Source organism: Catellatospora coxensis (assembly GCF_016862635.1).
Classification (GTDB): Bacteria; Actinomycetota; Actinomycetes; order Mycobacteriales; family Micromonosporaceae; genus Catellatospora; species Catellatospora coxensis.
Window position 1 is genome coordinate 114,166 of record NZ_BONI01000001.1, and the last position, 55,581, is coordinate 169,746.

At 72.8% G+C, this 55,581-nt stretch carries 52 protein-coding genes (2 of these 52 cut by a window edge); 21 read left to right on the forward strand and 31 right to left on the reverse strand.

Going from position 1 to position 55,581, the window contains the following annotated elements; translation table 11 throughout:
• Nucleotides 1–224, forward strand: the 3' portion of a protein-coding gene (locus Cco03nite_RS00510; protein WP_203687879.1) for an MmcQ/YjbR family DNA-binding protein. It extends 127 nt beyond the left edge of the window; the window shows 224 of its 351 coding nt (coding positions 128–351); its start codon lies beyond the left edge, outside the window; the stop codon is at nt 222–224.
• 10 nt (nt 225–234) lie between these two features.
• Here the strand turns inward: Cco03nite_RS00510 and Cco03nite_RS00515 are convergent, their stop codons facing one another.
• From Cco03nite_RS00515 to Cco03nite_RS00525, 3 genes are read right to left on the reverse strand one after another with little or no spacing between them, the layout of a single operon-like run.
• Entirely contained in the window at nt 235–1,308 is a 1,074-nt protein-coding gene (locus Cco03nite_RS00515; RefSeq protein WP_203687880.1) for a hypothetical protein, read from the reverse strand.
• 24 nt (nt 1,309–1,332) lie between these two features.
• Nucleotides 1,333–2,127: an adenosylcobinamide-GDP ribazoletransferase gene (locus tag Cco03nite_RS00520; protein WP_203687881.1), complete on the reverse strand. Its 795-nt coding sequence runs from the start codon at nt 2,125–2,127 to the stop codon at nt 1,333–1,335.
• Entirely contained in the window at nt 2,105–4,024 is a 1,920-nt protein-coding gene (locus tag Cco03nite_RS00525; protein WP_203687882.1) for a bifunctional adenosylcobinamide kinase/adenosylcobinamide-phosphate guanylyltransferase, read from the reverse strand. Before Cco03nite_RS00525 ends, Cco03nite_RS00520 begins: the two co-directional genes overlap by 23 nt.
• Nucleotides 4,025–4,114: 90 nt before the next feature.
• Between Cco03nite_RS00525 and Cco03nite_RS00530 the strand changes: the two genes are divergently transcribed.
• Complete coding sequence (locus Cco03nite_RS00530) at nt 4,115–4,309, forward strand: hypothetical protein (RefSeq protein WP_120316212.1); 195 nt, start codon at nt 4,115–4,117, stop codon at nt 4,307–4,309.
• A 49-nt stretch (nt 4,310–4,358) separates the two neighbouring features.
• Here Cco03nite_RS00530 and Cco03nite_RS00535 read toward each other — a convergent pair whose 3' ends face one another.
• Nucleotides 4,359–5,357: an aldo/keto reductase family protein gene (locus tag Cco03nite_RS00535; protein WP_203687883.1), complete on the reverse strand. Its 999-nt coding sequence runs from the start codon at nt 5,355–5,357 to the stop codon at nt 4,359–4,361.
• A 54-nt stretch (nt 5,358–5,411) separates the two neighbouring features.
• Nucleotides 5,412–8,117, reverse strand: coding sequence for a WG repeat-containing protein (locus Cco03nite_RS42140; RefSeq protein ID WP_239167008.1), 2,706 nt, complete (start codon nt 8,115–8,117; stop codon nt 5,412–5,414).
• 120 nt (nt 8,118–8,237) lie between these two features.
• Here Cco03nite_RS42140 and Cco03nite_RS00545 point away from each other — a divergent pair, with 120 nt between their 5' ends.
• The 4 genes from Cco03nite_RS00545 to Cco03nite_RS00560 all read left to right on the forward strand — a co-directional run bounded on the left by Cco03nite_RS00545 (nt 8,238) and on the right by Cco03nite_RS00560 (nt 12,369).
• Entirely contained in the window at nt 8,238–9,101 is an 864-nt protein-coding gene (locus tag Cco03nite_RS00545; protein WP_203687884.1) for an ABC transporter permease, read from the forward strand.
• The gene (locus Cco03nite_RS00550; RefSeq protein WP_239167009.1) at nt 9,094–9,912 is read left to right on the forward strand and encodes an ABC transporter permease; all 819 of its coding nucleotides are present in this window, start codon (nt 9,094–9,096) and stop codon (nt 9,910–9,912) included. The genes Cco03nite_RS00545 and Cco03nite_RS00550 overlap by 8 nt, the downstream gene beginning before the upstream one ends.
• The gene (locus tag Cco03nite_RS00555; protein ID WP_373314196.1) at nt 9,909–10,916 is read left to right on the forward strand and encodes an ABC transporter ATP-binding protein; all 1,008 of its coding nucleotides are present in this window, start codon (nt 9,909–9,911) and stop codon (nt 10,914–10,916) included. Before Cco03nite_RS00550 ends, Cco03nite_RS00555 begins: the two co-directional genes overlap by 4 nt.
• A gap of 163 nt (nt 10,917–11,079) precedes the next feature.
• A complete protein-coding gene (locus Cco03nite_RS00560; RefSeq protein WP_203687885.1) occupies nt 11,080–12,369 on the forward strand; it encodes an MFS transporter in 1,290 nt (429 codons plus the stop codon).
• Between the two features lie 149 nt (nt 12,370–12,518).
• On the opposite strand, the gene Cco03nite_RS00570 is transcribed toward Cco03nite_RS00560, so the two are convergent.
• The 7 genes from Cco03nite_RS00570 to nadA all read right to left on the reverse strand — a co-directional run bounded on the left by Cco03nite_RS00570 (nt 12,519) and on the right by nadA (nt 19,541).
• Nucleotides 12,519–13,124, reverse strand: a complete 606-nt coding sequence (locus Cco03nite_RS00570; RefSeq protein ID WP_203687886.1) for a response regulator transcription factor — start codon at nt 13,122–13,124, stop codon at nt 12,519–12,521.
• A gap of 61 nt (nt 13,125–13,185) precedes the next feature.
• Nucleotides 13,186–14,403, reverse strand: a complete 1,218-nt coding sequence (locus Cco03nite_RS00575; protein ID WP_203687887.1) for a sensor histidine kinase — start codon at nt 14,401–14,403, stop codon at nt 13,186–13,188.
• Nucleotides 14,370–15,101: an ABC transporter permease gene (locus Cco03nite_RS00580; RefSeq protein ID WP_203687888.1), complete on the reverse strand. Its 732-nt coding sequence runs from the start codon at nt 15,099–15,101 to the stop codon at nt 14,370–14,372. The genes Cco03nite_RS00575 and Cco03nite_RS00580 overlap by 34 nt, the downstream gene beginning before the upstream one ends.
• Before the next feature lie 2 nt (nt 15,102–15,103).
• A complete protein-coding gene (locus Cco03nite_RS00585; RefSeq protein WP_203687889.1) occupies nt 15,104–15,997 on the reverse strand; it encodes an ABC transporter ATP-binding protein in 894 nt (297 codons plus the stop codon).
• Nucleotides 15,998–16,068: 71 nt separating this feature from the next.
• Nucleotides 16,069–16,695, reverse strand: coding sequence for a DUF3043 domain-containing protein (locus Cco03nite_RS00590; RefSeq protein ID WP_203687890.1), 627 nt, complete (start codon nt 16,693–16,695; stop codon nt 16,069–16,071).
• A 223-nt stretch (nt 16,696–16,918) separates the two neighbouring features.
• Nucleotides 16,919–18,247: a UDP-N-acetylglucosamine 1-carboxyvinyltransferase gene (murA, locus tag Cco03nite_RS00595; RefSeq protein WP_308440649.1), complete on the reverse strand. Its 1,329-nt coding sequence runs from the start codon at nt 18,245–18,247 to the stop codon at nt 16,919–16,921.
• A 142-nt stretch (nt 18,248–18,389) separates the two neighbouring features.
• Complete coding sequence (gene nadA / locus Cco03nite_RS00600) at nt 18,390–19,541, reverse strand: quinolinate synthase NadA (protein WP_203687892.1); 1,152 nt, start codon at nt 19,539–19,541, stop codon at nt 18,390–18,392.
• 179 nt (nt 19,542–19,720) lie between these two features.
• On the opposite strand from nadA, the gene Cco03nite_RS00605 reads away from it, so the two are divergent.
• The gene (locus Cco03nite_RS00605; RefSeq protein ID WP_203687893.1) at nt 19,721–20,932 is read left to right on the forward strand and encodes a glycerate kinase family protein; all 1,212 of its coding nucleotides are present in this window, start codon (nt 19,721–19,723) and stop codon (nt 20,930–20,932) included.
• Nucleotides 20,933–21,036: 104 nt separating this feature from the next.
• Here the strand turns inward: Cco03nite_RS00605 and Cco03nite_RS00610 are convergent, their stop codons facing one another.
• A complete protein-coding gene (locus tag Cco03nite_RS00610) occupies nt 21,037–22,521 on the reverse strand; it encodes an MFS transporter (protein WP_203687894.1) in 1,485 nt (494 codons plus the stop codon).
• 85 nt (nt 22,522–22,606) lie between these two features.
• On the opposite strand from Cco03nite_RS00610, the gene Cco03nite_RS00615 reads away from it, so the two are divergent.
• The 3 genes from Cco03nite_RS00615 to Cco03nite_RS00625 all read left to right on the forward strand — a co-directional run bounded on the left by Cco03nite_RS00615 (nt 22,607) and on the right by Cco03nite_RS00625 (nt 24,584).
• Nucleotides 22,607–22,981: a MarR family winged helix-turn-helix transcriptional regulator gene (locus tag Cco03nite_RS00615; RefSeq protein ID WP_203687895.1), complete on the forward strand. Its 375-nt coding sequence runs from the start codon at nt 22,607–22,609 to the stop codon at nt 22,979–22,981.
• A 101-nt stretch (nt 22,982–23,082) separates the two neighbouring features.
• Entirely contained in the window at nt 23,083–23,436 is a 354-nt protein-coding gene (locus Cco03nite_RS00620) for a HesB/IscA family protein (RefSeq protein ID WP_203688041.1), read from the forward strand.
• A gap of 173 nt (nt 23,437–23,609) precedes the next feature.
• Nucleotides 23,610–24,584: a carbohydrate kinase family protein gene (locus Cco03nite_RS00625; RefSeq protein ID WP_203687896.1), complete on the forward strand. Its 975-nt coding sequence runs from the start codon at nt 23,610–23,612 to the stop codon at nt 24,582–24,584.
• Nucleotides 24,585–24,720: 136 nt separating this feature from the next.
• Here Cco03nite_RS00625 and Cco03nite_RS00630 read toward each other — a convergent pair whose 3' ends face one another.
• Together Cco03nite_RS00630 and Cco03nite_RS00635 are read right to left on the reverse strand one after the other, a co-directional pair.
• Nucleotides 24,721–24,960, reverse strand: coding sequence for a sulfurtransferase TusA family protein (locus Cco03nite_RS00630; protein ID WP_203687897.1), 240 nt, complete (start codon nt 24,958–24,960; stop codon nt 24,721–24,723).
• Entirely contained in the window at nt 24,957–26,093 is a 1,137-nt protein-coding gene (locus Cco03nite_RS00635; RefSeq protein ID WP_203687898.1) for a cysteine desulfurase family protein, read from the reverse strand. Before Cco03nite_RS00635 ends, Cco03nite_RS00630 begins: the two co-directional genes overlap by 4 nt.
• Before the next feature lie 275 nt (nt 26,094–26,368).
• On the opposite strand from Cco03nite_RS00635, the gene ctaC reads away from it, so the two are divergent.
• Nucleotides 26,369–27,193, forward strand: coding sequence for an aa3-type cytochrome oxidase subunit II (gene ctaC / locus Cco03nite_RS00640; protein WP_203688042.1), 825 nt, complete (start codon nt 26,369–26,371; stop codon nt 27,191–27,193).
• 10 nt (nt 27,194–27,203) lie between these two features.
• On the forward strand, nt 27,204–27,629 hold the full coding sequence (locus Cco03nite_RS00645; RefSeq protein ID WP_203687899.1) for a cytochrome c oxidase subunit 4: 426 nt from the start codon (nt 27,204–27,206) through the stop codon (nt 27,627–27,629).
• A 76-nt stretch (nt 27,630–27,705) separates the two neighbouring features.
• On the opposite strand, the gene trpD is transcribed toward Cco03nite_RS00645, so the two are convergent.
• From trpD to Cco03nite_RS00660, 3 genes are read right to left on the reverse strand one after another with little or no spacing between them, the layout of a single operon-like run.
• Nucleotides 27,706–28,803, reverse strand: coding sequence for an anthranilate phosphoribosyltransferase (trpD, locus tag Cco03nite_RS00650; protein ID WP_203687900.1), 1,098 nt, complete (start codon nt 28,801–28,803; stop codon nt 27,706–27,708).
• Between the two features lie 41 nt (nt 28,804–28,844).
• A complete protein-coding gene (locus tag Cco03nite_RS00655) occupies nt 28,845–29,237 on the reverse strand; it encodes a response regulator (RefSeq protein ID WP_203687901.1) in 393 nt (130 codons plus the stop codon).
• Entirely contained in the window at nt 29,234–30,190 is a 957-nt protein-coding gene (locus Cco03nite_RS00660; protein WP_203687902.1) for a cytochrome c oxidase assembly protein, read from the reverse strand. Before Cco03nite_RS00660 ends, Cco03nite_RS00655 begins: the two co-directional genes overlap by 4 nt.
• Before the next feature lie 156 nt (nt 30,191–30,346).
• On the opposite strand from Cco03nite_RS00660, the gene ctaE reads away from it, so the two are divergent.
• The 6 genes from ctaE (at nt 30,347) to Cco03nite_RS00690 (ending at nt 36,102) form a co-directional block, all read left to right on the forward strand.
• On the forward strand, nt 30,347–30,952 hold the full coding sequence (ctaE, locus tag Cco03nite_RS00665) for an aa3-type cytochrome oxidase subunit III (RefSeq protein ID WP_120316188.1): 606 nt from the start codon (nt 30,347–30,349) through the stop codon (nt 30,950–30,952).
• An 8-nt stretch (nt 30,953–30,960) separates the two neighbouring features.
• Nucleotides 30,961–31,773, forward strand: a complete 813-nt coding sequence (gene qcrC / locus Cco03nite_RS00670) for a cytochrome bc1 complex diheme cytochrome c subunit (protein WP_203687903.1) — start codon at nt 30,961–30,963, stop codon at nt 31,771–31,773.
• The gene (gene qcrA, locus Cco03nite_RS00675; protein WP_203687904.1) at nt 31,770–32,846 is read left to right on the forward strand and encodes a cytochrome bc1 complex Rieske iron-sulfur subunit; all 1,077 of its coding nucleotides are present in this window, start codon (nt 31,770–31,772) and stop codon (nt 32,844–32,846) included. The genes qcrC and qcrA overlap by 4 nt, the downstream gene beginning before the upstream one ends.
• Nucleotides 32,847–32,848: 2 nt before the next feature.
• Complete coding sequence (gene qcrB, locus Cco03nite_RS00680) at nt 32,849–34,435, forward strand: cytochrome bc1 complex cytochrome b subunit (RefSeq protein ID WP_203687905.1); 1,587 nt, start codon at nt 32,849–32,851, stop codon at nt 34,433–34,435.
• Nucleotides 34,436–34,627: 192 nt separating this feature from the next.
• A complete protein-coding gene (locus Cco03nite_RS00685) occupies nt 34,628–34,807 on the forward strand; it encodes a hypothetical protein (RefSeq protein WP_203687906.1) in 180 nt (59 codons plus the stop codon).
• Between the two features lie 92 nt (nt 34,808–34,899).
• The gene (locus Cco03nite_RS00690; protein ID WP_239167010.1) at nt 34,900–36,102 is read left to right on the forward strand and encodes a cytochrome P450; all 1,203 of its coding nucleotides are present in this window, start codon (nt 34,900–34,902) and stop codon (nt 36,100–36,102) included.
• A gap of 171 nt (nt 36,103–36,273) precedes the next feature.
• Here the strand turns inward: Cco03nite_RS00690 and Cco03nite_RS00695 are convergent, their stop codons facing one another.
• From Cco03nite_RS00695 to Cco03nite_RS00720, 6 genes are all read right to left on the reverse strand, one after another.
• The gene (locus Cco03nite_RS00695) at nt 36,274–37,107 is read right to left on the reverse strand and encodes an alpha/beta hydrolase family protein (RefSeq protein ID WP_203687907.1); all 834 of its coding nucleotides are present in this window, start codon (nt 37,105–37,107) and stop codon (nt 36,274–36,276) included.
• A gap of 87 nt (nt 37,108–37,194) precedes the next feature.
• Entirely contained in the window at nt 37,195–37,470 is a 276-nt protein-coding gene (locus Cco03nite_RS00700; protein WP_203687908.1) for an Lrp/AsnC family transcriptional regulator, read from the reverse strand.
• 131 nt (nt 37,471–37,601) lie between these two features.
• Nucleotides 37,602–38,429 carry a nucleotidyltransferase family protein gene (locus tag Cco03nite_RS00705; RefSeq protein WP_203687909.1) on the reverse strand — a complete coding sequence of 276 codons (828 nt, stop codon included), beginning with the start codon at nt 38,427–38,429 and terminating at the stop codon, nt 37,602–37,604.
• Nucleotides 38,426–38,971: an NUDIX hydrolase gene (locus Cco03nite_RS00710; protein WP_203688044.1), complete on the reverse strand. Its 546-nt coding sequence runs from the start codon at nt 38,969–38,971 to the stop codon at nt 38,426–38,428. Before Cco03nite_RS00710 ends, Cco03nite_RS00705 begins: the two co-directional genes overlap by 4 nt.
• A gap of 50 nt (nt 38,972–39,021) precedes the next feature.
• Entirely contained in the window at nt 39,022–40,965 is a 1,944-nt protein-coding gene (locus Cco03nite_RS00715) for a RelA/SpoT family protein (RefSeq protein ID WP_373314197.1), read from the reverse strand.
• A 297-nt stretch (nt 40,966–41,262) separates the two neighbouring features.
• Complete coding sequence (locus Cco03nite_RS00720) at nt 41,263–42,933, reverse strand: DEDD exonuclease domain-containing protein (protein WP_239167030.1); 1,671 nt, start codon at nt 42,931–42,933, stop codon at nt 41,263–41,265.
• A gap of 179 nt (nt 42,934–43,112) precedes the next feature.
• Here Cco03nite_RS00720 and Cco03nite_RS00725 point away from each other — a divergent pair, with 179 nt between their 5' ends.
• From Cco03nite_RS00725 to Cco03nite_RS00735, 3 genes are all read left to right on the forward strand, one after another.
• Nucleotides 43,113–44,477: an NYN domain-containing protein gene (locus Cco03nite_RS00725; RefSeq protein WP_203687911.1), complete on the forward strand. Its 1,365-nt coding sequence runs from the start codon at nt 43,113–43,115 to the stop codon at nt 44,475–44,477.
• Between the two features lie 37 nt (nt 44,478–44,514).
• Nucleotides 44,515–45,756 (forward strand): M48 family metallopeptidase, encoded by a 1,242-nt coding sequence (locus tag Cco03nite_RS00730; protein WP_203687912.1) that lies wholly within the window; start codon nt 44,515–44,517, stop codon nt 45,754–45,756.
• Between the two features lie 229 nt (nt 45,757–45,985).
• Nucleotides 45,986–47,116, forward strand: coding sequence for a glycosyltransferase family 4 protein (locus Cco03nite_RS00735; RefSeq protein WP_203687913.1), 1,131 nt, complete (start codon nt 45,986–45,988; stop codon nt 47,114–47,116).
• A 125-nt stretch (nt 47,117–47,241) separates the two neighbouring features.
• On the opposite strand, the gene Cco03nite_RS00740 is transcribed toward Cco03nite_RS00735, so the two are convergent.
• The 7 genes from Cco03nite_RS00740 to Cco03nite_RS00770 all read right to left on the reverse strand — a co-directional run.
• Entirely contained in the window at nt 47,242–49,632 is a 2,391-nt protein-coding gene (locus tag Cco03nite_RS00740) for an ATP-binding cassette domain-containing protein (RefSeq protein WP_203687914.1), read from the reverse strand.
• 120 nt (nt 49,633–49,752) lie between these two features.
• A complete protein-coding gene (locus Cco03nite_RS00745) occupies nt 49,753–50,109 on the reverse strand; it encodes a VOC family protein (RefSeq protein WP_203687915.1) in 357 nt (118 codons plus the stop codon).
• Nucleotides 50,110–50,203: 94 nt separating this feature from the next.
• Nucleotides 50,204–51,682 (reverse strand): glutamate-cysteine ligase family protein, encoded by a 1,479-nt coding sequence (locus tag Cco03nite_RS00750; RefSeq protein ID WP_203687916.1) that lies wholly within the window; start codon nt 51,680–51,682, stop codon nt 50,204–50,206.
• A gap of 136 nt (nt 51,683–51,818) precedes the next feature.
• The gene (locus tag Cco03nite_RS00755; protein WP_155373201.1) at nt 51,819–52,337 is read right to left on the reverse strand and encodes an HIT family protein; all 519 of its coding nucleotides are present in this window, start codon (nt 52,335–52,337) and stop codon (nt 51,819–51,821) included.
• Entirely contained in the window at nt 52,337–53,008 is a 672-nt protein-coding gene (locus tag Cco03nite_RS00760) for a response regulator transcription factor (protein ID WP_120316171.1), read from the reverse strand. The genes Cco03nite_RS00755 and Cco03nite_RS00760 overlap by 1 nt, the downstream gene beginning before the upstream one ends.
• Before the next feature lie 54 nt (nt 53,009–53,062).
• A complete protein-coding gene (locus tag Cco03nite_RS00765) occupies nt 53,063–54,781 on the reverse strand; it encodes a sensor histidine kinase (protein ID WP_203687917.1) in 1,719 nt (572 codons plus the stop codon).
• A protein-coding gene (locus tag Cco03nite_RS00770; RefSeq protein ID WP_203687918.1) for an AMP-dependent synthetase/ligase crosses the window boundary here: on the reverse strand, nt 54,762–55,581 show its 3' end. The gene runs 965 nt beyond the window's last position; 820 of the gene's 1,785 nt are visible here — the last part of the coding sequence; the start codon falls outside the window, past its right edge — the gene reads right to left on this strand; it ends in the stop codon at nt 54,762–54,764. Before Cco03nite_RS00770 ends, Cco03nite_RS00765 begins: the two co-directional genes overlap by 20 nt.

Consider the following 55,581-nt stretch of genomic DNA (forward strand, 5'->3'; position numbering starts at 1 on the left):
CGGGCAGCGACACCATGTCGGTGAAGGCCTCGAAGGAGGAGCAGGCGGCGCTGCTCGCCGCCGCGCCGGAGGTGTACTCGGCGGCGGCGTACGTCGGGCGGTTCGGGTGGGTGCGGGTCGAGCTGTCCCGGGTGGACGCGGCCGAGCTGCGGGAGCTGGTCGTCGAGGCGTGGCGGCGAACCGCGCCGAAGAAGCTGGTCAAGCAGTACGACGCGCAGGTCTGACCGCGGTGGGTCAGGCCGGACCGTCGAAGCCCTTCGCCTCGGCCACCCGGCCCAGCCACGAGGCCGCCTCGGCGGCGGGCAGCACCTCGTCGAGCGTGATCGAGGCCGTCATCATCGGGTAGCGGCGGACGTTGTCCCAGCCCCGGGCGTAGGGCGGCGGGTCCAGCACGACCACCCGCTGCCCGTCCAGCGCCGGGATGTCGGCGGGCACACCCTCGTTCCAGATCCACGCGCCGTACGCGTCGACCAGGTTGAACGAGCCGGTCACCTGCCCGCCGAACGACGTGGCGGGCGCGTCCAGCGCCACCGCGGTCCAGGCCGGGTCGACGGCCAGGCCCTCCAGCAGGCCGTCGGCGGCCGGGCCGGACAGGGTCGCGGCCAGCAGCGTGTGCAGCTGGAAGTTGTCGCCGATCCCGCCGACGGTCACCCGCCAGCCGCGCCCGGTGGCCCGGTGCAGCACCAGCAGCCGCTCCCCGTCGAGCACCGCCAGCAGCATGGCCAGCCAGCCCATGTCCTCGCGCTCGGGTTCCAGCGCGGCCACCGCCGCCCGCAGCGCCGGTTCGGCCTGGCAGGCCCGGCGCGCCGCGGCCGACTTCTGCAGCAGCGTGGTGGCGCAGCGCATCCAGGACTGCAACCCGAACCAGCTCTCGGCGAGCCGCACCGCCTGGTCCGGCGGGATGGCCGCGTCGAGGCGCTCCAGCGTGGTCTCGAACTCCGCGGGGTCGGGCTCGGGGGTGCCCTCGCCGGGGAACTCGCGTGCCCACACCTCGGCGAACTCCGCCGCCAGGCCCGCCACCTCGGTGAGCCGCTCACGCAGCACCGGGACCAGCGGGTCCGGGGCCGCGCCGAGCTCGATCAGCGCCCCGCAGAGCACCGCGAACTCGCCGCCGAAGCCGGGTCCCAACTCGCCGAGCAGCTCCGCGCAGGCGGTCAGGGCGGTGGTGAGCTCGTCCGCCGGGGCCGTCTGCGCGGCCTCCCACAGCTGCGCGGTGGCCGACTCGAAGGCCTCGATGTCGCGCTCGCGGCGGGCGCGCACCAGCGCGTCGCAGGCGCGGGCGAGCGGGGTGGCGGATTCGAAGATCATTCGCGAATGCTAGCGGGCCGCGGGTCAGAAGAGAATCAGTCCGATGGCGATCACCGTGGTCGCCGTTTCGGACAGGAAACCGAGCACGTCGCCGGTGACGCCGCCGAACCGGCGTACCAGATGGACACGCAGGCCGGCCACGACGAGCAGCGAGGCGAGCACGGCGGCCGGGCCCTGCCAGGGCCGGCCCGGCACGGCCGGCACCGCCAGGGCCGCGACGAGCAGGGCGGCCAGGGCGAGCGCGGCCGGGTGCACCGTGCCCGCGACCAGGGCGCCCATCCCGCCGGGCCGTGCCGCGGGCACGCCCCGTCGGCAGGCCTCGGTGATCGCCAGCCGTCCACCCGCGACGGCGGCGGCCACCGCCGCCACCAGCGCGGGCAGCGGCCGCGCCGACAGCTGTGCCAGCGCCCCGACCTGCAGCAGCAGCACCAGGATCAGGGCGACCACGCCGAACGGGCCGACCTCCGGCGACTTCATGATCTCCAGGGCGCGCTCACGCGAACGGTACGAGCCCAGCGCGTCCACCGTGTCCGCGAGCCCGTCCAGGTGCAGCCCGCGGCTCAGCAGCGCGGCCAGGCCCACCGTCAGCGTCGCGGCCACCAGCGCGGGCAGTCCCGCCGCGAACACCGCCAGCAGGCCGCCGAGCAGCGCACCCAGCAGCGCGCCGACGGCCGGGCCGAGGGTCATGGCCCGCCCGGCGACGACCCGGTCAAGCGTGCCCGGCCCGGCGACCGGCGCGACCGTGTACGTGGTCAGCGCCAGCCGCAGGCCGTCGAGCCACGACCCGCCCGGACCGTCAGTCCACGATGGAGGCGTCATCGGCACGGGCCACGGCCGGGTCGGTGGCTTCGTCCGGCTCGTCCTCGGGTTCCTGCAGGTGCGCGGGCGGCTCGTCGAGCAGCGGCGGCAGCGCGGGCAGCGACGCGGCCAGGGTCAGCGCCGAACGCAGCAGCGGCAGCGCCAGCAGCGCGCCCGCGCCCTCGCCGAGACCGGTGTTCAGGTCGGTCAGCGGGGTCAGGCCGAGCACGTCGGCGGCCAGCACCGTGGTCGGGTGCCGCCCGGTGTCGGCCAGCGCGCACCACAGCCGCGACTGGCTGCCCAGGTCCCGGGCGACCAGCCCGGCGGCGACGCCGACCGGCCCGTCCAGCAGCACCGGCGTGCGCCGCGCGGTCGCGCCCAGGATGACGCCGGCCGCGACCGCCAGATCCGGCCCGCCCAGCTCGGTGAGCAGCTCCTTGGCCGGCAGCACCCGCCCGCGGACCCGGTGCAGCGCGTCACGCACCGCGGCGCAGCGCCGCATCCACGCGGCGTCGTCGACCGTGCCGTCGGCGCTGACCACCCGGGCCAGCAGGCCGGGCACCTCCGCGCCGGTCACCGCGGACACCACCGCGGCGGCTGCCGCCTCGGCACCGGCCCCGCACGAGCCCAGCACCAGCAGGTCGACCCCGCTGTCGACGGCCTCGTCGGCGAGCTGCCAGCCGTAGCGCAGCAGCCCCTCGACGGTGTCCGGCTCGGTCGCCGGGCTGTGCTCGATGGCCTCGGCCGTGGCCGTGTCGACGATCTGCAGGCTGACCCCGTGCTCGGCGGCAAGCAGCCCGATCGGGCCCTCGCCGCGCCGGGCCTGCGCCGCGAGCAGCGCCGCCCCGTGCGGGGTCTGCCCGGCGGCGGCGTCGCCCTCGTGGTTGCCGTGCAGCAGCAGCATCCGGGGCTGCTGCCAGGGCAGCGGCACGGTACGGCCCTGCGCCCCCGCGGCGAACAGCACGATCTCGGCCAGCCGGCCCAGGCCCGCGCCGGGGATGTCGAGCAGGTGCAGGTGGTCGCGGGCGGCCTCGCGGGCGTCGCCGTCCGGGATGGGCAGGTCCATGTTCGGCCCGATGACGACGCCCGTGGCCACGAGCGGCAGGGCCTGGGTGCTCTCGGTCAGCGCGGCCGACGGCTTCGGCGCGGCGGCGGCCGGGGTGAGCACCTCGGGGCTGGGGATCACGGGAACAGACGGGATCGTCACGGTCGTCGGCGAACCGGCCGCGGCCGAGCCGGTGGCACCGGTGCCCGTGGCGGCGACCGCCGCAGCGGCACCTGCGCCCGTGACAGCCGCGTCCGACGTCGCACCGGCCGGTTGCGCGGTGGTGACCGGTGCGCCCGCCCCGGCCTGGCCCGTGGCTGCGGCGTCCCCGCCGCGCAACCAGAAGGGCTGTCCCGCGACGACGAGGGCCACCGCGTCGCAGGCCGCGGCGACGGCCTGGTTGACCAGTCCCATCAGGTCGGCGAAGCGCACACCCGCCTCGGACGGCGGCACGACGGACAGCCCGACCTCGGGGCTGACCAGCACCACCCGTGCCGCACAGCCGGCGACGGCGGCGGCCAGCCGGCTGACGTGCACGCTCGCGTCGTCGCGGTCCAGCAGGTTCACCACCCAGCCGCCGAGGTCGTCGACGATCAGCGTGTCCTCGGCGGCGGCCTGGCCGAGCGCGTCGACCAGGGCGGCCGGGTCGCCGTACGTCTCGACGGTGATCCAGGAGTGCGGCCTGCGCGCGCGGTGCGCGGCCACCCGGTCGGCGAACGCCGGGTCACCGCCGTCCGCCAGGGCGGTGGCCAGGTAGCGCACCGAGCGCGCGCCCGACAGCAGCGATTCGGCGTACTCGCTCTTGCCTGAACGAATGCCTCCGAGCACCAGCACCCGTGCCCCGAAGTGTGGGGGCCAACCGTCATGCGACATGCCCGTACCTTATGACCTTCGGCGGCGGAGCGGGTCAGCGGATGCGCCGCCTGCGCGGCCGGACGACGGGCGGCGGATAAGCTGATCGTCATGACGTGGAGCTGGCGGTACGAGGACGCGGCGGGCAAGCCGGTCGAAGGCCCGAACGAGACGTTCAGCAACCAGGCCGATGCCGAGTCGTGGCTCGGCCAGACCTGGCGTGACCTGGTCGCCGCCGGTGCGGTGGAGGTGATCCTCGTCGAGGGCGACCGCGACGAGTACCGGATGAGCCTGCAGGGGGCCTGAGCCCTGGACCGTCAGGGGCCGCCCGCGCGGGCGGCCCCTGACGTCACCGCTACGGCCGCTCGGCGGGGGACACGGTCTTGGCCGGGTCCCGCTCCGTGATCGGCTCGACGATCTCGTCGATCGCCTTCATCAGGTCGGCGTCGAGCTTGACGCCCGAGGCCTTGACGTTGTCGTACACCTGCTCCGGGCGGGTCGCGCCGACGATCGCCGACGAGACGTTCGGGTTCTGCAGCACCCACGCGATGGCGAGCTGCGCCATGGTCAGGCCCGCCTGCTCGGCCAGCGGCCTGAGCAGCTGCACCCGGGTCAACACGTCCTCGTCGAGCCAGCGCGCGATGAAACCGGCGCCCGACTTCTCGTCGGTGGCCCGCGAACCGGCCGGCGGCGGCTGGCCCGGCAGGTACTTGCCGCTCAGCACACCCTGGGCCATCGGCGACCAGACGATCTGGCCCAGGCCCAGCTCCTCACAGGTCGGCACGACCTCGGCCTCGATGACCCGCCACAGCATCGAGTACTGCGGCTGGCTCGACACCAGCGAGATCTTCAGCTCGGTCGCCAACGCGTGGGCGGCGCGGATCTCCGACGCCTTCCACTCCGAGACGCCGATGTAGTGCGCCTTGCCCGAGTGCACGATGTCGGCGAACGCCGTCATCGTCTCCTCGAGCGGGGTCGCGTAGTCGTAGCGGTGCGCCTGGTAGAGGTCGACGTAGTCGGTCTGCAGGCGGGTCAGCGAGCCGTTGATCGACTCCATGATGTGCTTGCGGGACAGGCCCCGGTCGTTGCGCCCCGCACCGGTCGGCCAGAAGACCTTGGTGAAGATCTCCAGGCCCTCGCGGCGCTCGCCCTTCAGCGCGCGGCCGAGGACGGACTCCGCGCGGGTGCCGGCGTACACGTCGGCGGTGTCGAAGGTGGTGATCCCGCTGTCGAGGGCCGCGCGCACGCACGCGTCGGCGGCGTCCTCCTCGACCTGCGAGCCGTGGGTGATCCAGTTTCCGTACGAGATCTCGCTGACGAGCATCCCGGAACGGCCCAAATGCCGAAACTCCATACGCAGACCCTATGCCGCCAGGCTCCCGCCGGCGGCAGAGGGTTGGTGAACCTTCTACAAAACCGGTTTCGTGTCGGCCAGCAGGCGGTCCAGCTCCTCCATGACGACCTGGCGGCTGGGCAGCTCCGGGTCGATGAACGGGCGGCCCTTGCGGTCGAGCGCGCCCCACCGGCCGGACGGCCCGGCGATCAGGAACGCGACCGGGTGGATGACCAGGGCGGGGTGCACCGGCGGCACCACCACGGCACCGGTGCGGTCCACCACGCCCTTGCGGCCGCCCGCGTCCACGATGGCCAGGCCCTCGTCGGAGAAGCCGTCGACGTAGCGGCCGTCGGTCAGCGCGGTCGCGAAACCGGTGAACTGGAACGGCACCACGGCCCGGCCCTGCTTGTCGACCGCGCCCCAGCCGCCCCGGCGCACCGCGGCCAGGCCGCGGCGGAACGGGCGCACGTCCTCGAAGCCGGTCGAGATGATGACCCGGCCCTGCTTGTCGATGGCGACCCAGTTGCCCGCGCCGTCGCGCGACACCCAGGCCAGCCCGTCGGAGAACGAGCCCACGCCGAGCCAGCCGGCCCGGCCGTCGATGAGTCGGGCGCCCGCCTCGTCGATCAGCTCCCAGGTCTCCATCTCCGGGCGGCGTACCCACGCCGCGCCGTCGCGGAACGGCTGCACGTCGGCGAACGCGGGGGAGATCACCGTGCGGCCGTCGGCCCCGGCGAAGCCCCAGCACTGCACGCGCTCGTCGAAGCGCGGCACCGGCGGCTTGCTGACCTGCAGGATCTCGTCCATGCTGCGCGGGTACGGGCCCATGCCGTTCTCGGCGATCTTCATCGAGACGGCGTCGAGCGCCATCTCGGTGCGCGTGATCAGCTCCGGGTCCTCGACCTTGCGCAGTTCGAGGGCCTTCTCGAAGTGGTTGAACGCCTCCATGTAACGGCCCTGGTCCAGGCAGGAACGCCCGGCGTGCTCGTGCATGGTGGCGCGCAGCCGGTCGGGCAGCTCGGTGGAGTTGGCCTCGGCGAACAGCTTGTCGGCCTCGGTGAAGTCGCCGCGCCACTGCAGCACGTGCGCCAGCCGGGCCTTGGCCAGCGCGATACGGCGCAGCTCGCCGGTCGCCTCGGCGTGCACGAGGGCCATCTTGCCGTCCGACAGCGCCTTGGTCAGGTCGCCGAGGATGCGCGAGACCACGGCCCGCAGGCTGAGCAGCCGGGCCCGGGTCGGGTTGTCGGTGGCCGGGGTGAGCTTCTCGGTGAGCCGGTCACGGATCTCCCGCAGCTCGTCCGGGTTGTCGACCAGCTCGCGCAGGGTCTCGTGGTGGAAGCGCCACTCGTACGCCGCCAGCACCTGCTCCGGGTCGGGACCCGACTCGGGGGTGGCCTCCGGCTCCGGCTCGGCGGCCGCGGCGGCTGCCGCCGCGTCACCGGTGACGGTGGCCGTCGTCGCCGCGGGCTCGGCCGCGGGCGTGGGCGCGGCGCCCGGGCGGACCAGCGGGTGCAGCATCGTCGGGGCGGACAGCGCGGTGGCCGCGCCGGCCGCGCTCGCGGCGACGGGCAGCACCGTGTCCGGGGTGGCCACGACCGGGGTGGTCGGCGCGGCCGGCGAGACCGGGTTCGCCGAGACCGGCGCGGCCGACACGGGAGCGGGGGAGACCGGCGCGGCAGCGGCCGCGGGCTCGCCGGAGACCGGCGCGGCCGCGGGGGCGGCCGACTCGGCCGGAGCCGGGGTGTCGTCCTTGACGGCGGGAATCATGCCGGTGTCCGAGGTGGCGTGGCGACCACGGCGACCCGGTGCGGCCTGCGCCTGCTCGGTCGCCGCCGGGGCGGCGGGCGTGGCGGCCTGCGCAGCCGGGGTGGGCTGGGCGGGGGACGTCGGGGCGGCCTGCTGCGCGGGCGGGGCCGCGGGCGGCGCGGCTGCCGCGGCCTGCGCGACCTGCTGCGCCACGGGCTGGCCCGGGGCCTGCTGGCCGGGAGCCTGCTGGCCCGGCGCGGGGGCATAGCCCTGCTGGCCGGGAGCCTGCTGGCCCTGGCCGGGCGCGCCGGGGTGGCCCTGCGGCGGCATGCCGGGCTGGCCGTAGACCTGGCCCTGCGGCGGCTGGCCGGGACGGCCCTGCGGGGGGCCGTACGGCGGCTGGCCCTGCGGGTGCCCGTAGGGCTGGCCCTGCTGCTGGCCGTGGCCGGGGTGCGGCTGGCCGTACTGCTGGGGGCCGTTCGGGTGCTGGTTGGGGCCGCCGTAGACCTGCCCCTGCTGCGGCGGGCGCGGACCCTGCGGGCCGGGGCCCTGCTGCGGGTGGCGGCCCTGCTGGGGCGGACCGTACTGGCCCTGCGGGCCGGGGCCCTGCTGCTGCGGAGGGCCGCCGTAGACCTGGCCCTGGGGGCCGTTCGGGCGATACTGCGGGCCGGGCTGCGGCGGCATCGGGCCGGGACGCCCGCCACGCTGCGCGTTCGGGTCCCAGTTGCCCTGGCCCTGCTGCGGCGGGCGCTGGCCGTTGGCGGGTGGGAACGGTCCGGGCGGCGGGCCCTGGCCGGCCTGGGGCTGGCCGTACTGCTGGGGGCCGTTGGGGTGCGGCTGGCCGGGGCCGTACTGGCCGGGCTGCTGCGGGCCGCCCTGCTGCGGCGCCTGCGCGCCGGCGGGCTGCTGCGCGGCGGGGTCGGGGGAGTCCGCGGGCGGGCGCTGTCCGGGCACGCGCGACCACGGCGACGTTGGCGTGCCGGCCCAGGCCGGCGTGCCGCGGTGCCGTTCGTCGGTGCGCTCGTCGGTCACGCCCCACCTCGCCTGGTTCTGAGTCGCTTATGGCACAAATGCATCGCGAACCGGTTCGCCACGAAGGTATGGTCGCGCCCGGTCCGAAAAAAGAATGCGGTTGCGAGTGGAGGGTACGGGGTGGGCTTCGTCACCGCCACTGCGGATCGGCTCACAATCCGAAACTTCACCGAGACGGCAGGGCTCTTCCGGACATTAGGTGCATCCGGCTTCCGGCGATTCTCCACATACCGCCAGGCGACCGCAGCGGCCACCGCCACCAACACCGTGTTCGGCTTCCTGCGCACCTACGTCATGCTGGCGGTGGCCGGCTCCGCGGCGGCGCTCGGCGGGCAGGCGGCCGGCTACGACGCCCCGCAGCTGATCACCTACGTCTGGGTCGGGCAGGGCCTGATCGGCGTGGTGGGGATGTGGGGCTGGACCGAGCTGGCCGACCGCATCCGCTCCGGCGACGTGGTCACCGACCTGCTGCGCCCGGTCCACCCCGTGCTCGGCTACCTGCTGCCGGACCTCGGCCGAGCGGCGTACGCCCTGCTCACAAGGTTTGTCGTGCCGATCGTGGTGGGCGCGCTCGCGTTCGACATGTACCTGCCGCGGCGGCCCGCGACCTACCCGCTGTTCGCGGTGTCGGTGCTGCTCGCGGTGCTGGTCTGCTTCGCCGGCCGGTTCCTGGCCAACGCGGCCGGCTACTGGCTGCTGGACACGCGCGGCGTGCTGATGGGCTGGGCGCTGTGCGCCGGGGTGCTCGGCGGCCTGTACTTCCCGATCCGCTTCCTGCCCGAGTGGGCGGCGACGGCCCTCTACCTGGGCACCCCGTTCCCGTCCCTGCTGCAGGTTCCGCTGGACGTGCTGGTCGAGCGCGATCCGCCGATCGGGCAACTGGGCCTGCTGGGCCTGCAGGCGCTGTGGGCCGGGGTGCTGTTCACGGCCTGCGTCGTCGTGCAGCGGCGGGCCGAGCGGCGGCTGGTCGTGCAGGGTGGCTGAGCCCGCGGCCGCGTCGACCGCGGCGATCTACCGGCGGCTGGTCGCCGCGCAGGTGCGCTCGCAGCTGTCGTACCGGGTGAGTTTCGTCCTCGACCTGGTCTCCAACGTGGTCTTCCTCGGCGCCGACCTGCTCACGGTGCTGGTGGTGTTCCACCGGGTGCCGGTGCTGGCCGGGTTCTCACTGGCCGACACGCTGCTGGTGTTCGGGCTGGCGTCGCTGGGCTTCTCGCTGGCCGAGCTGATCGTCGGCAGCATCGACCACATGCAGCGCCACGTGCGCACCGGGCTGCTCGACGCGGTGCTGATCCGCCCGCTGGGCGTGCTGTGGCAGCTGCTGGTGCTCGACGTGGGCCTGCGGCGGGTCGGCCGGGTGTGCTCCGGGCTGGTCCTGCTCGCGATCGCGGTGCGCCTCGCGGAGGTGGCGGTCACGCCGGCCAACCTGCTGCTCCTGGTGATCACGCCGGTGGTCGGGGCGGTCTTCTTCGGCGCCGTCTTCGTGGCCACCGCCACCGTGGCGTTCTGGTGGGTGGACTCGGGTGAGCTGAGCGCCGCGCTGACCCACGGCGGGCGCGACTTCACCTCTTACCCGATGACGGTCTTCGGCGGCTGGTTCCGCCGGCTGTTCGCCTTCGGGCTGGGCTTCGGCTTCATCGCGTACTACCCGGCGCTGATCCTGCTGGACCGCCCCGACCCGCTGGGCGCGCCGGCCTGGCTGGGCTGGTGCGGCCCGCTGCTGGCGGCCGCCGCCGCGACCCTGGCCGGGCTGATCTGGCGCACCGGCGTGCGCCACTACCGCAGCACCGGCTCATGAACACCGACGGGAGGCACGGCGGCGTGAACGTGATCGAGGCCCACGGGCTGCGCAAGGACTTCACCGTACGGGTACGCAAGGGCCTGCTGCGCCGGGAACGCCGCGACGTCGCCGCGGTCGACGGCGTCGACCTGGCCGTCCAGCGTGGCGAGCTGCTCGGCTACCTCGGCCCGAACGGCGCGGGCAAGTCCACGACGCTGAAGATGCTCACCGGTGTGCTGCACCCCTCCGGCGGGCGCGTGTCGGTGTGCGGGCTGACCCCGGTGCCGCAGCGCATCCTGCTGGCCCGGCGCATCGGCGTGGTGTTCGGGCAGCGCTCGCAGCTGTGGTGGGACCTGCCGCTGCGCGACTCGTACGAGCTGCTGCGCCACATCTACCGGGTGCCCGCCGCCGAGCACGCCGCCCGCCTGCGCCGTTGCCGCGACCTGCTGGAACTGGACCCGTTCCTGGACACCCCGGTGCGCCAGCTCTCGCTGGGCCAGCGCATGCGTGGCGAGCTGACCGCCGCCCTGCTGCACGGCCCCGAGGTGCTGTTCCTCGACGAGCCGACGATCGGCCTGGACGTGGTCAGCAAGCAGGCCGTCCGCGGCTTCCTCGCCGAACTCGGCCAGACCGGCGACACCACGATCGTGCTGACCACCCACGACCTCGCCGACATCGAACGGCTGTGCCGCCGCATCGTGGTGATCGACCACGGCCGCGTGGTGCACGACGGCGGCATCGACGCCCTGCACGCCCGCTACGGCTCGCAGCGCCGCGTCACCGTCGACTTCGACACCGCGCCCGCGGCCCTGCCCGACCTCCCCGGCGTACACCTCGAAGCCACCACCGGCCCCCGCCTCACCTTCACCCTCGACAACTCCGCCTCCGTCGGCACCCTCATCTCCACCCTCACCACCCTCGGCAGCCTCCGCGACCTCTCCGTGACCGAACCCGAGATCGAAGAAGTCATCGCCCGCCTCTACCGCTCCGAAGGAAGGGCACCTTCACCACGCTTTCCGTAGAGGAAGGGCACCTTATTAACGCGCGGTCGACTGTGCCGCTGGTGACAGCCGGTTCCGGGGGCGGATCTTGTGCGGGTAGACTCGGCGGCGCACAGGGCCGCAAGGGGCACGCTGGTTGGGTGGGACGGCGCGCATCAACCGCGCTGTACCCGGAGCAACCCACATGCCCGCCCGTGCCTCCTACCGTGACCTCGTCCGCATCACCGGACCCTGGTTCCTCGTCCTCTCCTTCCTCGCCCGGCTGCCCGCCGCCATGGGCCCGCTCGGCGTGATCACCCTCGTCGTCGCCGCCACCGGCAGCTACGGCACCGCGGGCCTGGCCACCGCCGCGTTCGGCATCGGCGCGGCGCTCGGCGGCCCCGTCACCGGCACCCTCGCCGACCGCTTCGGCCAGCGCGCCGTCGGCATCGCCACCGCGATCGTCGACGCCGCCGCGTACGCCGCCCTCGTGCTCGCCGTCACCGGCGGCCTGTCCGCCGCGGTGCTGCCGCTGGCCGCGCTCGCCGGGTTCGCCATGCCGCAGGTCGGGCCGCTGGTCCGGGTGCGCTGGGCGGTGCTGCTCGGCGACCGCGGGCAGCAGCGGCGACTGCCCACCGCGATGGCGTACGAGGGAGCCGCCGACGAGGCCTCCTTCCTGGCCGGCCCGGCGCTGGTCGGCATCCTCGCGCTGTCCGGCTGGGCCGGCGCGCCGCTGCTCGTCGGATCCGTGCTGACCGTGCTGGCGGCGGTGCCGTTCGCACTGCACCGCACCGTGCCGCCCGTGCTGCGGGCACCCCGCGCCGACGCGCCGGCCGGTCCGGCTGCCGCCGAGGACGCGGGGCGGATGCCGTTCTCGCGGGTGGCGGTGCTGGTCGCGGCCATGTCCGTGATCGGGATCGTGTTCGGGGCGACCCAGACCGGCGTGACCGCGTTCGCCGACTCGATCGGGTCGGCGGGCTCGGCGGGGCTGATCTACGCCGTGCTGGGCGTCGGCAGTGCCGTCGCCGGGCTGGCCGTGGCCTGGCTGCCGGAGTCGCTCGGCCCGGTCAGCCGGTACGTCTGGTCTGCCGCCGCGCTCGTCGGGGGCAGCGCGACGCTGCTGCTCGCCCACTCCACGCTCAGCGCGCTGGGCACGGTCGTCGTGCTCGGCGTCACCGCCGCGCCGTACCTGATCTCGGGGTACGCCCTGGCCGGTCGGCTGTGCCCGCCGCGCCGCGCCGGCATGGTGATGACCCTGCTGGCCAGTGGCGTGGTCGCGGGGGTATCGCTGGGGGCGGCCGCCGCCGGGCGGCTCGCCGACGCGTACGGCTACCGCGGCGCGTTCACCGTGCCGCTCGCCGCCGCGGTGCTGGGGCTGGCGCTCGCCGCGCTGGTCGCGCCGGGCCTGCGTCGCGCGGTGCACGCCGCGGACCGCGCCGACGCCGCGACCACCCCGCACCCGGCGACCCGCCCCACCGCCCTCACCTCGGCCTGAGTCCCGCGTCGCCCGCCCGCTCGGCGTGCTGGTTGGCGCGGTCCTGGCCTGGCGCAAGGCTCCGTTCGTCGTGGTCGTGGTGGCGGCCGCCGGGACCGCGGCCCTGCTCAGGCTCGCCGGCCTGCCCTGACCTGGCCTGACCGGGCAGGTCAGAGCCAGCCTTGGGCGCGGGCGGTTTGGACGGCCTCCATGCGGTTGCGGGTGCCGGTCTTGCCGATGGCGGCGGACAGGTAGTTGCGTACGGTGCTCTCGGACAGGTGCAGGCGGGTGGCGAGGTCGGCGATGGTCGCGCCGTCGGCGGCGCTGGCCAGCACCTCGCGTTCGCGTTCGGTGAGCGGGTTGGGGCCGGCGGCCAGTGCCGCGGCCGCCAGGGCCGGGTCGATGACGGTGTGCCCGGCGAGCACCCGCCGGATCGCCTCGGCCAGTTCCTCGACCGGCCCGTCCTTCACCAGGAAGCCGCGCGCCCCGGCGTCCATGGCCCGGCGCAGGTAACCCGGCCGGCCGAAGGTGGTCAGGATGAGCACCTTGCACGCGGGTGCGGCGGTGCGCAGCTGCGCGGCGGCGTCCAGGCCGGACAGGCCGGGCATCTCGATGTCGAGCAGCGCCACGTCGGGCGTCGCCGCGGCGGCGGCCACCACGACCTCGTCGCCCCGGCCGACCTGGGCCACCACCTCGATGTCGGGCTCCAGGCCGAGCAGCAGCGCGAGCGCGCCGCGCATCATGCCCTGGTCCTCGGCGAGCAGCACCCGGATCATCCGCGCTCCTCGGTGTGCGGCACGCTGTGCTCGGGCGGCCTCCGGCGGGCGGGCAGGCGGGTCACGCGTGGCCTCCGGCGGGCGCGGTGGCGCGCAGCACGAAACCGCCGCCGGACAGGTCCACGGTCGACAGCGAGCCACCGACCAGCGCCAGCCGCTCGGCCAGCCCGCGCAGCCCGTTGCCGGGCGTGGCGTCGGCGGGGATGCCGCGGCCGTCGTCGCGTACTTCGAGCTGCCAGTGGTCGGTGCGGCTGAGCGCGATCACGCACGAGCCGGCGCCGCTGTGCCGGATGACGTTGGTGGCGGCCTCGCGGACCGCCCAGGCGAAGGCGTCGTCGACGGCGGCGGGCAGCGCCTCGGCGGTGGTCCGGACGGTGGGCTCGATGCCCGCGTCGGTCAGCGCGGCCCCGGCCGTGGCCAGCTCGGCGGCGAAGGCGCGGGCACGGTATCCGCTCACCGCCTGGCGCACCTCGGCCAGCGCGGTACGACCGATCTGCTCGATCTCGGCGGCCTCCCGGGCGGCGGCGGACGCGTCGCGCCCGGCGGTGCGGCGTACCACCTCGGCTTTGACGACGATCAGGGACAGGCTGTGGCCGAGCAGGTCGTGCAGGTCGCGGGCGAAACGTAGGCGCTCGCCCTCCACGGCGGCGCGGGCCAGCTCCTCGCGGGTCGCGCTCAGCTCGCGGATGAGGCGCATCATGCGGCGTACCACCATGATCAGCGCGCCCGCCATCACGGTGTTGAAGACCGACTCGGCGATCTCCTTGGCCGGCTCGGAGTGCAGCAGGCCCAGGCCGATCTGCACGGCGACCATCGCGGCGAGCCACAGGTACGCCGCCGGGAGGCTGTACAGCGCGACCCCGGCCGCGGCCAGGTAGAGCACCAGTCCCACCCAGCCGCCGGGCTGACCGCCGAACGCCGCGCCCAGCGCCACGCCGACGACCGTGACCAGCCCGAGCAGCGCCTGGTTGCGCAGGCTCGGCCGGGCCCCCGAGCTGAACCCCTGGACCACCACGAACAGGTAGACCCCGACGAACACGGCCAGGCCCAGCCCGGCCACCACGGGGGCGGACACGTCGCCGGCCAGTACCGCGTGCGCGGTCGGGGCCAGCGGCCACAGCCACAGCGCGGCGAACAGCGCGCCCCGGCGCTGCCCGCGGCGCCGCGCCGCCGCGGAGGCGGCCGAGCCGGGCGGGTGCGACGAGGTCGCGCCCGCCCGGCTCAGGCCGTCCAGGAAGGGCGGTGTCACCGCGTCGCCGCCGAGCGCCGGTAGGCCCACGCCGCCAGCCCGCCGAAGATCACGGCCCAGGCGGCCAGGATGGCGACGCCGCCGAGCGGCGGGGCCTGCCCGCCCGCCACCGACCAGCCGAGCTCGGCGAAGCGGTTGCTGGGCAGCCAGGTGGCGATCGACGCGAGCACGTGCGGCATCACCGCGACCGGCACGAACAGCCCGCCGAGGAACGCCAGCCCGAACACGCCCAGCATGCTCACCGGCTGGGTCAGCTGCGGCGGCAGGGTGAAGCCCAGGGCCAGGCCGAACGCGGCGAAGGGCAGGCTGCCCAGCCACATGAGCACGACCAGCGCGGCCCACTGCCCGGCGCTGAACGACACCCCGTGCGCGAACGCGGCGACCAGGCCGACCGAGGCCACTGGCGGGATCGCCAGCAACGAGGCCAGCAGCGCCTTCACGGCGACCACCTGCGTCGGGGCGAGCGGCGTGATGCGCAACTGGCGCAGCCAGCCGGAGGCGCGCTCCTGGGACACCGCGATGCCGACGGACAAGGCGCCGACCAGCGCGCCGTACGCGGCCATGCTGACCATCAGGTATGCGGCGACGTCCACCCCGCCGACCTGGCCGGCGTCGCCGGAGCTGCCGCTGCTGATCGTGTAGATCAGCACCGGCAGCACCACGGTGAAGATCGCCATACGCGGCTCGCGGATCAGGCGGCGCAGTTCGAAGACGAGATAGGCGCGCACGGTCACTCCTTGCCGGGGGAAGCGGTGAGGGTAAGGAAGGCCTCTTCCAGGCCGGCGCCGGTGATCTCCAGGTTGCGCCAGGAGTGGCCGTCGGCGAGCAGGGCGCGCACGGTGCGGTCGGAGTCGTCGCAGCGCAGCAGGGCCCGCTCGCCGCGGGTCTCGGCCTCGACGACACCGGGCAGCCGCCGCAGCACGTCGAGGTCGGTTCCGGCACGGTCGAAGCTGACCGTACGCCCGCCGGTGAGCTGCCTGATGTCTGCTCCGCTGCCGTCGGCGACGACCCGGCCCCGGGCGATCACGATCACCCGGTCGGCGAAGTCGTCGGCCTCTTCGAGGTAGTGCGTCGCGAACAGCACGGTGCGGCCGGTGGCGGCGTAGCGGCGCATGGCCGCCCAGAACGCCTGGCGGCTCTCCACGTCCAGCGCGGCGGTCGGCTCGTCGAGCACGAGCAGTTCGGGGTTGCCGGCCAGGGCGAACGCGAAGCGCACCCGCTGCGTCTGGCCCCCGGAGAGCTTGTCGAGGCGGCGTCCCGCCAGCTCGGCGAGGTCGGCGGTGGCCAGGATCTCCGCGGTGGGCAGCGGGTCGCGGTACAGCGCGCGGGCGAGTTCGACCAGCTCGCGGACCGTGGCGTTGGCGGCGAAGCCCGACTCCTGGAGCATCGCGCCGACCTTGCCCGCCCGCACCGCCTCGGTGGGGCTGCTGCCGAACACGCGTACCGTGCCGGCCGTCGGCTCCAGCAGGCCGAGCAGCATGTTGATGGTGGTGGACTTGCCCGCTCCGTTGGGGCCGAGCAGCGCCACCGTCTGGCCGCGGGCGATGGACAGGTCGATGCCGTCCACCGCCCTCACGGGGCCGTAGTTCTTCGCGACCGCTTGCAGCCGCACCGCTTCCGTCATGCGTCCGACGCTAGGCGGAGCCGGGACGGCCGGGCAGATCCGGCGATCCCGACTCCGGCAGGACAGATGTCCTAGGCCTTGGTGGGGACGACCGGGTCGCCGATCTTGACCTGCGGGTTCGGCATCCGCATGCGGCGGAACGTGATGGCGCGCATCACCGCGTACAGGTAGAGCGAGCCCATCCGCTGGGTGGTCTTGGGGTAGTTCTCCTTGACCAGCTTCTTGATCTTCCGGCAGATGAAGATGCTGTCCACGATCACGGCCAGCGCCAGCAGCAGCCAGATCACGTTCGCGGCCAGCGCGATGCGCGGGTCGCGGACCTGGATCAGGAAGAAGATCAGGAAAGCGCCGCCGAAGAACCAGGTGCCGACGGTACGCCGGGAGTCGACGTAGTCGCGCACCAGCCGCCGCTCGGGTCCCTTGTCCCGGGGCAGCAGGTAGCGCTCGTCGCCCGCCTTCATGCCGGCCATGGACTCGGCCCGGTCGGCGCGCATCTTCTCGCGCTGGCGCTTCATCGCCTCGCGGCGGTTCGCCGGCGGCGGCTCGGCCTTGCGGCGCTGAGCCTCGGTGCGCTTCGGCGTCGCCTTGCCCTTGGCGGGCGTGTACGAGCGCGAGGCGCGCACGATCTCCGTGACCTCGGGCTCGTCGGCCGGGGTCGCAGCGGAAACGTCGGTGGTCTTGCGGGAGAACAACGGCACGCAGCAAGGGTAGCCGACCCGCGGCCGCAGCCGACGGCCACCGCGTGGCGACCTGTGACGAACAGCTCCCGCCGCAGCCTCCGCCCGCGCGGCGCGGCGCCGAGCACCCGCGCCTTGAGATGACGTTGGCCTATCTCATCGAGTTTTTGTAGATCAAACTCGATGAGATAGGCCAACGTCTATGAAAAACGGGGTGCTCGTGTGGCGGGTGGTGCGGGTGGTGTCAGCGGGAGACGGTTGCGCCGAGGCCGGCGAGCTTGGCCTCGAAGTCCTCGTAGCCGCGGTTGATCAGGTCGACGCCGTGCACCCGGGAGGTGCCCTCGGCGGCCAGCGCCGCGATGAGGTGGCTGAAGCCCGCCCGCAGGTCCGGGATGACCAGGTCGGTGGCGTGCAGCTTGGCCGGGCCGGCGATGACGGCGCTGTGCCGGAAGCCCATCCGGCCGAACCGGCACGGGGTGCCGCCGAGGCAGTCCTGGAACACCTGGATGTGCGCGCCCATCTGGTTCAGGGCGCTGGTGTAGCCGAAGCGCTTCTCGTACACCGTCTCGTGCACCACGGACAGGCCGTTGGCCTGGGTCAGCGCCACGACCAGCGGCTGCTGCCAGTCGGTCATGAAACCGGGGTGCACGTCGGTCTCCAGCGCGACGGGGCGCAGGTCGCCGCCGGGGTGCCAGAAGCGGATGCCGCCGTCGACCGGGTTGTCGTCGATCTCGAACTCGCCGCCGATGGAGCGGAAGACGTTGAGGTACGTCGTCATGTCGGCCTGGCGGGCGCCCTTGACGGTGATGTCGCCCCGGGTGGCCAGCGCGGCCGAGGCCCAGCTGGCGGCCTCGATGCGGTCCGGGATGGGCCGGTGCGAGAACCCGCCCAGGCGCGGCACGCCCTCGATCTCGATCACGCGGTTGGTGTGCACCTTGATGATCGCGCCCATCTTCTGCAGGATGCAGATCAGGTCGATGATCTCGGGCTCGACCGCGGCGTTGCTCAGCTCGGTGACGCCCTCGGCGCGTACGGCGGTGAGCAGGATCTGCTCGGTCGCGCCGACCGACGGGTAGTTCAGCTCGTACTTGATGCCCTTCAGGCCGTCCGGGGCGGACAGGTGCAGGCCTTCCGGGGTCTTGTCGACGACCGCGCCGAAGCGCCGCAGCGCCTCCAGGTGGTAGTCGATCGGGCGCGGGCCGATGTGGCAGCCGCCCAGGTCCGGGATGAACGCGTGGCCGAGCCGGTGCAGCAGCGGGCCGCACAGCAGGATCGGGATCCGGCTGGAGCCGGCGTGCACGTTGATCTCGTCGATGCCGGCGCGCTCGACGTTGGACGGGTCGAAGCGCAGTTCGCCGTCGAGGTCGCCGTTGGTCACCTTGACGCCGTGCAGTTCCAGGAGACCGCGCACGATCTCCACGTCGCGGATGCGCGGGACGTCGAACATCCGGCTCGGGCTCTCGCCCAGCACGGTCGCGACCATGGCTTTGGAGACCAGATTCTTGGCCCCGCGGACCCGCACCTCGCCCTTGAGCGGGCTACCTCCGCTGACGATGAGCACGTCGTCCGACAAGGCGACCTCCTGGGTGTGGCGCGAGTTAATTGCAAACCCCGGCAGCATAGCGCTGCGTGATGTGTGACGGAACACGGGAAGCTTAAATGAGTACGAGCACCGCGATTCGGACGCGGTGCTCGTACTCAGAGTAACCAGTTGCCTACGGCAGTGCCAGCATCTGGTCCAGCGCCACCCGAGCGTGGTGCGCGGTGTCGGGATCGACCGTGATCTGGTTGGGCACCCGCCCCGCGACCAGCTCCTCCAGCGCCCAGACGAGGTGTGGCAGGTCGATGCGGTTCATCGTGGAGCAGTAGCAGACCGTCTTCTCCAGGAACATGACCTGCTTGTCCGGGTGCGCGGCGGCCAGCCGCCGGACCAGGTTCAGCTCGGTGCCCACGGCCCACGCGGAGCCGGGCTCGGCCGCCTCCAGCTTCTTGATGATGTACTCCGTCGAGCCCACGTGGTCGGCCGCGGTCACCACGTCGTGCCGGCACTCCGGGTGCACCAGGATGTTCACGCCCGGCACCTGCTCGCGCATGGCCTGCACGTTCTCCAGGGTGAACCGGCCGTGCACCGAGCAGTGCCCGCGCCACAGGATCATCTTGGCGTCGCGCAGCTGCTGGTCGGTCAGGCCGCCGTTGGGCTTGTGCGGGTCGTAGAGCACGCAGTCGTCGAGCGAGTAGCCCATCTCCAGCACCGCGGTGTTGCGCCCCAGGTGCTGGTCCGGCAGGAACAGCACCTTCTCGCCCTGGGCGTACGCCCAGTCGAGCGCGCGCTTGGCGTTGGAGGAGGTGCAGACCACGCCGCCGTTGCGGCCGACGAAGCCCTTGATGTCGGCGGAGGAGTTCATGTAGGTGACGGGCACCACGGAATCGGAGATACCGAGGTCGCTCAGCAGGTCCCAGCACTGCTCGACCTGCTCCAGCACGGCCATGTCGGCCATGGAGCAGCCCGCGGCCAGGTCCGGCAGGACCACGCGCTGGGTCTCGGAGGTGAGGATGTCGGCCGACTCGGCCATGAAGTGCACGCCGCAGAACACGATGAACTCGGCGTCGGGCCGCGCGGCGGCCTCACGGGCCAGCTTGAACGAGTCGCCGGTCACGTCGGCGAACTGGATGACCTCGTCGCGCTGGTAGTGGTGGCCGAGGACGAAGACCCGGTCACCGAGCGCGGCCTTGGCGGCGGCGGCACGCTCGACCAGCCCGGGGTCGCTGGGCGCGGGCAGGTCGCCCGGACAGTCGACGCCGCGTTCCGAGTTCGAGTCCTTGCCGCGGCCGAGCAGCAGCAGTACGGGAGCAGTCACGCCCCCCATCGTCGCACCAACCCGGCACAGCAGGCTCGCCCCGGCGGCTGTGGCCTGCCCCACGGCGGCGCTGCCACTCACCGGGGGCCGCGGCTCGGCGGCAGCGCGCCCGGTCGTCGGCGGCCAGACGTGGGACGCGGTCACGCCGGTCGTCTGCGCGGCGGGGGCGGGTCACTATCGTGCAGCCCATGCGAGTGCTGATCTGTCCCGACAAGTTCGCCGGCACGCTCACCGCGGTGGAGGCGGCGCAGGCCGTCGCCGAGGGCTGGCGGGAGGCTGCCGCGGCGGACGAGCTGATCTGCCGCCCCATCGCCGACGGCGGCCCCGGCTTCGTCGAGGTGCTGCACGCCTCGATCGGGGGCGAGCTGGTCGAGGTCGACACGACCGACCCGCTGGGCCGCGCGGTCCTCGGCGCGGTGCTGCTCGCCGGGGACGAGGCGGGCACAGCGTACGTGGAGAGCGCCCAGGCCTGCGGCCTGCACCTGGTCGAGCCGGGGGAGCGGGACCCGAGAATCACCTCCTCGTACGGCCTCGGCGCGCTGATCGAGGCGGCCGTCGCGCACGGCGCCCTGCGCGTGGTGATCGGGCTCGGCGGCTCGGCCACCAACGACGGCGGCGCGGGCCTGCTCGCCGCCCTCGGCGCGGTCGGCCTCGACGCGGCCGGCGAGCCGCTGGCCCCCGGCGGCGCGGCCCTCACCACCTGCGCGTCCCTCGCGCTGGCGAGCACCGTCGCGGGCCGCACGCCCGCCCCCGGCAGCGCCGACGCGACCGGCTCAGGCGGCGGAGGGGCCCCCGCGGGGGCCGGTCTGCTCCCCGCCGGAGTCGAGCTGATCGCCGCGACCGACGTCGACAACCCGCTGACCGGCCTGCACGGCGCGTCCGCGGTGTACGGCCCGCAGAAGGGGGCCACCCCGCAGGATGTGACGCTGCTCGACGCCGCCCTGGCCAACTGGGCCGCGGTGCTCGAACGGGAGCTGCCCGGCTGCCCGGCGAAGCTGGCCGAGCTGCCCGGCGGCGGCGCGGCGGGCGGGCTCGGCGCGGCGATCCTGGCCCTGGGCGGCACGGTCGCCTCCGGCATCGACCTGGTCCGCGAGCTGACCGGCCTGGACGAGGTGCTGGAGAACGTCGACCTGGTGATCACGGGCGAGGGCTCGTTCGACCACCAGTCGCTGCGCGGCAAGGCGATCTCCGGCCTGGCCGGCGCGGCCCGCGACCTCGGCATCCCGTGCGTGGTGCTGGCGGGCCGCGTCACCACCGGCCGCCGCGAGCAGGGCGCGGCCGGCGTCACCGAGGCCCACGCCCTGGTCGACCACTTCGGCAGCGTCGACCTCGCCCTCGCCGAACCCGCCCGCGGCCTCCGCGAACTGTCAGCTCGCCTGGCCCACCAGTGGTCCCGCTGACCCCAAGCAAAGGAAGGGCACCTTCCCATCGCTATGCGTAGAGGAAGGTGCCCTTCTTAACGCCGTACCGGCGATGATCGCTGCCCTGATGTCGAAATCTGCGGTCAGGCTGCACTTTCTGACACCAGATAGCGATCATCCTCGCGCGCCACCCGGTGGGCGGCGTGGCGGCCCGGTCGCCGACCCAGCACGGCGGCGAGCAGGCCGAGCAGCGAGATCGCGGTGACCACGGCGATGGCGGTCGGGAACGTGTCCGGCAGGCGGCCCGGCACGATGGGCCCGCCGCCGACCACCGCCGACGTGACGGCCAGCGCGACCGCCCCGCCGACCTGGAACGAGCTCTGCACCAGCCCGGAGGCCAGCCCCTGCTCGTCGTCGGCGACGCCGTTGGTCGCCTGCACGTTCAGCGCGGAGAAGCTCAGCGCGAAACCCAGCCCGAGCAGCAGCGCGGTCGGCAGGATCACGGTGAGGAACGCCGGCTCCGGCCCGGCCCGCAGGAACAGGGCGTACGCGGCGACGAACGCGACCATGCCGAGCGCGATCAGCCGCCGGGTGCCGTACCGCGTGATCAGCCTGCCGACCACCGGCCCGGAGCTCGCCACGATGATCCCGGCGGGCAGCAGCGACAGCGCCATCTGCAGCGGCGACCAGCCCAGCACGTTCTGCAGGTACAGCGCGACGATGAACTGGAAGCTCAGGTAGCCGCCGGACACCGCCATCGCGGTGAGGTCGGCCCGGACCAGGCTGCGGTTGGCGAAGACGCCCAGGCGCACCAGCGGGTGGGCGACGGTGCGCTCGGCGATCACGAACGCGGCGGCCAGCGCCACGACCAGGGCCAGCGAGCCGAGGGTACGCAGCGAGGTCCAGCCCGCCTCGGGCGCGTTGACGACCGTGAACACGAGCAGCAGCAGCGCGCCGGTGGAGGTGGCCGCGCCGAGCACGTCGTACCCGCCGGGGTTGCGGGCGCCGTCGCGCGGGATCAGCCGCAGGCCCGCGATCAGGGCGAGCACCGCCAGCGGCGCGGGCAGCAGGAAGGTGACACGCCAGTCGATCTCGGTGAGCAGCCCGCCCAGGATCAGGCCGGAGGAGAAGCCGCTGGCCCCGAACACGGTGTAGATGCCCAGCGCCCGGTTGCGCACCGGCCCCTCGCGGAAGGTCGTGGTCAGGATGGACAGGCCCGCCGGCGCGGTGAACGCCGCGGCCAGGCCCTTGACGAACCGGGTCGCGATGAGCAGCGTGCCGTCCTCGACCAGGCCGCCGAGCACGGACGCGCCCGCGAACACGGCCAGGGCGACGAGCAGCACCCGGCGGCGGCCGAGCAGGTCGGCGGTGCGCCCGCCGAGCAGGAGCAGGCCGCCGTAGCCGAGCACGTAGCCGCTGACGATCCACTGCAGCGTCGCGGTGGACAGACCCAGGTCGGACTGGATGGCGGGCAGGGTCACGCCGACCATCGAGACGTCGAGGCCGTCGAGGAAGAGCACCGCGCACAGCACCAGCAGCGTGCCCCACAGCCGCGGGGTCCAGCGCTGGTCCGCGGCGGCCGGAGAGGTGTCGGGGGCAGGTGGCGACAGCGTCGCGGTGGAGGACATGGTCGGTACGTTAGTTGCACGTGCATTGAATGCGCAAGCATAAAATGCGTTCACACTTACTGCGCCTGCATGTTAAGCTCCGCACATGCCCGACGAGGTGGCCGTGCAGGCATGGCGAGAGTTGTCCCGGCAGTACGCGACGCTCTCCTGCGCCCTGGAGAGCGCGCTGCAGGAACAGCACCAGCTCGGCATGAGCGAGTTCGAGGTGCTCGACCGGCTGGTCGGCGCGCAGGACTGCACCGGGCTGCGCATGCAGGAACTCGGCGAGCAGATCCACCTCAGCCAGAGCGCGCTGTCGCGCACCGTCGCCCGCCTGGAGAAGGACGGCCTGGTGGAGCGGCAGCTCTGCACCTCCGACCGGCGCGGGGTGTTCGTGCACCCCACCGACGCCGGCCGGGAACGGCACGCCGCGGCGCGGCCCACCCACCGCGCCGTCATCAACACCACACTGGGCGAGTAGCCCGTGAGGCGCTCTGGGGAATCAAACCGGGGCGCGCTAGCGTTACCTCGAAGGATTATCAGCACTTCACGCTTGGGGAGCACCACGTGACGACGCCCGACATCTCGACGCCCGACAGCAAGACGGACGCCACCGGCATCAACCTCACCGAGGTCGCGGCCGGCAAGGTCAAGGCTCTGCTGGAGCAGGAGGGTCGCGACGACCTCCGGCTGCGGGTCGCGGTTCAGCCCGGTGGCTGCTCCGGCCTGCGCTACCAGCTCTTCTTCGACGAGCGTGAGCTCGACGGCGACATCGTCAAGGAGTTCGGCGGCGTCGAGGTCGTCGTCGACCGGATGAGCGCGCCCTACCTGGCCGGCGCCACCGTCGACTTCGCCGACCGCATCGACGCGCAGGGTTTCACCATCGACAACCCGAACGCCGGCGGCTCCTGCGCCTGCGGCGATTCGTTCCACTGACACGAAGCGCCGGTGGAACCCGGCAAGCACGATCACTGATCGTCTGAGCTTCACCGCCGCCCGCTGTGGGCGACGACACAAGCGGCACTCCGGCCACGCTGGAGTGCCGCTGTCGTATGTGCGTCAACCGGTACGCTTTCCGCGCCCATCTTTCGCCGACCTGAAGGTCAACCATGAAGATCTGCGTTACCGGATCGATCGCCACGGATCACCTGATGCACTTCCCGGGCCGCTTCGCGGACCAGCTCATCGCCGACCAGCTGGACAAGGTCTCGCTGTCGTTCCTGGTCGACGACCTCGTGATCCGGCGCGGCGGCGTCGCGGCGAACATGGCCTTCGGCATGGCCAAGCTGGGCCTGCGCCCGGCCCTGGTCGGCGCGGTCGGCGCGGACTTCGCCGACTACCGCTCCTGGCTGGAGCGCAACGGCGTCGACTGTGACTCTGTGCACGTCAGTGAGGTGGCGCACACCGCCCGCTTCGTCTGCACCACCGACGAGGACCTGTGCCAGGTCGCCTCGTTCTACGCCGGCGCCATGAGCGAGGCCCGCAACATCGAGCTGTCCCCGGTGCACCAGCGCCTCGACGGCCTCGACCTGGTCATCGTCGGCGCGAACGACCCGGTGGCGATGGTGCGCCACTCGCAGGAGTGCCGCGACCGGGGGTACCCGTTCGCCGCCGACCCCTCGCAGCAGCTGGCCCGGATGAGCGGCGAGGACGTGCTGCAGCTCATCGACGGGGCGGAGTACCTGCTCACCAACGAGTACGAGAACTCGCTGCTGGAGCAGAAGACCGGCCTGACCTCGGACGAGGTGCTGGAGCGGGTCAAGGTGCGGGTCACCACACTGGGCAAGAACGGCGTCCGGATCACCGGCCGCGACTTCGCGCCGATCCACGTGCCGGTCGCCCGCGAGATCCAGGTGTACGACCCGACCGGTGTCGGCGACGGCTTCCGGGCCGGCTTCTTCGCCGCGCTGTCCTGGGGCCTGGGCCTGGAACGGGCCGCGCAGGTCGGCGCGCTGCTGGCCACGCTGGTCCTGGAGACGGTCGGCACCCAGGAGTACGACGTCGAGCCGGACAACTTCCTCAAGCGCCTGGCCGAGTCCTACGGCGACTCCGTCGCCGCAGACATCCGCCCCCACCTGAACTGACCTGCCCGGCGCCACGCGCCCGGTTTTTCATAGACGATGGCCTATCACATCGAAAATCCGGCACCCGGATTCGATGTGATAGGCCATCGTCGATTTCAAACGCGCGGCGGCGCGGCGGGGCCGCGGTGCGGGGTCGTCAGCTGAGGCGACGCACGTCGAAGGCGGGGGAGCCGTCGACGGAGACCGCGCCGACGTACTGCTGAGCGCGCATGCGGCACCACGCGGGGATGTCCACGGCGGCGGCCGGGTCGTCGGCGAGCACGCGCACCACCGCGCCGACCGGCGCCGACGGCAGGCGCTTCGCGAGGGCGATCACCGGCAGGGGGCAGCGCTGCCCCAAGCAGTCCAGTACGTCGACCGGGGTGTCCGGGTTCACATGCCCACCTCCGCCCGCAACGACGCGACGATGCCGGGCAGCTCGGCGAGGAAGCGTTCCACCTGGTCGGCGGTGGTGTCGCGGTGCAGTGACAGCCGGATGTTGCCATGGGTCAGCACTCCCATCGCGGCGAGCACGTGGCTCGGCCGCAACGTGGAGGACGTGCATGCCGAACCGGAGGAGACCGCGAAGCCGCGCCGGTCGAGGGCGGTGAGCAGCGCCTCGCCGTCGACGTACAGGCAGGAGAAGGTCACGATGTGCGGCAGCCGGTCGGCCGGGTCGCCCACGATCTCGACGTCGGGCACGGTCGCCGCGACGGTGGCGCGTACGTGGTCGACCAGGGCGGACAGGCGTTTTGTTTCCTGCGCCGCGGTCTGGTGCACGGCGTGCAGCGACGCGGCCGCGGCGAGGATCGCGGGCAGGTCGGGCGCGCCGGGGAAGCGGCCGGACTCCCGGTCGTCGGCGGGGTAGGGCGACACCCAGCGGGTGCCTTTGCGCACCACCAGCAGACCGACCCCGGGCGGGCCGCCCCATTTGCGGGCCGAGCCGGTCAGCAGCGACCAGCCCTCCGGTACGGGCGTCCGGCCCAGTGACTGCGCGGCGTCGACGTACAGCGGCACGCCGGCCGAGCGGCACGCGGCCGCCGCCGCGGCGACCGGCTGCACCGTGCCGACCTCGTGACTCGCGCTGATCAGTGCGGCGAGCGCCACACCGGGTGCGGTGACGGCCCGGGTCCACGCGTCCAGGTCGACGCGGCCGAGCAGGTCGACGGGCACCTCGGCCTCCGCGCCGCCGTCGCGTGCGTGCCGCTCGCCGGCGTGCAGCACGGCCGAGTGCTCGATCGCCGAGCGGACCAGGGTCGCGCCGGCGCGGCGGCGGCCGGCCAGTCCACCCAGGACGGCGGCGTGCGCCGCGGTGCTGCCGCTGCTGGTGAAGCTCAGTTCGTCCGGGCGTACGCCCAGGACCTGCGCGATCGTGGCGCGCGCCGCGTCGAGCAGCATGCGCGCCCGGCGGGCCTGGGTGTAGAGCTTGCCCGGGTCGGCCCAGCCGTCGTCGAGCGCGCCGAGCAGCGCCTCGCGGGCGGCCGGGTGCAGCGGTGCCGCGGTCGCCGCATCGAAATACGCGCCGCGCACGTCTTCGCCCTGATCGATTGGTCCGGCCTGCCGGGGATCTCCCACCCCTCGACGGTATCGTGATCTAGCGGTGACGGCAGTCGTCGCCGTCACCGATTCCCGCGGACACGCCGGATCACCGGGCCGACCCCAGGCCCGGCCGGGGCCCCGGGGTGAAGTACTCTGCGACCGTCGGTCACGCCCCTCACCGGTGCGTCCGAAGGTGGCGCTGCTAAGGGAGGCAGGAGCAGGTGGTCGCAACACGAGCCCGCAGGCGAGCCGTCGGCTTGAGCGCGATGTCGGTCATCACGGTGACCCTGCTCGCGGGGTGCAACGTCGGCGCGGCGTTCGATGGATTCGGCTGGCCCCAGGGCGGCATCACCCAGCAGTCCGAGCGGATGTACGACCTCTGGGTCGGTTCGGTCGTCGCGGCGCTCGCGGTGGGCGTCTTCGTGTGGGGTCTGATCTTCTGGTGCGTGGCGGCCTACCGCCGCAAGCGCGGTGACGCCGACCTGCCCACGCAGACGCGGTTCAACCTGCCGATCGAGATCCTGTACACGGTGCTGCCGTTCCTGGTGATCGCGGTGCTGTTCTACTACACCGCCGTCGTGCAGACCGACGTGAACAAGCTGACCAAGAACCCGGACGCCACCGTCGAGGTCGTCGCGTTCAAGTGGAACTGGCAGTTCAACTACCTCTCCAACCCCGGCCTCGACGCCGAGAAGGTGGAGAGCACGCCCGGCGACAGCAACTACATCCCGGTCGTGGTCGTGCCGGTCGGCAAGACGGTGCGCTTCGTCGAGCACAGCAACGACGTCATCCACTCGTTCTGGGTGCCGGAGCTGCTGTTCAAGCGCGACGTGTTCCCGGGCAACGTGATCAACGAGTTCGAAGTGAACATCACTCAGGTGGGCAGCTACGTCGGCCGGTGCGCCGAGCTGTGCGGCACCTACCACTCGATGATGAACTTCGAGCTGCGCGCCGTGACGCCGGAGAAGTACGCGCAGTTCGTGGCGGCACTGAAGGCGGGCAAGAGCACTCCCGAGGCGCTGACGGCGATCGGTGAGACGCCCTACGCCACGACGACGACTCCGTTCCCGACCCTGCGCACCGCGAACTGAGGCTGGAGACATGAAGACCGAATACCGCATCTTCGTCGGCGTCGCGCTGTTCCTCATCGTCGCCGCGGTGGTGTACGGCTGGTGGACCGACCTGTCCATGGGCGGGATCGAGTGGATCGGCACCACCGCGCTGGCGCTGTCGTTCCTGCTCTGCCTGATGTGCGGCGGCTACTTCTGGTTCGTGTCGCGCCGCATCGACCCGCGCCCCGAGGACCGGCTCGACGCCGAGATCGCCGACGGCGCCGGCGAGCTGGGCTTCTTCAGCCCGGGCAGCTACTGGCCGTTCGGCATCGCGACGTCGGCCCTGATCGCGTCGCTCGGCCTGGTGTTCTGGATGTGGTGGCTGATCGCGCTCGGCATCGTGTGCGTGCTGCTGTCCACCTCGGCGATGCTGTTCGAGTACTACACCGGCACCCGCCGCACCGCGGAGCACTGATCCTCCGCACCGAAAGCAAATGAAACCGGCCCCCTCCACTGCGGAGGGGGCCGGTTTCATTGTCGTGTGTCGGCCGCTACTCGGCGTACTTCGCGGCCGCCGCGGTGCTGATCCAGCGCTCCAACGCCGCCGCCGCCGCGCCGGAGTCGATGGCCTCGGCGGCGCGGCGCATGTTGGCGTGCAGCGCGTCGGTCAGCTCCTCGACCAGCGTGTCCGGGTCGGCGGGTCCCACACTCCGGATCGCCCAGTCGTGGGCGGTCAGGCCGGCGGCGGTGTTGACCAGCACGGCGTCGCGCACCGGGCCGGTCTCCCCGCCGAGCAGGCGGCGCACGACGTCGGCGTTGAGCGACACGTCACCGCCGCGCAGGTCCCCGGGCGCGGAACGGGCCACGCCGAGATCCGCGGCGTCGATCGTGAGTGGGGTGACGCGCCCGCCACGAGCCACCCAGACGCGCGTGGGGGCGGCGGTGGTGAACTCGTCCAGGCCGTCCTCGCCGCACAGCACCAGGGCCGTGTCACCGCGATCGGCGAACACCTGCGCCATGACGCCGGCCATCCGGACGTCGGCGCAGCCGATCGCGCCCGCGCGGGGCCGGGCGGGGTTGGTCAGCGGGCCGAGGAAGTTGAACGCGGTGGGCACGCCCAGCTCGCGGCGTACCCCGCCGGCGTGGCGCAGGCCCTGGTGGAACGTCGCGGCGAAGCAGAACGTGATGCCCGCCTCCTCGGCGACCGCGGCCACCTGCTCCGGGCTGAGGTCCAGCGGGATGCCGAGGAACTCCAGCACGTCCGCGGTGCCGCAGGAGGAGGAGGCCGCCCGGTTGCCGTGCTTGACCACGCGCGCGCCCGCGCCGGCGGCCACGATCGCCGACATCGTCGAGATGTTGACGGTGTGCGCCTGGTCGCCGCCGGTGCCGACCACGTCCAGGGTGGCCGTGCGCTGCTCGTCGGTCTGTGGCAGCGGGGCCGCGTTGGCCAGCATCGTGGCGACCAGGCCGGACACCTCGCCGGCCGTCTCGCCCTTGGCCCGCAGCAGCAGCGCGAACCCGGCGATCTGCGCCGGTGTCGCCACGCCCGACATGATCTCGCCCATGGCCCAGGCCGTGTCGTCCGGCGTGAGCTCCTCGCGGCGCAGCAGCGCGCCGAGCAGGTGGGGCCAGGTGTTCCGGTCGCCCATCGGGCCTCCAGGGGTGAAGGGCGTGGCGCGCGGTGCTCGGGTCAGGCGGCCACGGACTCGTCGTGCAGCAGGTTGGAGATGACCTTCGCGGTCTCGATCGGGTCGAGCGGGTGCACCAGCGTCGCGTCGACGCGGGCGTACGCCGCCAGCCAGCGGTCGGCCGAGCGGGCGATGACGACACAGCAGGGCGGGCACTCGTCGATCTCGTCCTTGAGCTGACGCGCCACGCCCAGGCCACCGCCCGGGGTCGCCTCGCCGTCCAGCACCAGCAGATCGATCTCGTAGTCGTCCACCAGCTTGACGCACTCGCCGTAGGTGGACGCCTCGACGAACTCGACCTCCAGGTCGGGTGCCGGGTGCTCGCCGATGGCCAGCCGCATCCGGTCGCGGACCTGCGGGTCGTCGCTGTAGAGCAGGACGGTCTTGGTACTCATGCGCTCATCCTAAGCGGTGAAGTGATCTCGTGGTCGTGCGGTGCGCCGTCCGCGCCGGCCTGCGCCGTCTCGGCGTCCGCGGCGGCTCGGGCGGCCTCCTCGCGGTCGAGCTGGCGGTCGATGCGGGCGGCCTCCTGGCGGGACTGTTTGATCCACTGGACGACGAGCACCGCGAGCATGGTGACCGAGACCAGCTCACCGCCGGCCCAGAGCACGCCGCCGGCGGTCACCTGGTCGGCCCAGGGGTCCATCCAGGACAGGCCGAGCGAGGGATACCAGTCGCCGCCGAGGAGGGTCTTCTGCTGCATGATGGTGAGCCCGAGCACGGTGTGAAACGGGACACTCAGCAGCATCAGCAGCGCGCGGGCCGGATACGGCCAGCGTCCCGGCAGCGGGTCGCGGCCCAGCAGGGGCCAGAAGAACAGGCAGCCGGTGGCGATGAAGTGCGCGTGCATGACCTCGTGCAGCCACTCGTGGCGCAGGGTCTGCTCGTACAGGCTGGTGAAATACAGCGCGAACGGGTTCGCCACGAAGATGCCGAACGCGACCAGCGGGTTCGCCAGCACGGCGGCGGCCTTGCTGTGCAGCACCGCCAGCAGCGTGCGCCGGTAGCGGGCGGGCAGCGTGCGCAGGGCCAGCGTGACCGGCGCGCCCAGGGCCAGGAAGATCGGCGCGACCATGGACAGCGCCATGTGCTGCAGCATGTGCACCGACAGCAGGGTGGTGTCGTATCCGCCGATGCCGCTCACCGTGACCAGGGCCAGCGTGCCCAGGCCGGGCCCGAGGAAGGCGATGGTGCGCCCCACCGGCCACTTGTCGCCGCGCATCCGCAGCCGGTGCGTGCCGTAGAGATAAAGCGCACCCGCCAGCAGCAGACCGACCGCGAGCCACGAGTCGAGCCGGGCGCCGGTCACCAGTGTCGCCACGGTGAACGGGGGAGTCTCGGCGTTCATGGTCGCAACGTTCGAGGTCAACGCGATGAAATGATCGACAGGCGGCACCACCCGAGGCTAGACCGTGCTTGTCGCGGGCGGTCCGGCGGGTCACGACACGCCGCCAACCAGGCACCCCGACGCTCGCCGATGCAGGTAGGGGGCAATAATGACCGCGTGACTGCCGCCTCAGCCATCGACAAGAGCAGGATCCACTCCCTGACCAGGCCCAACATGGTCAGCGTCGGGACGATCGTGTGGCTCTCCAGCGAACTCATGTTCTTCGCGGCGCTTTTCGCGATGTTCTTCGCGATCCGCGCCGCGGACTACGACCAGTGGATCCAGCACTCCCACGTGCTCAATCTCCCGTACGCCGTGTTCTTCACGACGATCCTGGTGCTGTCTTCCATCACCTGCCAGATCGGCGTGCTGCGCGCGGAGCGGGGTGACGTGTACGGGCTGCGGCTCTGGTTCACCATCACGTTCCTGATGGGCCTGACGTTCGTGCTCGGCCAGGTGAACGAGTACCGCGTGCTCGTCAGCGAGGGCATCAAGATCAACGCCGACGGGTTCGGCTCGATGTTCTACCTGACCACGGGCTTCCACGGCCTGCACGTGACAGGCGGTCTGATCGCCTTCATCATCTACATGATCCGCACCACCATGGGTCGGTTCACGCCGGCACAGGCGACCTCGGCGATCGTGGTGTCCTACTACTGGCACTTCGTCGACGTGGTCTGGGTCGGCCTCTTCTTCATGATCTACCTGCTGGAGCGGATGTGAGCTCGGCTATGACACCAGACACCCCACGCCCCGCGGCGGGTGCGCCCAAGCAGCGCAGCCGGGTCCGCAGGCGGCTGAACTCGGCGCTGCGCATGTTCGCCGCGCTGGTCTTCGCGGGCGGCATCTACGCGATCGTCGCGCCCGGCGGAGCCCAGGGCGCCGCCCCGCTCACCCCGGCCGCCGAGGCCGGCAAGGCGCTGTACGACGTGAGCTGCATCTCCTGCCACGGCGCGAACGCGCAGGGCGTGCCCGGCCGCGGTCCGAGCCTGATCGGCGTCGGCTCGGCGGCCGTGGAGTTCCAGGTGGAGACGGGCCGCATGCCGGCCGCCCGCCAGGAGGCCCAGGCGGAGCGCAAGGACCCGATGTTCACCAACGACCAGGCGCGCCAGCTCGGCGCCTTCATCCAGGAGCTGGGCGGCGGCCCGCAGCTCCCGGAGGGCGAGGACTTCGCGTCCAAGGGCGACATCGCCCGCGGTGGTGAGCTGTACCGGATCAACTGCTCGTCCTGCCACGCCTTCTCCGGCGGCGGCGGCGCGCTGTCCAGCGGCAAGTTCGCGCCGACCCTGGAGCCGGCCACCGACCGGCAGATCTACGCGGCGATGCTGACCGGCCCGCAGAACATGCCGGTCTTCGGTGACAACGAGCTGTCGCCGCAGGACAAGTTCGACATCATCGCGTACGTGCAGAACCTGAAGAGCGACAGCGACCCGGGTGGCTGGGGCCTCGGCCGTTTCGGCCCCGTGACCGAGGGCCTGGCGATCTTCCTGGTCGGCGTGGTGGCACTGGTCTTCGCAGCGCTGTGGATTGCGGGTAAGTCATGAGTGACACGAACACCCAGGTGCGCGACGCCGCGGGCGTCGACCTGGACAACCCGAACCTGACCAGGTTCGACATCGTGCGCGAGGGCGCGCGGCGCGACGGCGTGGAGATCGTCCACTACGAGCCGCAGTACGCGCCGGGTTCGAAGGGCGAGAAGCGGATGACCCGCATCGTCGCCTTCTTCTTCCTGCTCACCGGCATCATGTCGACCTTGTTCGTGATCGCCTTCATCTGGTGGCCGTGGGAGTACGAGCTGGGCCCGCACGCCAGCAAGTACTACACCCCGGTGCTCGGCCTGACCCTGGGCCTGGCCCTGGTCGGCGTCGGCCTGGGCATCCTCACCTGGGGCAAGAAGCTGCTCCCGCACGAGATCGCGATCCAGGAGCGGCACGACGGCCCGTCGTCGCCGGAGGAGCAGAAGCTCACCGGCTCCACGCTGCAGTTCATCGGCGCCGAGATGGGCCTGGGCCGGCGGCCGATCCTGAAGTGGTCGCTGCTGGGCCTGGCCCCGCTGGGTCTGGCGGCCGCGGCGGTGCCGATCGGCGCGCTGATCAAGGACCCGCACCACCCGGACATCCTGTTCAAGACCGGGTTCGCGGGCGCGACGCGGGCCAACCCGATCCGGCTGATGCACGACGACGGCACCCTGGTGCGGCCGGAAGAGGTGAGCACCGGTGGCCAGATCACGGTGTTCCCGAACATCCCGGGCGGGGCCAGCAACCACTACGCGGACTCGCCCACGCTGCTGATCCACCTGCGGGAGGAGGACGCGGCGCTGCTGAACGGCCGGCTGTACTCGATCAACCAGAACAGCCCCTGGAGCAGCTTCGTGGCGTACTCGAAGATCTGCACCCACGCGGGCTGCCCGGCCAGCCTGTACGAGCAGCAGACGAACCGCCTGCTCTGCCCGTGCCACCAGTCCCAGTTCCTCATCACGGACAACGCCCGGCCGATCTTCGGCCCGGCGACGCGGTCCCTGCCCATGCTGCCCATCAGCGTGGACAAGGAGGGCTACCTCGTGGCGGTCGGCGACTACAAGGTGCCGGTCGGGCCGGCGTTCTGGGAGAAGGACTGACCATGAAGCGTCGCAAGGTTGACCTGAAAGCCCTCCCGGGCAAGACCGCCCAGGAGGTGGACACCCGGCTGCCCGTCGCCACCCCGCTGCGCGGCATCCTGAACAAGGTGTTCCCCGACCACTGGTCGTTCCTGCTGGGCGAGATCGCGCTGTTCTCGTTCATCATCCTGCTGCTGACCGGCACGTTCCTCGCGCTGTTCTTCGAGCCGTCGCTGCAGGAGGTGCACTACAACGGCTCGTACCTGCCGCTGCAGGGCGTGCAGATGTCGCGGGCGTACGAGACGGCGCTGGACCTGTCGTTCGACGTGCGCGGCGGCCTGATCATGCGCCAGATGCACCACTGGGCGGCGCTGCTGTTCATGGCCGCGATCGTGGTGCACATGTTCCGGATCTTCATGACCGGCGCGTTCCGCAAGCCGCGTGAGATCAACTGGATCATCGGCCTGAGCATGTTCTGGCTGGGCTTCACCGAGGGCTTCGCCGGCTACTCGCTGCCCGACGACGCGCTGTCCGGCACCGGCCTGCGCATCGCCTCGGCGATCATGCTGTCCATCCCGGTGATCGGCTCCTGGGTGACCACGTCGCTGTTCGGCGGCGAGTTCCCCGGCGAGATCATCCTGTCCCGCCTGTACATCCTGCACGTGTTCCTGCTGCCGCTGATCCTGCTCGCGCTGGTCTCCATCCACGTGGGCCTGGTCTTCGTGCAGAAGCACACGCAGTGGCCGGGGCCGGGCCGCACCAACAAGAACGTGGTCGGCGAGCGCATGTTCCCGCGCTACGCGATCAAGCAGGGCGGCTTCTTCATGCTCGTCTTCGCGGTCATCGCGCTGATGGGCGGCCTCTTCCAGATCAACCCGATCTGGCTGTTCGGCCCGTACGAGGCCGCGGTGGTCTCCGCGGGCAGCCAGCCCGACTGGTACGTCATGTTCCTCGACGGCTCGACCCGTCTGATGCCCGCCTGGGACATCAGGTTCCTCGGCTACAACATCCCGCCGCTGTTCTGGCCGACCGTGGTGCTCCCGGGCATCCTGACGGTGCTGCCGATGGCGTATCCGTGGATCGAGGCGCGCTGGAAGAAGGACAAGGCCTCGCACAACCTGCTCCAGCGCCCGCGCGACGTGCCGGACCGCACCGGTCTGGCCGCCATGGCCCTGGCGTTCTACCTGGTGCTGACGATCTCCGGCGGTAACGACATCTTCGCCGACAAGTTCCACATCAGCCTGAACGCGATGACCTGGGCCGGCCGCATCGGCCTGCTGATCCTGCCGCCGCTGGCGTACTACTTCGCCCGCCGCCTCGCGCTGGGCCTGCAGCAGCACGACCGCGAGGTGCTGGCGCACGGCGTCGAGACCGGCATCATCAAGCGGCTGCCGGACGGGCGCTTCGTCGAGGTGCACCAGCCGCTGGCCGCGCCCGACGAGCACGGCCACACCGACCTGCCGTACGTCGGCTGGACGGTGCCGAAGAAGATGAACCGCCTCGGCGCGCTGGGCCCGGCCGTGCGCGGCTTCTTCCGGCCGATCGAGCAGCCGGCTCCGCCGCAGCAGGAGGAGCAGCCGCGCGAGGAGATCACGAGCGGCAAGAGCTGATCCGGGAACGGTTCCGCACGGCGCAGGGCGTCCACCGCGAGGTGGGCGCCCTGCGCCGTTTCCGTGCCTCCGTGCCCGGGTGGGCACCGTCACCAGGACCGGGACGCCATCGGTCACGGATCTTGGGGGACCGCCATGGCATAGTCGTGGCGCATCAGACGTCGGCGCGCGGTTCACCCGGGAGGCAATTTCATGATCACAGCAGGACACGCGGGCAAGCGCGACCCGCGGACCGTACCGGCGGCACGCCGGCCCGTCGCGGCCACCGGCCTGGCCCGGCACGCCGTCTTCAACGGCGCGTGGACCGTCGGCTGCTGCGCGTCGGTCCACACCGGACCGGGCTGCCGGCCGATGTCGCTGATGCCCAACTGAGAGCCCGCGCGGCCCGTGCCACGCGGCTCGGCGGCACGGTCGTCCCCGCGTCGTAGTCTTCCCACAGGACGGCGGCGCGAGGGGGACCGGCGATGCAGGACGCACTGGCGGCGATGCAGGCACTGGCGACGGCCGAGGGCCGGGCCGACCCCTACCCGCACTACGAGCGGCTGCGCGCGGCGGGTCCGGTGGCGCCGCTGGGCGAGGGGTTCGCGGTCGTCACCGGGTACGCCGAGGCCGACCAGGTGCTGCGGGACGCCTCGTTCCGGGTCACCGACGCCGTCGCGCTGGACCGGGCGATGCCCGGCTGGCGCACCGTCGCCTCCTGGCAGTGGCTGAGCCGCACCATGCTGTGGCGCAACGCCCCCGACCACACCCGGCTGCGCCGGCTGGCCGGCTCGGCGTTCACGGCCCGCCGGGTCGCGGCGCTGCGCGCCGACGTCACCGCGCTGGCCGAGGAGCTCATCGAGCCGATCGCGGCGGCCGGCGGGCCGGTCGACTTCATGGACGAGGTGGCGTACCCGTTGCCCGTGTCGGTGATCTGCGCCCTGCTCGGGGTGCCCGTCGCCGACCGGGACTGGTTCCGGCCGCGGGCGCAGGACCTGACCCTGGCCCTGGAGGTGTTCGCCGGCGACCCGCAGGAACTGGCCCGCGCCGACGCCGCGAGCGACGAGCTCGCCGAGTACTTCGTCGACCTGATGGCGCGGCGGCAGCGCGAACCCGGCGACGACATGATCAGCGATCTGCTGGCGGCGGGCGCGGAGGGCCGCATCCGCGGGGCGGAACTCGTCTCGCACCTGGTGCTGCTGCTGGTCGCGGGCTTCGAGACGACGACCAACCTGCTCGGCAACGGCCTGGCCATGCTGCTCGACCGGCCGGAGCACCTCGCCCGGCTGCGCGCGGACCCGGCGCTGTCGGCGGCGTACATCGAGGAGATGCTGCGGCTCGACCCACCCGTGCAGGTCACCTCCCGTTACGCCGGGCAGGACGGCGAGCTGGCCGGGGTGGCGCTGCCCGCCGGCACCGAGGTGCTGCTCGTGCTCGCCGCGACCGGCCGCGACCCGCGCCGCTTCGCCGCGCCGGCCGACTTCCTGCCCGACCGCCCGGCCGTGCCGTCCCTGTCCTTCGGCGCAGGCGCGCACTACTGCCTCGGCGCGCCGCTGGCCCGCCTGGAGGCCCAGCTCGCCTTCCCCATACTCCTGGAGAAGCTGCCCCACCTGCGCTCGGCCGGCGTCCCCACCCGCCGTGACCGCCTCGGCTTCCGCGGCTACGCCACCCTGCCCATCACGGCCTGACGCGCCTGCATCGGCGCCCGTGCCCGGCGTCGCCGCGCCATGATCGTCCGACTTGCCGGGCACCTGTGCGTATCTTGAGCCCGCATTCGCCCAGGTGCCTGGCAACTCGAACGACCTTGGTGTGGGACCCGTCTCGGCTGGGTCGGGGCCAGGGGAGGCGCGCCGGGGCGGTCAGTGGCGGATCGGGAGCCAGGCGGTGATACGGGGGGCCAGGGCGGCGCCGGCCTTGACCCATTTGAAGTGGTCCAGGGGAGCGGCCGCGGCGGCGGTGGTGAGGTGGTCGCGGTGGACCTGCGCGCCGGTGAGGGCGGCGACCAGGTGATCGGTGGTCTCCGGTGGGGTGTACTGGTCGTCGTCGACGCTGATCGCGAGCACCGGCAGGTCCAGCTGGGACAGACCCGGCTCCGCGCCCAGGTGGGCGGGGAACGCGCCGTGGCGGGCGGTGTGGGCCCAGTCGCGGATGACGCCGCGGGCCTGGCGGCCGCCGAAGCCCCAGCCGGGCCAGACCCGCAGCACGGCGGAGACGGCGTTGACGAACTGCGTCATGGCGAGAACGCCCAGCCCTCGGCGGGGGTAGGTGCGCCAGTACGGCAGCCCGACGGCGATCAGGACCAGTCCGTCCACGCCGTGGTTCGCGCCGTGGGCGGCTTCGCGGGCCAGGTGCAGCACGCAGATCTGCCCGCCGAGCGAGTGTCCGAGCAGGATGGTGCGCCGCCCGGCGCGGTGTTCCGCGAGGGCCTCCAGCACGGCGGGGACGTCGTCGGCGAGTTCGGTGTAGCCGTACCGGCTGTCCCAGCCGGGGCGGGGTGCGCTGGCGCCGGTGCCGCGCAGGTCGGCCACCGCGACGCCGAGACCGGCCGCGTTGAGCGAGTGCGCGAACCGGGTGTAGTAACCGGCGGGCACGCCCATCGCGGGGAAGACGACGACCAGCGGCGCGGCGGGGTCCGCTACGAGGTGGAGCTGGACGCCGAGCCGGTCGCTGCCACGGTCCACGGTGAGCTGCATGGCAGCAGCCTAGACCGCGAGGTTACTCGCAAGTAAGCACTGTGGGGTGTGACGCGGGCCGCTCGGCGAGGGGTCACCTTCCGCCGCTCAGAAGCCGATGGCGAACGCCTGCTCCAGGTCGTGCCGCGAGTACGAGCGGAACGCGATGTGCGTGTCCGTGTTGAGCACGCCGGGAACCTTCGAGATGCCGCCCGCGATGACCTCGGCGATGTGGTCGAACTCGCGCACCCGCACGATGGCGATCAGGTCGACGCCGCCCGCGACGGAGTACACCTCGCTGACTCCCTCCAGGTTGGCCAGCTCCTCGGCGACCTCCGGGATCGCGTCGGTCGCGCAGTCGATGAGAACGATCGCTGTGATCACCGGGAACTCCTTGCCGTCGAGCGCCGTGCCCGAACTTCGATCATGAACTTGTGCCCGCGACACGCCGCCGAGCCGTGCCATAAGTTCATGATCGACGCTGTGGGTGTGGCGTGGGTGGGTCTCAGGCCATGTTATGGGGCCGGGACGGTGAGGTCGGGGCCGACCCGGATCACGCGGTGCAGGTTCTCGTGGGGGGCGACGGTGGCGCCGGGCCAGAGGACGCAGTCGCGGACGGTGCCGTGCACGCGGGAGCCGGCGCCGAGGATGCTGCCGTGCGCCTCGCCGGTGACCTGTACGCCGGCGCCGAACAGGTTGCCGCCGCCGGCGGCGTCCAGGTTGGCGTCCAGGTAGTCGGTGGGGGTGCCGCAGTCCAGGTAGCGGCCGGGCAGCGGGATCACGTCCAGGCGGCCGGTCTGCTCGGCGGGACGCCACGTGGTGCGCACGAGCTCGCGAGGCTTGTCGGGCAGGGCCGCGGCGTCGGCGGCGGGCAGCAGCGACGCGCCCGCGAAGTTGTAGCCGTGGAACGGGTCGGGCAGCCCGGCCTTGACGCCGTGCATCCGGACGCGCTCGCCGTCCCAGCCGGTCAGCAGCGCGGCCAGGTCCTCGGGGGCGTCGGCGACGACGTACGCGTCGGCGTTGAGCACCAGCACCGCCCGCCCGTCGATCCAGCCGCGCAGGTTGCCCAGCGCCCCGGCGGTGCCCAGCGGCTCCGGCTCGAAGGACAGCCGCACCCGGCCGTCCACGTAGTCGGCGATCTGCCCGGCCAGCCAGTGCGTGTTGACCGCGACCCGGTCCGGCCCGGTCAGCCCGACCTCGGCCAGCCGGTCGAGCGTACGGTCCAGCAGCGTCTGGTTGCCGACCGGCACCAAAGCCTTGGGCCGCAGCATGGTCAGCGGGCGCAGCCGGGTGCCCAGGCCCGCGGCGAGTACCACGGCGCAGACGTCGGCGGGTGCTCTCACCGCGCCACGTCCATGTTGTCGCGCAGGTGCGCCTCCGGGCCGATGCCGTAGTGGCCGAGCAGCCGGGCCGTCGCCGGGGTCACCACGGGCAGCTCGTCGACGGCGTGCCAGCGGGCCTCCCACACCTCCGCGCCGTCGACGCTGAGCGGGGTGCGGGCGGCGGGCACCCGGGCGGTGAAGACCATGTCCACCCAGTGCCCGCGGTGGTGCACCACCGCGTTCGGGATCGCCGGGCTGACCTGGTCCAGGGTGAGCCGGATGCCGGTCTCCTCGGCCGCCTCCCGGCACGCCCCGACGATCGGGGGCTCCCGCCGCTCCAGCAGCCCGGCGGGCAGCGTCCAGCCGCGTCCCGGGGGCTGGCGCAGCAGCAGGATGCGCTCGGGGCCGGCGGCCTCGCTGTCGAAGATGAGCACCACCGAGCCCACCGAGTAGCGCGCGGTCACCAGCTTCACCATGCGGCTGCGCCAGCGCGGCGGGATCCGGTAGAAGACGCCGTAGCCGAAGGAGACGAGTTTCGTGCCCAGCGGCGAGCGCCGGTTCACCCGGGTGCCCGGGTTCGCGCTGGGGGATTCGCCGGTTCGCTCCTCGTTCTTCACCTTGCCAGGCTAGTCGACGAGCGTCGCGGCGGCGTGTCAGCGGCGTCGCGGCGCGGGGGGACCACGTTCACCGGGGGCGTGCGGGCCGCCTCGTTCTGGTTGTCCACGCTGGCGATGAGCTGGTCGACGATGGTGTCCGCGGACACCCGGTGCTCGGCGACGGCGATCAGCAGCGTGTCGAGGTCCGGGTAGTCCAGCGCCTGGGCGAGGCTGATCAGGCGCTGCTCGTCGGCCAGGGCCCGGTCCCGCCGGCGCAGGGCCAGCCCGATCGCGGCCCGGCCCAGCTGCAGGCGGTCGCTGACGGTGCCCGCGGCGACCTCGGGCTCGGTGAACCTGCGGCTCAGCCGCAGCCGCGCGTTCGGCGACTTGACGAACTCCAGCCACTCCCGGCGCGGGCCGGGATGGTTACGCGCCCGGCTGACCAGGATGTCCACCACGTCGCCGTCGGTCAGCGCCGCGTTGAGCGGGGTCAGCACGCCGTTCACGGTCGCCGCGACGCAGCGGTCGCCGGTCCGGGTGCCCAGCTCGTACGCCACGTCGACCGGGCTCGCGCCCGCGGGCAGCAGTAGCTGGCGTCCCCAGGCGAAGACCTGGATCTGCTGCTCGGCCAGGTCGCAGCGCAGCGTCTCGACGAACTGCACCGCGTCCGGGGCGGCCTGCTCCAGGTCCAGCGCGCGGCGCAGCCAGGCGTGCTCGCCGTGCTGGCGGGGCGGCGGCACGACCTCGCGGGGCGCGGTGCGCACCGGGTTGAACAGGCTCAGCGCCGTGCTGCGCCGCGACTGGCGCGCCGGGTATCGGAACGGGGCGACCACGCCGTACTCCACCGCGCGGTGCATCTGCTCGGTGCGGATCAGCACCTCGACCATCTGGTCGCCGGGGCCCAGCACCGTGGTGTGCAGCGAGCGGTAGAGGTTGTTCTTGGGCGCGGCGATGAAGTCCTTGAACCGGCCCGGGATCGGCTTCCACTGCTGGTGCACCGCGCACAGGGCGGCGTAGCAGTCGGGGTCGTCGCCCTCGAGGATCACCACGATGCGGGGCAGGTCCATCGGGACCGGGCTGCCCGCCTGCTGGGTGTCCTTCCAGATCGAGTAGTAGTGCCGGGGGCGCGGCTTCACCCGGCCGTCGAGCTTCTCCCGGCGCAGCGCGCCCCGGCCCAGGGTGACCAGGTTCTGCACGTAGTCGTTCCAGTCCGGCCGGTTGGACACCATGCCGTCGATGCGCTCGTACTCCTCCGGGTCGAGGAAGAGCAGCACCTTGTCTTCCAGCTCGCGCTTGAGCGCCTGGATGCCGAGCCGGTCGCACAGCGGCACCAGCACCTCGCGGGTCGCACCGGCGATGCGGGCGCGGGAGGCCGCCGAGCGCGCGTCCAGCGTCTGCATGTTGTGCAGCCGGTCGGCGAGCTTGATGACCAGCACCCGGATGTCCTGCCCCGCGGCGACGATCATCTTGCGGATGGTCTCGGCCTCCGCGCGGGCGCCGAAGTGCGCCTTGTCGAACTTGGTGACCCCGTCGACCAGGTGCGCGACGTCCGGGCCGAAGTCCGCGCGCAGCTGCGCCAGGGTGTAGCTGGTGTCCTCGACCGTGTCGTGCAGCAGCGCCGCGGCCAGGGTGGTGCCGTCCATGCCCAGGTGGGCCAGGATCTCCGCGACGGCCAGCGGGTGCGTGATGTACGGGTCGCCGCTCTTGCGCATCTGGCCCCGGTGCATGCGCTCGGCGACCAGGTAGGCGCGGCGCAGCAGGGCGACGTCGGAGCCGGAGTGCACCTGATGGTGCGCCTTGATCAGTGCGGTGACCGGGTCGGCGGGCGCCGGCGCCCGCTCGCGCATGTTCGGCCAGCTGAGCATCGCCCGTAGCCGGGTGGTGAGCATGCTCTCCCCGGCCCGGCCCGTGACCGGAATCCCCGTCGCCACCGTGGCGGCTTCCGCGTCCACTGAGGACACCCCCCTCACCGCGTGGAGGTGGAGCGTCGCGTGGCACGTACGCGGCCTCGACGCCCCGTCACGACTGCCCACTTCCGAGAGATCTCTGGATATCGCTCCATAGCCTAGTAACGAACGTCGCAGCCGAATGGTCAAGACCTTTCATGCGTTCGGTCAAGTAATGGCCGAACGGGTATGCCGACTGGACTTCCGGCGACCGCTCTGCGGCCTTAATCGGTGACATCCTCCGCGTTCGCTCCGGATGTCACCGAGCGGCCGGCAACCGCGGTCGCCTGTGCGGCCCGCAGCCGCGGTCGCCTAGGCCCGGCTCGCCTGGAGGAGCATCTTCCAGCGGGCCGCGCCGCGGGCCGGGGAGGCCCAGCCGGAGGTGGCCTCCACCAGGCGCGTCTCCGGGCGTTCCAGCCAGTCGAGGATGCGTTCGGTCTCCTCGGGGGTGGCGGCCGGCGTCGGGCCGGGCGCGGCGAGCACCGTCTCGGCGGTCGGGCGCAGCACGTCGAGCGTCCGTCGGGGGTGGACGCCCGGCTCGGCGGTCGCCGCGGCGGCCAGCCGCCCCCGCCGCACGATGGCGATCTCCCACGCGTTGCGCTCGGTGCGCCGGGCCGCGATCAGCTCCTCGATCGAGGTGAGCGACGAAAGCCGCTGCATGCGCACGGCCGCGCGCAGGAACGCGGCGAGCCGGTCGCGCACCGCCGCCGCGTCCTCGTAGCGCTGCGCGTCGGACAGCTTGCGGATGCGGGCCAGCAGCGGGTCCACGACGGCGTCCGGATCGCCGTCGAACGCGGCCCGCAGCGGCGCGGCGGCCTGAACGTCGTACTCCTCGACGCTGATCGCGAGCTGGCACGGGGCCGGACACTTGCCGAGTTCGGCGAGCGCGCAGGCGGGGGAGGCCTTCCGCGGCGACAGCTTCGGCGTGCACTGCCGCAGCGGCAGCGCCTCGTGGATCGCGTCCACCGCCGCCTGGGCGGCCGCCCGCCCGGCGAACGGCCCCAGGTAGGACGCGCCGTCGGCGGTCAGCTGCCGGACCACGGACAGCCGGGGGAAGGCCTCCGCGGTCAGCTTCAGCCACTGCACCCGCTCCGGGTGCTTCGACCGCCGGTTGTACGGCGGCGCGTGCGCCGCGATCAGCCGCAGCTCGCGTACCTGCGCCTCCAGGGCGTGCGCGCACTCGACGGCGTCCACCCGCACCGCCGCGCCGAGCATCTCCTTGATCCGGGCCCGGCGCTCGGCGGCGGTGAAGTAGCTGCGCACCCGGGTCGCGATGTCGTTGGAGGTGCCGACGTACAGCGGCCGGTCGTCGGCGGCCCGGAACAGGTAGACCCCGGGCGCGTGCGGCAGGTTCTCGGCCAGGTGCTTCTTGGCCCGCTGCACCGGCGCGACCGCCTTGACGAACTCGATGGTGTCGCCGAGCGTGTGCACCCTGTGCCCGCCGAGCCGGGCGATCAGCGCGTGCAGCACCCCGACCGTGGCCCGCGCGTCGGCCATGGCCCGGTGGTTGGGCTGGTCGCCGACCCGGAAGTACGCCGCCAGCGTGCCGAGCTTGTTGTTGGGCACCTCGTCGCGCAGCAGTACCCGCCGGGCCAGCGCCACGGTGTCCACGATCCGCGGATTCGGCCAGCGGTAGCCGTGCGCCGCGCAGGCCGCCTTCAGGAAACCCGTGTCGTACGGCGCGTTGTGCGCGACCAGGACCGCGCCGGACAGGAACTCCAGCAGCGAGGGCAGCACCGCCTCGATCGGCGGGGCCTCCACCGTCATCGCGGTGGTGATGCCGGTCAGCACGGTGATGAACGGCGGGATCGGCACCCCGGGGTTGATCAGCGTGCCGAACGAGCCCAGTTCCTCGCCGCCGCGCACCTTGACCGCGCCGATCTCGGTGATGCCCGCGCCGTCCGGCGCGCCGCCGGTGGTCTCCAGGTCGAGCACCACGAATGTGGTGTGCCGCAGGTCCAGCTGCAGCGGATCGGCCAGCATGCCGTCGAGGGTCGGCTGTTCGAATCGGTCACCGGGCGCGGCGGGGCGCGCGGACGGCACCTGGGACGGGGACGGCACAGACCGGACGCTAAACGTCCGGTACGACATGGGTGGTCGGCGAGGACGCCGAGCCGCGAACCTGAGCGACAAGATCGGTAAGTCGGTGGAACACTAGGACCATGTCAGCCGCTGAACTTTCGTTCGACGCCTCCTCCGGGGACCCGGCGGGGGCGGCTGACTTCGTGCCCGAGCCGATCCTGCCCGAGCCGGTCCGCCAGCGGGTGGTCGCGCTGGCCGCGGCCGTGCTGACCGCACTGCCCAACGACGAGATGCCCGTCGCGCTACGCAAGGTCGCCAAATTCGCGCCCAACCGCCGGGCCCGGCTCGGCGGCGCGGCAATCGCGGCGCAGCTCACCGCCGACGCGGTGTTCCGGCAGCGGATCAGCGGCCGGGTGCTGGCCGACGCGGGCGAGCTGGGCGCGGCGGTGCTCGGCGGCATGGCCCCGGCCGCCGCCGACCCGATCGACGTCGCCGCGCTGGCCTACCTGGCCCGCCCCGAGGGCTGGCGTGACCTGCTCGACGCCGCCGGGCAGGCGGTCGCCGCCGAGGCGGAGAGCACGGCCGTCGCCGAGCACATCCGCGACGCCGAGACGCGGGCCGCCCGCGCCGAGCACGACCGGGCGGTGGCCCGGGTCGAGGCCGACAAGCTGCGCGACGAGCTGGCCCGGGTGCGTGACGAGCTGAACCAGCTGCGCGAGGAGACCCGCGCCGGCGGCAAGGCGCTGCGCGAGGCGCAGGCCCAGCTCAAGCGGGCCAACGAGCTGCTGGCCATCGAGAAGGGCCGGGCCGCCAAGGGGCACGGCGACCACGAGGCCGAGTTGCGCCGGCTGCGCGCGAAACTGGCCGACGCCGAGGCGGTGGCGGGCGACGCGCGCCAGGCCGCCCGCGACAGCCGGGCCGTCGACGAGGCGCGGCTGTGGCTGCTGCTGGAGACCATCGGGCAGGCCGCCGTGGGGCTGCGCCGGGAGCTGGCGCTGGACCCGGCGAAGGTGCTGCCGGGGGACACCGTCGCCGCGGCGTACGCCGACATGGCCGGCGCGCCCACCGCCAGCAACCGGGCTCAGGACGCCGACGACCCGGCCCGGCTGGCCCAGCTGCTCGCCCTGCCCAAGGCGCACCTGGTGGTCGACGGCTACAACGTGACCAAACGCGGCTTCGCCGAGATGTCGCTGGAGCAGCAGCGCAACCGGCTCGTCACCGGCCTGGGCGGGGTCGCCGCGCAGACCGGGGCGGAGGTCACCGTCGTCTTCGACGGGGCCGAGCGGGTGCACGGCCTGCCCGCCCCGCCGCGCGGGGTGCGGGTGCTGTTCTCGCGCAAGGGCGAGACCGCCGACGAGGTGATCCGCCGCCTGGTCCGGGCCGAGCCGCCGGGCCGCCCCATCGTCGTGGTCTCCTCCGACCGCGAGGTCGCCGACGGCGTACGCCGCCACGGCGCGTACCCGCTGAACTCCGAATCCCTCGTCCGCCGCCTCACCCGCAGCTGACCCGGCCATCATGCTCGGGCGGGCTTAGGATCGGGCGATGACGGTGCGGGGCTGGGCCTGGCTGACGTTGATCGTCCTATGTGCCGCGCTGGCGGTGGCCGTGGCGGTGCTGGTGCCGTGGCACCGGCCGCCCGCACCCCGGGCCGATCAGCTCGCCGCGCTGGCCGAGCTGCCCGCGGACCGGGTCGCGCAGGCCCGGGAGCTGCGGGGCGAGCTGCGCTGGATCACCTACCCGGCGATGCTGATCGGGCTGGCGGCGGCGCTCGTGCTGGGGCTGACGCCGCTCGGTTCCTGGCTGGTGGGGCTGGTCCCCGGGCCGTGGATCGCCAAGGTGCTCGGCGGCGGTCTGCTGGTGCTGCTGGTCGCCGACCTGATCACGCTGCCGTTCGCCGCCTGGCGGCACACCGTGGCGGTGCGCTACGGGCTGTCCACTCAGGGCTGGGGCGGCTGGGCCGTCGACCTGCTCAAGGGGTACGCCGTCGCGGCGGTGCTCGGCGCGGTCGCGCTGCTCGGCTTCTACACGCTGACCCGGTTCCTGCCGAACTGGTGGTGGGCCGTCGGGGCGGTCGGCGCGGCGGCGCTCGTGGTGCTGCTCAGCTTCGTGTTCCCGGTGCTGGTCGAGCCGGTGTTCAACAAGTTCACACCGATGGCCGACGGGCCGCTGCGCACCGAGCTGATGGACCTGGCCCGGCGCGACGGGGTGCCGGTGCGCGACGTGCTGGTCGCCGACGCGTCCCGGCGCACCACCGCGCTCAACGCGTACGTCAGCGGCATCGGCCCGACCCGGCGCATCGTCGTGTACGACACGCTGCTGCGGGAGGCCCCGCAGTCGGAGGTGGTCGCGGTCGCCGCGCACGAGCTGGGGCACGCCGAACGCGGCGACGTGGTGATCGGCACGGTCATCGGCGCGCTCGGCGCGGCGACCTTCGTGGTCGGCCTGTACCTGCTGGGGGCGTGGAGCTGGCTGCTGCACCGGGCGGGCGTCGAGTCGATCGCCGAGCCTCGGGCCGTCGGGCTGCTGCTGGCCATCGCGACGGTCGGCGGGCTGCTGGCCGGGCCCGCGCAGGCGTACGTGTCGCGGCTGATCGAGGCGCGGGCCGACGAGCACGCGCTGGAGCTGACCGGCGACCCGGCCGGGTTCGAGCAGATGCAGGGCCGGCTGTCCCTGGTCAACCTCGGCGACCCCGACCCGCCCGCGTGGGAGCAGGCCCTGTTCGGCAGCCACCCGACCGCCGTCGAGCGCATGGCCGCCGCCCGTGCCTTCGCGCGGGGGCGCTGACGGGCACCTGTCCGCGCGCGCTCACATCATCTTTGGTGTGGGCACATCAAAGATGATGTGAGCCGGTCACGTCATGGCCGAGCCGAGCCCGGCACGCCGTGCGGTCTCGCGTCCCCGGCTTCGTGATCGCCGGTTGCGGCCGGTCGGCGGGGTCGGGCCGCAGATCATGACGCCAAACCGCGATCTCGGCGTTGCCGGGCGGGGATCGCGGGGCCGGTAGGCTGCGCGGATGCGTACGCTGCTGGTGACCAACGACTTCCCGCCCCGCCCCGGGGGCATCCAGCAGTTCCTGCACAACCTCGCGATCCGCCAGCCCGACGGCGAACTCGTCGTCTACGCCTCGACCTGGCGCGACCCGAAGCAGTTCGACGCCGAGCAGCCGTACCCGGTGGTCCGGGACCGGACCGGGGTGCTGCTGCCCACGCCGCGGGTGGCGCGGCGGGTCGCCGAGCTGGCCCGTGCGGAGGGCTGCGACCGGGTCTGGTTCGGCGCGGCCGCGCCGCTCGGGCTGCTGGCCCAGGGCCTGCGCAAGCGGGCGGGGGTGCGGCGGGCCGTGGGCATCACGCACGGGCACGAGATCGGCTGGGCGGCGCTGCCTGGTGCGCGTAGCGCCCTGCGTCGCATCGCCGACGGCAACGACGTGCTCACCTACCTCGGCGATTACCAGCGGGTGCGGCTGGCGAAGGCGCTGGGGGAGCGGACCAGCCTGCAGCGGCTGGCCCCGGGCGTGGACTCGGCGATGTACCACCCCGACGTCGACGGCGCGAGCGTGCGAGCCAGGCACGGGCTCACCAACCGGCCGGTGATCGTGTGCGTGTCCCGGCTGGTGCCGCGCAAGGGCCAGGACACTTTGGTACGCGCGCTGCCCCTGGTCCGCAAGGCGATCCCGGACGCGGCGCTGCTGCTCGTCGGCGGGGGACCGCACCGGCCCACCGTGCAGCGGCTGGCCCGCGAACTCGACGTGGCCGACCACGTGGTGCTGACCGGCTCGGTGCCGTGGGCGGACCTGCCCGCGCACTACGCCGCCGGGGACGTCTTCGCGATGCCGTGCCGCACCCGCAACCGCGGCCTGGACGTGGAGGGGCTCGGCATCGTCTACCTGGAGGCGTCCGCGGTGGGCCTGCCGGTGATCGCCGGCGACTCCGGCGGCGCGCCGGACGCGGTCCGCGAGGGCGAGACCGGCTTCGTGGTGCCCGGCCGCGACGTGGAGACGCTGGCCGCCCGCCTGGTCGAGCTGCTGTCCGACGAGGCGCTGCGGGCCAAGATGGGCGCGGCCGGCCGTGCCTGGGTCGAGCAGGAGTGGGGCTGGGACCTCCAGGCCCGCCGCCTCCGCGACCTCCTGACCGTCCCCGAAGCCTGACCCGCCCCACTCCACCTGCCGCAACTCTTAAAGAGTTGCGGTCACCCGGTGGTGCTGAGGCCGCGACTCTTTAAGAGTTGCGGCATGGGGGCGGGACGGGCCGGTGGCCCGTCCCGCCCTGGGTCTCAGGCGGCGACGTACTCCGCGAGGTGCTGGCCGGTGAGGGTGGAGCGGGCGGAGACGAGGTCGGCGGGGGTGCCCTCGAAGACGATCTTGCCGCCGTCGTGGCCCGCGCCGGGGCCGAGGTCGATGATCCAGTCGGCGTGCGCCATGACCGCCTGGTGGTGCTCGATCACGATGACCGACTTGCCGGAGTCGACGATGCGGTCGAGCAGGCTCAGCAGGTGCTCCACGTCGGCCAGGTGCAGGCCGGTGGTCGGCTCGTCGAGCACGTACACGCCGCCCTTCTCGGCCATGTGGGTGGCCAGCTTGAGCCGCTGGCGCTCGCCCCCGGACAGCGTGGTCAGCGGCTGGCCGAGGCTGAGGTAGCCGAGCCCGACGTCGACGAGCCGGGCCAGGATGGCGTGCGCCGCCGGGGTGCGCGCGTCGCCCGCGCCGAAGAACTGCTCGGCCTCGGTCACCGACATTGCGAGCACCTCGCTGATGTCCCGGCCGCCGAAGCGGTACTCCAGCACCGACGCGTCGAACCGCTTGCCCTCGCACTCCTCGCAGACGGTCGCCACCCCGGCCATGATCGCCAGGTCGGTGTAGATGACGCCCGCGCCGTTGCAGGTGGGGCAGGCGCCCTCGGAGTTGGCGCTGAACAGGGCCGGCTTGACGCCGTTGGCCTTCGCGAACGCCTTGCGGATCGGCTCCAGCAGGCCGGTGTACGTCGCCGGGTTGCTGCGCCGCGAGCCGCGGATCGCGCCCTGGTCGATCGACACCACGCCCGCCTCGTCCGGGATGGAGCCGTGCACCAGCGAGCTCTTGCCGGAGCCGGCCACACCCGTGATCACGGTCAGCACCCCGAGCGGGATGTCGACGTCGACGTCGCGCAGGTTGTTGGCCTTCGCGCCGCGGATGGCCAGCTTGCCGGTGGACGAGCGCACCTTGTCCTTGAGCTTGGACCGGTCGTCGAGGTGGCGGCCGGTGAGGGTGTCGCTGGCCCGCAGCTCGTCGACGGTGCCCTCGAAGCAGACCGTGCCGCCGCCGCTGCCCGCGCCGGGGCCCAGGTCGACGACGTGGTCGGCGATCGCGATCGCCTCCGGCTTGTGCTCGACCACGAGCACCGTGTTGCCCTTGTCCCGCAGGCGCAGCAGCAGGTTGTTCATGCGCTGGATGTCGTGCGGGTGCAGGCCGATGGTCGGCTCGTCGAAGACGTACGTGACGTCGGTCAGCGAGGAGCCGAGGTGGCGGATCATCTTGGTGCGCTGCGCCTCGCCGCCGGACAGGGTGCCGGCGGGCCGGTCGAGGGACAGGTAGCCCAGGCCGATCTCGACGAACGAGTCCAGGGTGTGCTGGAGTTTCTCCAGCAGCGGGGCCACCGACGGCTCGTCGAGGCCGCGCACCCAGTCGGCGAGGTCGCTGATCTGCATCGCGCACGCGTCGGCGATGTTGACCTTGCCGATCTTCGAGGACCGGGCCGCCTCGCTCAGCCGGGTGCCGCCGCAGTCGGGGCAGGTGCCGAACGTGATCACCCGCTCCACGAAGGCGCGGATGTGCGGCTGCATCGCCTCGACGTCCTTGGACAGCATCGACTTCTGGATCTTCGGGATCAGGCCCTCGTACGTCAGGTTGATGCCCTCGACCTTGATCTTGGTCGGCTCCTTGTGGAGCAGGTCGTGCAGCTCCTTCTTGGTGTACTTGCGGATCGGCTTGTCCATGTCGAAGAAGCCGGAACCGCTGAAGATGCGGCCGAACCAGCCCTCCATGCTGTAGCCGGGGATGGTCAGCGCGCCCTCGTTGAGCGACTTGCTGTCGTCGTACATCGCCGACAGGTCGAAGTCGCTGACCCGGCCCATGCCCTCACAGCGCGGGCACATGCCGCCGGTGATGCTGAAGCTGCGCCGCTCCTTGGTGGTGGTGCCGCCCTTCTCGATCGTCACCGCGCCCGCGCCGCTGATCGAGGCGACGTTGAACGAGAACGCCTGCGGGGAGCCGATGTGCGGCTTGCCGAGCCGGCTGAACAGGATGCGCAGCATCGCGTTGGCGTCGGTGGCGGTGCCGACCGTGGAGCGCACGTTGGCCCCCATGCGCTCCTGGTCGACGATGATCGCGGTGGTCAGCCCGTCGAGCACGTCCACGTCGGGGCGGGCCAGCGTCGGCATGAAGCCCTGCACGAACGTGCTGTAGGTCTCGTTGATCATCCGCTGCGACTCGGCGGCGATGGTGCCGAAGACCAGCGAGCTCTTGCCCGAGCCGGACACGCCGGTGAACACGGTGAGCCGGCGCTTGGGCAGCTCCACGCTGACGTCCTTGAGGTTGTTCACGCGCGCGCCGTGCACCCGGATCAGGTCGTGGCTGTCGGCGGCGTGCAGCTCAGACGACGGTGTGTCCGCCTTCTTGGCCTTGCTCATCGTGTCTCCATCTGTCGGGGGCGGGCCGCCCGCACGGCCGTGGCCGGCGGCACCGGCGGTGCGCTGATAGTCCTCAGCCGCAGACCCTACGGCCTGCGGCTGACGATCCGCGTGACGTGCTCAGCTGTCCTGGAGCAGCCCGAGCACGTTGCCGTCGGCATCGGTGACGGTGGCCACGAGGCGGCCGCCGCCCACGTCGTGCGCGGCCTCCTTGAGGGTGGCGCCCGCGGCGGTCACCTCGGCCAGTTTGGCCTCGATGTCGGCCACGTGCCAATAGGCGACCGGCGAGGTCATGCCCTGGGGGCCGCCGCCCGGCACCAGGCCGATGTGCTGCCCGGCAGCCTCGAAACCGACATAGTACGGCGAATCGGCGGTCGGCTCGGCGCCGAGCAGCGCGGAGTAGACCGCCTTGGCGGCCGCGAGATCGGACACGGGGTGCAGTACGGTCATGATCCCCTGCGTGGGCGAGCCGGTCATGGTTGCTCCTGAAGTCGTGGTGACGTCTACGTCGGTCACTCTAAGTGACCACGTGAGCAGGGCGCTTCTCGAAACGTGACCGGTTGCGGCGCGCTCAGTCCTCGCGGGGCCACTCGTGCACGGGGATGTTCTCGTGCATGTGGCGAATGTAACGCAGCAGCATCTCGCGCAGCGCCTCCGGCCGGTCCAGGCCCTTGCGCTCCAGGCGGTGCACCGTGTCGATCTGCCAGGTCGCGCCGTTGCGGCGGAGCAGGCAGCGCTGCTCGATCACGCCCAGCAGCCGGTCGCGCTCGCGCGAGTCGACGCCCCAGCTCTCCAGCCCCTGGTGCGCCAGCGGCAGCAGCCGCCGCAGCACCAGCTCGTACGCGCTCACGTAGCCGATGTCCGGCCAGAACAGGTGCGCGCCGATGCCCTGCCGCGCGCCGGTGTAGAAGTTCTCGTCGGCCTGCCGGAACGGCATCCGGGACCACACCGGCAGGCCGCCCTCGGCCAGCGTGCGCACCAGGCCGAACCAGAACGCCGCGTTGGCCATGATGTCGGCGACGGTGGGCCCGGCGGGCAGCACCCGGTTCTCCACCCGTACGTGCGGCATGCCGTCGGCGACGTCGTACACCGGGCGGTTCCAGCGGTAGATGGTGCCGTTGTGCAGGCGCAGCTCGGTCAGCTCGGGCACCTCGCCCCCGGCGAGCTGGTCGGCGGGGTCGTCCTCGGTGCAGATCGGCAGCAGTGCGGGGAAGTAGCGCACGTTCTCCTCGAACAGGTCGAACACCGAGGTGATCCAGCGCTCGCCGAACCAGACGCGGGGGCGTACGCCCTGGGCCTTGATCTCCTCGGGGCGGGTGTCGGTGGCCTGCTTGAACAGCGGGATGCGGGTCTCGTGCCACAACTCGTGGCCGAACAGGAAGGGCGAGTTGGCGGCGATGGCCAGCTGCACGCCCGCGATGGCCTGGGCGGCGTTCCAGTACGCCCCGAACTGCGCCGGGCTGACCTGCAGGTGCAGCTGGGCGCTGGTGCAGGCGGCCTCGGGCGCGATGGTGTCGGCGGTGACGGTGAGCGGGTCCGGCCCGTCGATGCTGATCCGCAGGTCCTCGCCGCGGGCCGCGAACACCTGCTCGTTGATCAGCGCGTAGCGGGGGTTGGCCGACAGCGACGCCTCGGTCAGGTGCTCCGGCCGCAGCGTCGGCAGGATGCCGATCATCGCGGTGTGCGCGCCCACGGTGCGGGCCTTGCCGTCGGCGGCGTTCAGGCTCGCCCGGATCTGGTCCTCGTACGCGCTCAGCCCGCCGCCGGCGAGCTCCCGCGGCGGGATGTTGATCTCGATGTTGAACTGGCCGAGTTCGGTCACGAAGGACGGGTCGGCGATGGCCGCGAGCACGTCGGCGTTGCGCATCGACGGGTGGCCCAGCTCGTCGACGAGGTTCAGCTCGATCTCCAGCCCGGTGAGCGGGCGCTCGAACTCGAACTGCGACTCGCCCAGCATCAGCGCGAACACGTCCAGGCACCGGCGGACCTTCTCCCGGTACCGCGCGCGGTCGGCGCGGGTGAAGACGTGCTGGTGCACCTTCTCGCCCATCGGGCTCACCGCCCCTCAGCGGGATCCTCCGCTAATGTCCCATAGATCCTTGCCGGGCGGGAGCCGGATCAAACATGCCGAACAGCCGGAGGGGGCCCGACCGCGGTGCGGTCGGGCCCCCTCCGGACGTGTCGGCTCAGGCCAGGCGGGCCAGTTCGGCCGTGATGGCCTCGCGGAGCTGGTCGTACTCCTCCGCCTTCGGGGACACCAGGGTGTCGTGCTCCTCGGCGAAGCGCACCTCGTTCGGGTACCGCCACACGGGAGCGTCGCGGAACTCGCGGGCCTCCCACGAGTAGCGCGGGTGGATGTGCGCGTGCAGGTGGTGCAGCGAGTTGCCGAGGATCTCGTAGTTGAGCCGGCGGAACGCGGGGTCGAAACCGTTGCAGGCGGCGAAGACGGCCTCACCGAGCAGGCCCATGTCGGCCAGGAAGTCCGCCCGCTGGGTGCGGGTCAGGTCGGTGAGGTGGTCGGCGCCGTCCACGTCGGACAGCAGCACGCAGTAGCCCGGCAGGTGCTGCGTGTCGCCGAAGACGGCGTAGCCGCTGTTGAGCTTGGCCATGACGAGGGGGTTGTCGCCGCGCCGGGCGGCACCCAGCCGGTCGGTCCGCCAGTCGGTGAGCAGCTCGTCACCGCTGGCGTGCGCGTGCCTGCCCATCAGGACAGGTTCGGGGCGTCGGGCGCCTGCAGCAGGCCGAGGCGCAGCGCGGTCATCAGGGCCTGGGCGCGGTTGGCGGCGCCCAGCTTCTCGTACAGCTTCGAGATGTGCGTCTTGGCGGTCGACTCGCTGACGAACAGCTGCTTGGCGATGCCGGACACGCTCATGCCCTCGGCGAGCAGCTTGAGCACCTGGCCCTCGCGCGGGCTCAGCTGCGGGCCGCTCGGGGTGAGCCGGCGCTTCATGGCCTCGGCCAGGTCGGCGGCGGTGAACGCGCTGGGGGCGCTGGCCGCGTGGCGGGCCGCCGCGACGACCTCGTCGGCCGGGGCGGTCTTGGGCACGAACGCGCTGGCGCCGGCCTCCAGGGCGCCGAAGAGCTGGTCGTCGCCCGCGTACATGGTGAGCACCACGATGCCCATCGTCGAGCTGGACTTGCGCAGCGTCCGGGTCGCCTCCAGGCCGCTGCCGTCGGGCAGGCGGAGGTCCATGATCACCACGTCGGGGTGCAGGGCGCCGGCCTGGCGTACGGCCTCGGCGGCGGTGCTGGCCTCGCCGACCACCTCGAACTGGCGGTCCCGCTCGAACGCGTGGCGAAGCCCCTTGCGGATCAGGTCATGATCATCGACGAGCAGGACTTTGGTGCGCCCTGTCGGCACGGTACTGGTTGACATGCCCGCTTTTCTCCCCTTCTGGCACCCGCGCTCTGGCTGTGCGGGTGACACACGTTATCGCGTCGCCCGGCCCTCTTGTCGAGAGGAACCGCCCACGACCACGGCGACGGTCGTCCCCACCGGGTCCCGAGGCCTAATCTCGAGTCGGCCCCGGATACGTTCCGCCCTCTCCGCCATGATCGCAAGACCGTAGCGTCCGTCCGTACGCTCATCGGGTATGCCCCGGCCGTCGTCGGACACTTCTATCAGGCCGTACGGCGGGTCGACGGTGCAGGTCACCCACAGGTTCGCGGCATTCGCATGCTTTCGGGCGTTGGTGATCGCCTCCTGGGCGATACGCAACAGTTCGGACTCGATGGAGGCGGGCAGCCGGCCCGCCTCGTCCAGCGACAGGTTCACCTTCAACCCGGCCTGGTTGCCCGAGATGCGGGCGAACTCGGCGATGGCCGCGGTGAGCCCGCCGTGCCGGTCCACCTCGCTGCGCAGCTCGAACAGGCTCAGCCGCAGCTCGGTGATGACCCGGGTGATCTCCGCCCGGAGCACGCGCAGCTCCTCCGCGGTGTCCTCGGCCCCCTCGGGCAGCGTCGCCTGCGCGTTGTCCACGCCGTACCCGATCATCACGAGCTCCTGGGCGACCCCGTCGTGGATCTCGCGGGCCAGCCGCTGGCGCTCCTCGTTGGTGGCGATCGAGCGCACCTCCTCGAACAGCAGCGCGGCCTCCAGCCGCAGTGCCGCCGGGGTGGCCGCGGAGACGATCCGGCCGGTCAGCGCCGGCGGGTAGCCGTTGGTGCCGTCGCGCTCCAGGGCCACCAGGCCCACCGTGCGCACACCGGCGATCAGCGGCACGACCACGGCCGACACCGGGCCGGTCTGGTCGAAGGAGCGCAGCTGGGAGCGCCCGGAGAGCTGCGGCTGCTGGCTGGCCCAGGCGTCGGCGATGGCCGAGTCCGCGTCGAGGCTGGTCTCCCAGGCCGCCCGGGTCGAGGTGTCGTCGGCCTCGACCCCGAACTGGGCGAGCACCACCAGGCGGCCCGCGCCGCTGGCCGCGAGCACCGCGGCCCGCTGCGGCCGCCCGATCGGGCGCAGCTCCTCCAGCAGGTGCTCGGCGATGCTGCCCGGGTCCAGGGTCGCGCCGGGCAGCTGCCGGGCCACCTGGCGCAGCTGCGTGAGCAGCCGGGTGGCTTCCGCGTACGGCTGGGGGGTGCGGCGGATCAGCGCGGCCCGCTGCATCGCGCCGGTGGTGATGGTGCCGACCGCGGCCAGGATCAGCCACTGCGCGCAGGCCGCCAGGTAACCGAAGTGGCTCAGCTGCCGGGTGCCGTCGGGCAGCACGGTCAGCCAGCCCGCCACCGCCAGCGTCAGCGCGGCCGCGCTGAGCAGCCCGGCCGACTCCAGCGGCCGGTGGTTGAGCATCGCCGCGGTGATCGGCACGGCCAGGTACGGCAGGATCGCCGAGGCCCCCGCTCCGTCGGACAGCGAGTACATCTGGTCGGCGGCCAGCGCGACGGCGCTTGCCCCCAGGCCGACCAGCACCGTCTCGGCGAACCGGCCCAGCGGCGCGAGCACCTGGTGCCGGGGCGTGAGCACGCCGGGCAGCCCGGCCAGGGCCAGCAGGGCGACCCAGCGCAGCTCTGACCAGTCCTTGGTGGCGGCCATGATCAGCACGCCCACCAGGAGCAGCATGGTGCCGCGTACGGCGACCGCGATCAGCTGTGAGGCCGGGATGCGCCGCAGCAGGCGGCGCTTCGGGCGCTCAGCGGTGGTAGATGGCATCGATCTCCTCCGCGTACTCCTTCATCACGACCGCGCGCTTGACCTTCAGCGACGGGGTCAGCTCTCCGGTTGCCTCGGTGAAGTCACGGGGCAGGATCGTGAAGACCTTAATGCCTTCGGCCGCCGAGACCGCCTTGTTGGCCTCGGCGATCGCGGCCTGGATCTCGGCGCGCAGGTCGGCGTCGTCGACCAGCTCCGAAACGGGCGTGTCCGGACGGTCGCGTCCGGACAGCCAGCCCGGCAGCGCCTCGGGGTCGATGGTGACCAGCGCGGCGATGAACGGCTGCCGGTCGCCGACCACCATGCACTGGCTGACCAGCGCGTGGGCGCGGACCCGGTCCTCCAGCACCGCGGGCGCGACGTTCTTGCCCCCCGCCGTCACGATGATCTCCTTCTTGCGCCCGGTGATGCGCAGGAAGCCGTCGTCGTCGAGCGAGCCGAGGTCTCCGGTGTGGAACCAGCCGTCGGCGTCGATCGCCTCCGCGGTGGCCGCGGGGTTGTTCCAGTACCCGGGGAAGATGACCTCGCCGCGGGCCAGGATCTCGCCGTCGTCGGCGATGGCGATGGTCACCCCGGGCAGCGGCTGGCCGACCGTGCCGATCCGCTGCGAACCCGCCCGGTTGAAGGTGATCGCCGGCGAGGTCTCGGTCAGGCCGTAGCCCTCCAGCACGTTGAGCCCCACGCCGCGGAAGAAGTGGCCCAGCCGCTCGCCCAGCGGCGCGCCGCCGGAGATCGCGCTGTGGCAGCGCCCGCCGAGCGCCGCCCGCAGCTTGCCGTAGACCAGCTTGTCGAAGACGGTG

What these genes read in the sequence shown, in the direction of transcription:
- Cco03nite_RS00515 (WP_203687880.1), bottom strand. Translation starts at nt 1,308, where the DNA reads ATGATCTTCGAATCCGCCACCCCGCTCGCCCGCGCCTGCGACGCGCTG.
- Cco03nite_RS00520 (WP_203687881.1), bottom strand. Translation starts at nt 2,127, where the DNA reads ATGACGCCTCCATCGTGGACTGACGGTCCGGGCGGGTCGTGGCTCGAC.
- Cco03nite_RS00525 (WP_203687882.1), bottom strand. Translation starts at nt 4,024, where the DNA reads ATGTCGCATGACGGTTGGCCCCCACACTTCGGGGCACGGGTGCTGGTG.
- Cco03nite_RS00530 (WP_120316212.1), top strand. Translation starts at nt 4,115, where the DNA reads ATGACGTGGAGCTGGCGGTACGAGGACGCGGCGGGCAAGCCGGTCGAA.
- Cco03nite_RS00535 (WP_203687883.1), bottom strand. Translation starts at nt 5,357, where the DNA reads ATGGAGTTTCGGCATTTGGGCCGTTCCGGGATGCTCGTCAGCGAGATC.
- Cco03nite_RS00555 (WP_373314196.1), top strand. Translation starts at nt 9,909, where the DNA reads ATGAACACCGACGGGAGGCACGGCGGCGTGAACGTGATCGAGGCCCAC.
- Cco03nite_RS00560 (WP_203687885.1), top strand. Translation starts at nt 11,080, where the DNA reads ATGCCCGCCCGTGCCTCCTACCGTGACCTCGTCCGCATCACCGGACCC.
- Cco03nite_RS00570 (WP_203687886.1), bottom strand. Translation starts at nt 13,124, where the DNA reads ATGATCCGGGTGCTGCTCGCCGAGGACCAGGGCATGATGCGCGGCGCG.
- Cco03nite_RS00585 (WP_203687889.1), bottom strand. Translation starts at nt 15,997, where the DNA reads ATGACGGAAGCGGTGCGGCTGCAAGCGGTCGCGAAGAACTACGGCCCC.
- nadA (WP_203687892.1), bottom strand. Translation starts at nt 19,541, where the DNA reads ATGGGGGGCGTGACTGCTCCCGTACTGCTGCTGCTCGGCCGCGGCAAG.
- Cco03nite_RS00605 (WP_203687893.1), top strand. Translation starts at nt 19,721, where the DNA reads ATGCGAGTGCTGATCTGTCCCGACAAGTTCGCCGGCACGCTCACCGCG.
- Cco03nite_RS00610 (WP_203687894.1), bottom strand. Translation starts at nt 22,521, where the DNA reads ATGTCCTCCACCGCGACGCTGTCGCCACCTGCCCCCGACACCTCTCCG.
- Cco03nite_RS00615 (WP_203687895.1), top strand. Translation starts at nt 22,607, where the DNA reads ATGCCCGACGAGGTGGCCGTGCAGGCATGGCGAGAGTTGTCCCGGCAG.
- Cco03nite_RS00625 (WP_203687896.1), top strand. Translation starts at nt 23,610, where the DNA reads ATGAAGATCTGCGTTACCGGATCGATCGCCACGGATCACCTGATGCAC.
- ctaC (WP_203688042.1), top strand. Translation starts at nt 26,369, where the DNA reads ATGTCGGTCATCACGGTGACCCTGCTCGCGGGGTGCAACGTCGGCGCG.
- Cco03nite_RS00645 (WP_203687899.1), top strand. Translation starts at nt 27,204, where the DNA reads ATGAAGACCGAATACCGCATCTTCGTCGGCGTCGCGCTGTTCCTCATC.
- trpD (WP_203687900.1), bottom strand. Translation starts at nt 28,803, where the DNA reads ATGGGCGACCGGAACACCTGGCCCCACCTGCTCGGCGCGCTGCTGCGC.
- Cco03nite_RS00655 (WP_203687901.1), bottom strand. Translation starts at nt 29,237, where the DNA reads ATGAGTACCAAGACCGTCCTGCTCTACAGCGACGACCCGCAGGTCCGC.
- Cco03nite_RS00660 (WP_203687902.1), bottom strand. Translation starts at nt 30,190, where the DNA reads ATGAACGCCGAGACTCCCCCGTTCACCGTGGCGACACTGGTGACCGGC.
- qcrC (WP_203687903.1), top strand. Translation starts at nt 30,961, where the DNA reads ATGACACCAGACACCCCACGCCCCGCGGCGGGTGCGCCCAAGCAGCGC.
- qcrA (WP_203687904.1), top strand. Translation starts at nt 31,770, where the DNA reads ATGAGTGACACGAACACCCAGGTGCGCGACGCCGCGGGCGTCGACCTG.
- qcrB (WP_203687905.1), top strand. Translation starts at nt 32,849, where the DNA reads ATGAAGCGTCGCAAGGTTGACCTGAAAGCCCTCCCGGGCAAGACCGCC.
- Cco03nite_RS00685 (WP_203687906.1), top strand. Translation starts at nt 34,628, where the DNA reads ATGATCACAGCAGGACACGCGGGCAAGCGCGACCCGCGGACCGTACCG.
- Cco03nite_RS00690 (WP_239167010.1), top strand. Translation starts at nt 34,900, where the DNA reads ATGCAGGACGCACTGGCGGCGATGCAGGCACTGGCGACGGCCGAGGGC.
- Cco03nite_RS00695 (WP_203687907.1), bottom strand. Translation starts at nt 37,107, where the DNA reads ATGCAGCTCACCGTGGACCGTGGCAGCGACCGGCTCGGCGTCCAGCTC.
- Cco03nite_RS00720 (WP_239167030.1), bottom strand. Translation starts at nt 42,933, where the DNA reads ATGCTGGCCGATCCGCTGCAGCTGGACCTGCGGCACACCACATTCGTG.
- Cco03nite_RS00725 (WP_203687911.1), top strand. Translation starts at nt 43,113, where the DNA reads ATGTCAGCCGCTGAACTTTCGTTCGACGCCTCCTCCGGGGACCCGGCG.
- Cco03nite_RS00730 (WP_203687912.1), top strand. Translation starts at nt 44,515, where the DNA reads ATGACGGTGCGGGGCTGGGCCTGGCTGACGTTGATCGTCCTATGTGCC.
- Cco03nite_RS00735 (WP_203687913.1), top strand. Translation starts at nt 45,986, where the DNA reads ATGCGTACGCTGCTGGTGACCAACGACTTCCCGCCCCGCCCCGGGGGC.
- Cco03nite_RS00740 (WP_203687914.1), bottom strand. Translation starts at nt 49,632, where the DNA reads ATGAGCAAGGCCAAGAAGGCGGACACACCGTCGTCTGAGCTGCACGCC.
- Cco03nite_RS00745 (WP_203687915.1), bottom strand. Translation starts at nt 50,109, where the DNA reads ATGACCGGCTCGCCCACGCAGGGGATCATGACCGTACTGCACCCCGTG.
- Cco03nite_RS00750 (WP_203687916.1), bottom strand. Translation starts at nt 51,682, where the DNA reads ATGGGCGAGAAGGTGCACCAGCACGTCTTCACCCGCGCCGACCGCGCG.
- Cco03nite_RS00755 (WP_155373201.1), bottom strand. Translation starts at nt 52,337, where the DNA reads ATGGGCAGGCACGCGCACGCCAGCGGTGACGAGCTGCTCACCGACTGG.
- Cco03nite_RS00760 (WP_120316171.1), bottom strand. Translation starts at nt 53,008, where the DNA reads ATGTCAACCAGTACCGTGCCGACAGGGCGCACCAAAGTCCTGCTCGTC.
- Cco03nite_RS00765 (WP_203687917.1), bottom strand. Translation starts at nt 54,781, where the DNA reads ATGCCATCTACCACCGCTGAGCGCCCGAAGCGCCGCCTGCTGCGGCGC.